Here is a 57671-nt window from a genome sequence, read left to right as displayed (position 1 = left end):
GTGCGGGTGCTCCAGCCCGTAGACCCGGCCGAGACCCCAGACGGCCGCCTGTACCGGCACGGGTCCGCCGTCGGATGTCCCGTTCGGGGAGACCGGTCCAGTCACGGTCACCGCTCCTCGGGTGACGGTCCACAGCGGAAGCTGATCGGAGGTGTCCGTCAGGGCCTGCATGAGCAGCAGGGTCGCGGTGACGGGCCGTGGCACGCCGGGCTCCGACGCCTCGTCGTCCCAGGTGGTGTCCGCCAGGTCGAGGGGCAGCAGGTTGAGTACGGCACCGACGGCCGGTCTGCGCTCCAACGTCGCGCGCAGCCGCGCCGCCAGGGCGGTCCGGTCGTCGCGGTCCACGTCGAAGAGAACGGTCTCGACGGCTTCGACGCCCTCACGGTCACGCAGACGCTCGATCAGCTCGCGCGTCAGGCCACCGTCGTTTCCGCCCTTCGTGCCGGCTTCGGAGCCGCCGCCCGGCAGCACGACCAGCCAGTGCGAGGGCAGCGCACCGGGTTCGGCGGCGCCCGCGTCGGCCGGCTGCCAGGTCACGGTGTAACGCCAGGAGTCCAGCAGCGCGCTCTCCCGCCTGCGCCTGCGCCATTCTGCCAGCACGGGCAGCACCGGCTCGGCCGCCCCCAGCGTCTCGCGCCGCTCGGGAGCGAGGTCGAGGGTGTCCGTCAGAGCCTCCAGGTCCTCGCGCTCGACGGCCTCCCAGAAGCGGGCGTCCACGTCGTCCCCGGCGGCGCCCGTGGCTCCGGACAGCGGTGCGGGCTCGGGCACGTCGAGCCAGTAGCGGCGGTGCTGGAAGGCGTACGTCGGCAGCGCGACCGTACGACCACCCTGACCGGCCAGCACCCGCGTCCAGTCCACCGGCACACCGCGCACCCAGGCCTCAGCGAGGGAGGTGAGGAAGCGGGACAGGCCGCCCTTGTTACGGCGTAGGGTGCCCACGACGACGGCGTCCGGGGCGGCCTCCTGCACCGGCATGCCCAGCACCGGGTGCGAGCTGACCTCGACGAACGCCGAGTAGCCCTGGTCGACAAGCCCCTGGACGGCATCGGCGAACCGGACCCGCTGACGCAGGTTCCGGTACCAGTACCCGCCGTCCAGCCGAGCCGTGTCGATCACCTCGGCATCGACCGTGGAGAAGAACGGCACCTCACTCGACTGCGGGGCCACAGGAGCAAGCGCCCGCGCCAACTCGTCCTCAGTGGCCTCCACATGGCAGGTGTGCGAGGCGTAGTCCACCGGGATACGACGGGCCCGAATGTCGGCATCCTCGAAGTGAGCCATCAGTTCATCCAGCGCGCCGGCGTCACCGGCCACGACCACGGAGGACGGCCCGTTGACGGCCGCGATGTCGATACGGCCCTGCCAGCCGGTGAGCAGTTCCTCGACCTGTTCCAGAGGCAGCGGCACGGACACCATGCCCCCACGGCCGGCGATCGCACGAATCGCCTTCGACCGCAGCGCCACCACCCGCGCCCCATCCTCCAAGGACAGACCATCCGCCACCACTGCAGCGGCGATCTCCCCCTGCGAATGCCCCACGACGACGGATGGCTGAACACCACACGCACGCCACACCGCCGCCAGCGACACCATCACCGCCCACGAGACCGGCTGCACCACATCAACATCAGCCAACTCATCGCCACCACGCACGACCTCGCTCAACGACCAGTCGACATACGGCGCCAGAGCCCGCTCACACGCCTCCATCGAAGAGGCGAACACCGGCGAGGCATCCCACAACTCCCGCCCCATACCAGCCCACTGCGCCCCCTGACCCGGGAACACAAAAGCGACACGATCAGCGCCCGGGGTGACGGTGCCTCGTACGGCGTCGGTCGCGCTCACGGCATCCGAAGCCAACTCGCCGAGCTGCTCGGAGACTTCGCTCATGCCGGAGCCGAGCACCACGGCACGGTTCTCGAACGCGGTCCGGGTGGCGGCCAGCGACCAGGCCACGTCCACCGGCCGCAGGTTCTCGTCCGCCGACTCGGCGAAGGCAGCCAGCCGACCCGCCTGCCCCGCCAGACCCGCCGCACCGCGACCCGACACGACCCACGGCACCACACCGCCGGCCGCGAAAACCGGCTCCGGCTGCGCCGACTCCACCGGCTCCGGTAGACCCGGCGCCTCCTCCAGCACCACATGCGCGTTCGTCCCGCTGATACCGAAGGACGAGACGCCGGCCCGGCGCGGACGGCCGTCCGTGTCCGGCCAGTCGACCGCGTCGGTCACCAGCGACACGGCACCCGCCGACCAGTCCACGTGGGAGGAGGGCGTGTCCACGTGCAGGGTGCCGGGGACGAGTCCGTGGCGCATGGCGAGGACCATCTTCATGACGCCCGCCATGCCGGAGGCGGTCTGCGTGTGCCCGATGTTGGACTTCACGGAGCCGATCAGCAGGGGCCGGTCCTGTGGCCGGTCCTGGCCGTAGGTGGCGAGCAGGGCCTGCGCCTCGATGGGGTCGCCGAGCCGGGTGCCGGTGCCGTGGGCCTCGACGACGTCCACCTCGGCGGTGCTGAGCCGCGCGTCGGCGAGGGCGGCGCGGATGACGCGCTGCTGCGAGGGTCCGTTGGGCGCGGTGAGGCCGTTGCTGGCGCCGTCCTGGTTGATCGCCGTACCGCGTACGACCGCCAGCACGGGGTGGCCGTTGCGGTGGGCGTCGGACAGGCGTTCCAGCAGGACCACGCCGACGCCTTCGGCGAGGGCGAACCCGTCGGCGGCTTCGGCGAAGGGCTTGCAGCGTCCGTCGGGTGCGAGGCCCCGCTGCCGGCTGAACCCGACGAACGGCGCCGCGTCGGCCATGATCATCGCGGCTCCCGCGAGGGCCATCGAGCACTCGCCGGACCGCAGGGAGCCCACCGCCAGGTGCAGCGCGACCAGCGAGGACGAGCAGGCGGTGTCGACGGTCACCGCGGGCCCTTCCAGACCGAGGACGTAGGAGACGCGGCCGGAGGCGACGGCGGTGGAGGCGCCGGTGACGAGGTAGCCCTCGGTGCCGTCGGTGCTGCGGCTGAGGCGTGTTCCGTAGTTCTGGTCGGTGAGGCCGGTGAAGACTCCGGTGCGGCTGCCGCGCAGGCTCCTCGGGTCGATTCCGGCGCGCTCCAGGGCCTCCCAGGACGTCTCCAGGAGCAGGCGCTGCTGGGGGTCCATCGCCTCGGCCTCGCGCGGTGAGATGCCGAAGAAGGCCGCGTCGAAGTGCCCGGCGTCGTGCAGGAATCCGCCGTGCCGGACATAGCTGGTGCCTGGGCGTGCGGGGTCGGGGTCGTAGAGCCGCGTCGTGTCCCAGCCGCGGTCGGCGGGGAAGCCGGTGATGACGTCCTCGCCGGCGGTGACGACACGCCAGAGGTCGTCGGGCGATCCGATGCCGCCCGGGTAGCGACAGGCCATGGCGACGACGGCGATGGGGTCGTCGTCGGTGGCGCCCTCGCGCGGGACGGAGCGGGCCGGTTGGAGGGCGGCGGCGGCTTCGCGCGGGGTCTCGCCCTCGCCCAGGGCCAGGTGGCGCAGGTGTTGGGCGAGCGCGAGCGGCGTGGGGTGGTCGAAGACGACGGTCGTGGCGATCTTCAGGCCGGTGCGGGCGGTGAGGCGGTTGCGCAGTTCGACGGCGCTCACCGAGTCGAAACCGAGTTCCTTGAAGGCGTACGCCGCATCGACGGCGTCCGCCGAGGAGTGGCCGAGCACGGCGGCGGCCTCGGCGCGCACGAGGTCCTGGACGTAGCGGTCGCGGTCGGCGGCGGGCAGGGTGTGCAGCCGCTCGGCGAGCGTCGAGGCGCCCGTGCCGTGACCGTCGCCGTCGCCGGCCGTGCTGTGGGAGCCGTCGCGGGCGGGGCGGGCGGTGTCCGCGGGGGCCTTGGGCTTGAGGTGTGCGATGAGCGGGGCGGAACGGGCGACGGTGAAGACGGAGACGAACCGGTTCCAGTCGACGTCCGCGACGGCCACCACGGTGTCGTCGTGGTCCAGTGCCTGCTGGAGCGCCACCATCGCGGGCTCGGGGGCGATGACGGGGATGCCGCGGCGCCGTAGCGGATCGCGCATCTCCTCGCTGATCATGCCGCCGCCGTCCCAGGGACCCCACGCCACGGACAGAGCGGGCAGCCCGCGGGTCCGGCGCGCGTTCTCGGCGAGCGCGTCCAGGGTGGCGTTGGCGGCGGCGTACGCCGCGTGGTCGGCGACACCCCAGATGCCGGAGATGGAGGAGAAGCAGATCAGTGCGTCGGTCTCGGCGGGGTCCAGGATCTCGGTGAGGTTCCGGGCGCCGGCCACCTTGCCGGCGGTGACCTCGGCGAACTCCGTGAGCCCGAGGTCGTCGAGCGCGCCGAGGACGCCGACACCGGCGGCGTGCACCACCGTGCGGACGGTACGGCCCTGGGCGCGCAGGGAGCTCAGCAGCTCCTCCAGCGCCGCGCGGTCGGCGACGTCGCAGGCGGCAACGGTCAGCCGGGTGCCGTACGGGGCGACTTCGGCCTCCAGCTCCGCCAGGGCCGCGGGGTCGGTGGCGCCACGCCGGCCGACCAGCACCACGTCCTCGGCGCCGCTCCGGGCCAGCCAGCGGGCGACGTGCGCGCCGAGGGCACCGGTGCCGCCGGTCACGAGCGCGGTGCCGGTGGGGGTCCAGCGGCGGGGAGCGGCGTGGGTGCCGGAGCCCGTGGAGTGGGGACGCTGGGACAGGGGGGCCGGCATCAGACGCCGGACGAACGTGGTGCCGCCCCGCAGGGCGACCTGGTCCTCCAGGGCGTCACCGCGCGCCGCCAGTACGGCGCAGAGGGCGGCGGCGTCCCGGCCGTCGAGCCGCTCGGGCAGGTCCACCAGACCGCCCCAGCGCTCGGGGAACTCCAGCGCCGCGACCCGGCCGAGGCCCCAGACGGCCGCCTGCTCCGGGCGGGTGAGCGTCTCCTGGTCCCCGACGGCCACGGCCCCCTGCGTGGCACACCACAGCGGTGCGCTCACACCGGCCCGGCCGAGAGCCTGGAGCAGCGACACGGTGAGCGCGGCCCCGGTGGACAGCACGGGGTGCTCGGGCAGCGGGCTGTCGTCCAGCCCGGTCAGCGCCAGCACCCCGGCCAGCGGCGCGTCCAGGCCGGCCAGCGCCTCGTCGAGCACGGACCCGAGAACGGCGGTTTCGGCGTGGTGTGAAGCGAGGGTCAGCGTGCGTACGCGGGCGCCGTGGCGGGTGAGCGCGTCGGCCACAGTGACGACGAACTCTGCGAGGGCGGCTTCGCCCTCGGGCACCACGAGCAGCCACTCACCGTCCAGCGTGACCGGCCGGGACTCCGGCCCCATCGGCTTCCACACCACCTTGTACCGCCAACCGTCCACCGCCGACCGGGCCACTTCGCCCCGGCGCCAGTTCGACAGGGCGGGCAGCACCTCGGCCAACGGCTCGCTGTCCGGCAAGTGCAGCGCTTCGGCGAGCGATTCGAGGTCCTCGCGCTCGACGGCCTCCCAGAAACGGGCGTCCACGGTGTCCGAGACGGCGACGGCGGTGGCGGGTACGGTCTTCTCCAGCCAGTAACGGCGGTGCTGGAAGGCGTACGTCGGCAAGGCGACGGTACGGCCACCCTGACCAGCGAGGACACGCGTCCAGTCGACCGGGATGCCGCGCACCCAGGCCTCGGCGAGGGACGTGAGGAAGCGGGGGGCGCCGCCCTCGTTGCGGCGCAGGGTCCCCACGACGACAGCGTCCGGGGCGGCCTCCTGCACCGGCATCCCGAGCACCGGGTGCGAGCTGACCTCGACGAACGCCGAGTAGCCCTGGTCGATCAGCCCCTGGACCGCATCGGCGAACCGGACCCTGTGGCGCAGGTTGCGGTACCAGTAACCGCCGTCCAGCCGAGCCGTGTCGATCACCTCGGCCTCGACCGTGGAGAAGAAGGGCACCTCACTCGACTGCGGGGCCACAGGAGCAAGCGCCCGCGCCAACTCGTCCTCAATGGCCTCTACATGCCAGGTGTGCGAGGCGTAGTCCACCGGAATACGACGGGCCCGAATGTCGACGCCCTCACAGTGAGCCACCAGCTCATCCAAAGCGTCGGCATCACCGGCGACGACCACGGAGGACGGCCCATTGACCGCGGCGATGTCGATACGCCCGGCCCACTGCGCAACGAGGTCTTCCACCTGCTCCAGAGACAGCGCGACGGACACCATGCCCCCACGGCCGGCGATCGCACGAATCGCCCTCGACCGCAGCGCCACCACCCGCGCCCCATCATCCAACGACAACCCACCCGCCACCACGGCAGCGGCGATCTCCCCCTGCGAATGCCCCACCACCACCGACGGCTGAACACCACACGCACGCCACACCGCCGCCAGCGACACCATCACCGCCCACGACACCGGCTGCACCACATCAACATCAGCCAACTCGCCGCCGCCACGCACGACCTCGCTCAACGACCAGCCGACATACGGCGCCAGAGCCCGCTCACACGCCTCCATCGAAGAGGCGAACACCGGCGAGGCATCCCACAACTCCCGCCCCATACCCGCCCACTGCGCCCCCTGACCCGGGAACACGAACACCACACCGTCGATGCCCTGGGTCGTCCGGCCCCGTATCACGGAGGAGGGCATCACCTCGGCGCCCACAGACAACTCCCGCACGGCGGGGAGCAGTTCCTCTGCCTCACAGCCCAGGATCACGGCCCGGTTCTCGAACGCAGTCCGCGTCGCGGCCAGCGACCACGCCACATCCACAGGCCGCACGGACTCCGCCGCCGACCCGGCGAACAGGGCCAACCGGCCCGCCTGCCCCGTCAATCCGTCCGCACCGCGGCCCGACACCACCCACGGCAGGACACCACCGGCGGCGAACACCGGCTCCCACTCCGACGGCTCCACGGGATCCGGAGCGCTAGGCGCCTCCTCCAGCAACACATGCGCGTTCGTCCCGCTGATGCCGAACGACGACACACCGGCCCGGCGCGGACGCCCCTCGACGCGCGGCCACGCCACAGGTTCGGTCAGCAGCGACACCGCGCCCGCCGACCAGTCGACGTGCGGAGTCGGCTCGTCCACGTTCAGAGTCCGCGGCAGCACCCCGTGCTGCATCGCGAGGACCATCTTCATCACGCCCGCCACACCCGCGGCGGCCTGGGTGTGGCCGATGTTGGACTTCAACGAACCCAGCCACAGCGGGCGTTCGGGGTCCCGGTTGCGCCCGTAGGTGTCCAGCAGCGCCTGGGCCTCGATCGGGTCGCCGAGGGTGGTACCCGTACCGTGCGCCTCGACCGCGTCCACCAGGTCGGGGGTGAGCCGGGCGTTGGCCAGCGCGGCCCGGATGACACGCTCCTGCGAGGGGCCGTTGGGCGCGGTAAGGCCGTTGCTCGCACCGTCCTGGTTGACCGCCGAACCCCGGATCACCGCCAGCACCGGATGACCGTGGCGACGGGCGTCCGACAGCCGCTCCAGCAGCAGCACACCGACACCCTCACCCCAGCCCGTACCGTCCGCACCCGCCGCGAACGGCTTGCACCGGCCGTCCGCCGCCAGCCCCCGCTGCCGGCTGAACTCCACGAAGATCCCCGGCTCCGCCATGACCGTGGCGCCGCCCGCGAGCGCGAACGAGCACTCGCCGGACCGCAGCGCCTGGACGGCCATGTGCAGGGCGACCAGGGAGGACGAGCATGCGGTGTCCACGGTCACGGCCTGTCCGCGCAGCCCGAGGACGTAGGCGATCCGCCCGCTGGCGACACTGCAGGAGGTCCCCGTCAGCAGGTATCCGTCGACGGACTCGGGGGCGTGCTGGAGCCCGGGACCGTACTCCTGCTGCATGAGTCCGACGAACACGCCGCCGTCGCTCTCGCGCAGGCCGGCGGGGTCGATGCCGGCCCGCTCCAGGGCCTCCCAGGAGACTTCGAGCAGCAGCCGCTGCTGCGGATCCATCGCCTCGGCCTCTCGCGGCGAGATGCCGAAGAAGAACGGGTCGAACTCGGCCGCGTCGTACAGGAACGAACCGGAGCGGGCATAGGTCGTGCCATGATGCTCGGGGTCGGGATGGTACAGATTCTCCAGGTCCCAGCCGCGGTCCGCCGGGAACGCCGAGACGGTGTCACCGCCGGCCGCCAGCAGCTCCCACAGTTCCTCGGGGGTGCGGATGCCGCCGGGCAGTCGGCAGCCCATGGCGACGACGGCAATCGGGTCCTCGTCGCCCGCGGCCCTCGGCTCCACCGCCGCCTCGGCCACCGACTCGGTGCCGCCTTCGAGCAGGTGGCGCACATGGCGGGCGAGCGCCTGCGGGGTCGGGTGGTCGAACAGGACCGAGGCGGGCAAGGAGACTCCCGTGTCGGCGACGACCCGGTTCCGCAGTTCGACCGAGGTGGCGGAGTCGAAGCCCAGCGCCTTGAACGTCAGCGAGGCGTCCACGTCCCCGGCACCGGCGTGTCCCAGCACGGCGGCGGCGTGCGCCCGGATCCGCTGGAGCAGATCACCCTGCCCCGTCACCGCCGCCCCGGACCCGGCCTGCTCCGACTCGGCCGGCTGCGCGAACGACACCGTACGACGGGACGCCTCACCGTCCAGCCAGTACCGGCGGCGCTGGAAGGCATAGGTCGGCAGCGCGATCGTACGGCCGCCCTGACCGGCCAGCACCCGTGTCCAGTCCACCGGCACACCGCGCACCCAGGCCTCGGCGAGGGAGGTCAGGAAGCGGTCGACACCACCCGCGTTACGGCGCAAGGTGCTCACGACCACGGCGTCGGGAGCCGCGTCCTGGACCGGCATCCCGAGCACCGGGTGGGAGCTGACTTCGACGAACGCCGAGTAGCCCTGGTCGATGAGCCCCTGGACCGCGTCGGCGAACCGGACCCTGTGGCGCAGGTTCCGGTACCAGTAACCGCCGTCCAGCCGAGCCGTGTCGATGACGGCGGCCTCGGTGGTCGAGAAGAACGGCACGTCACCGGAGCGCGGGCTCACGGGAGCCAGCGCCCGCGCCAACTCGTCCTGAATGGCCTCCACATGCCAGGTGTGCGAGGCGTAGTCCACCGGGATACGACGGGCCCGAATGTCAGCACCCTCGCAGTGAGCCATCAGCTCATCCAAAGCGTCGGCATCACCGGCGACGACCACGGAGGACGGCCCATTCACCGCGGCGATGTCGATACGCCCGGCCCACTGCGCAACGAGGTCTTGCACCTGCTCCAGAGACAGCGCGACGGACACCATGCCCCCACGGCCGGCGATCGCACGAATCGCCCTCGACCGCAGCGCCACCACCCGCGCCCCATCCTCCAACGACAGACCACCCGCCACCACGGCAGCGGCGATCTCCCCCTGCGAATGCCCCACGACGACGGACGGCTGAACACCACACGCACGCCACACCGCCGCCAGCGACACCATCACCGCCCACGACACCGGCTGCACCACATCAACATCAGCCAACTCATCGCCACCACGCACGACCTCGCTCAACGACCAGTCGACATACGGCGCCAGAGCCCGCTCACACGCCTCCATCGAAGAGGCGAACACCGGCGAGGCATCCCACAACTCCCGCCCCATACCGGCCCACTGCGCCCCCTGACCCGGGAACACAAAAGCGACACGATCAGCACGCGCGGACACGGCACCGCGCACCACACCCGAAGCGGACACTCCACCGGACGCCAACTCACCCAGCAGTGAACCGGCTTCACTCACCCCGGAGCCGAGCACCACGGCACGGTTCTCGAACGCGGTACGCGTCGCCGCCAGCGACCAGGCCACATCCACGGACCGCACGGACTCCCCCGCCGACCCCGCGAAGGCAGCCAGTCGACCCGCCTGCCCGGCCAGACCCTCCCGACCACGACCCGACACCACCCACGGCACCGCACCACCCGCCGCGAACACAGAACCCGGCTGCTCCCCGCGCTCCACCGGCTCCGGAACGCCCGGCGCCTCCTCCAGCACCACATGCGCGTTCGTCCCGCCCATGCCGAAGGAGGAGACGCCGGCCATGAGGGTGGTGTCGGGCCGGGGCCAGGGGCCGAGAGCGGTCCGGACGCGCAGGCGCAGGGTGTCGAGGGGGATGTCGGGGTTGGGGGTCTCGTGGTTGAGGCTGGGCGGGAGTTCTCGGTGCTGGAGTGCGAGGATCGTCTTGAGCAGGCCGGCTATGCCCGCCGCGCCTTCAAGGTGGCCGAGGTTGGTCTTCACGGAGCCGACGTGCAGCGGCGGTGCGTCGGCGGGTCGTCCGGCGCCGAGGACGGCGCCGAGGGCCGCCGCCTCCACGGGGTCGCCGACCGGGGTTCCGGTGCCGTGGAGTTCGACGTACTGGATGTCGTCGGGGGCGGCTCCGGCGTTGCGCAGGGCGCGGCGGACGACGTCTTCCTGGGCGGCGGCGTCGGGGGCGGTGAGGGTGGTGCCGCCGCCGTCGTTGTTGAGGGCGCTGCCGCGGATGACGGCGCGGATCGGGTCGCCGTCGGCGAGGGCGCGGTCGAGCGGCTTCAGGACGACGAGCCCGCCGCCCTCGCCGCGGACGTAGCCGTTGGCGCGGGCGTCGAAGGTGTAGCAGCGACCGTCGGGCGAGAGCGCGCCGAAGCGGTGGGGGAAGAGGCTGCTCTGCGGGGCGAGTTGGAGGTTGACGCCGCCGGCGAGGGCGATCTCGCTGTCGCCGCTGCGCAGGCTCTCGCAGGCGAGGTGGAGAGCGACGAGCGAGGAGGACTGGGCGGAGTCGAGGGTGATGCTGGGGCCGCGCAGGCCGAGCAGGTAGGAGATCCGGTTCGCGATGAGGGCGCGGTGGGTGCCGGTGAACGACTGGTGGGTGACGCTGTCCGGGTCGAGCCCGTGGGCGAGGGTCGCGTAGTCGTCGTGGGCGGCGCCGATGAAGACGCCGGTGCTGGTGGCGCCGAGGCGTGCGGGGACGACGCGGGAGTCCTCCAGGGCCTCCCAGGCGAGTTCGAGCACCAGGCGCTGCTGCGGGTCCATGGCGTCGGCCTCGCGGGGCGAGATGCCGAAGAAGCCGGCGTCGAAGCCGGTGACGTCGTCGAGGTAACCGCCCCAGCGGGGTGCGTCGTCGCCGGGTGTGCCCTCGGCGGGGGCGCCGGCGAGCCGCAGCCGGTCGGCGGGGGTGGGGCGTACGGCGCTGTCGCCGGAGCGCAGCAGACGCCACAGGGCGTCGGCGTCCGGGGCGCCGGGCAGACGGCAGGCCAGGCCGATGACGGCGATGGCACGCCGGGGCGCGGCGTTGAGCCCGTACCGTGTGCGTTCTGACTCGCTCATTCCACTCCACCAGCTTGTCGGCCCAGCCCTGTGGGCCCGCGGACGTCGGGCAGCCCGTGCTGACGGCATGCGTTCGGCGCACGGCGTGGTCGACGGCCCGTTCCGGCCGGTCGGGGCAGGGCTGGGGGTTCCCGGGCCGTCGGGCTCCCCACGCTAGGCGCGCACCCACTAGGGCGGCCCCTAGATTCCCCCGGTGTCGGGCAGGGCAGGAACTCGGCGCTGGGACCGGGGGTTTCGGGAAACGCCCAGACATGATGGGCCGGGCGGTGGCGGGTGTTGCGCTCGCCGGGGCCGGTCCTTCTCAATGAGGCGGTGCCGCCCGGCAGGGGCGGTGCCGGCCCGGCGTGCGTGCGGGCGCCTGTCCGGCCCCGAAGACGGAGGGAATGCAGATGAGCGCGGAGCTGGCGGAGGTGCGCGACGCCCTGGTGAGACTGCGCGGCAGTGTCGAGTCGCTGCGGTCGGCCGGCGGCGATTCCCCTTACATCCGCAGGCTGATGAACGACCTGGACCGCTTCCAGGTGGACATGGAGGACCTGCCGGGTGCGGGGCTGCCGGTGACGGCCGTGCGTGGGGCGAAGGGGGTGGCGCGGGAGATGGTCCCGGTTCCGGTGCACGAGGGGCCGCACCCGCACGCCCCGTGGCCGGACGCCGACGACGAGGGCATCGGCGGGCACCGCCGCTGACGAGACGTACCGCGCCGATGGGACGTGCACAGGGACGGGCCCGTACGACGCTCACGTTCCGTACGCCCCCGGGCCCCGGGCGGTGACGTTCCGCACCCCGCTCCCCGGGCGTGCGGAACGACGAACGACGAACGCCGGCTTCCCCGGTAGGAGCGGGGAAGCCGGCGTCGGAGGGCCGTGGCGGCGGCGTCACTTCACGAAGTCGGGCACGGCGCGGGGCGGCCAGCTGCCGACCGTGAGAACGCCCATGGAGTAGGCGCGGGAGACGAGCGCGGCACGGTTGGGGGCCTTGAACCGGCGCAGCATCAGGCCGACGTGGTACTCGACGCCCTGCCGGCTGAGGTAGAGCCGCGAGGCCAGCTGCACGGTGGAGGCGCCGGTGGCGACGCCCTCCAGGATGCGGGCGTCGAGAGCGGTGAGGATCGGCGTGGGCTTGGCGGGCCGCTCCGCCGCCTCGGTGGGCTCGTCGTCCGGGCTCATCAGGACGACGACGCCGGAGAGGTCGTCCCCCTCGCCCTTGACGGCGATGCCGGTGATCTCCGCGGAGAAGACCCGGTCGTGCCCGCGCATCGCGACCACCCGCTCGACGAATCGGCTGCCGTGGCCGGTCGACAGGTGGGAGAAGTGCTGGGACAGCACGGTGCGGGCGCTGGGGTGCAGGACGTCGTAGATGCTGCGTCCGCAGACCTCCGTGGACGGCCGTGCGACGTGCCGGAAGAAGTCGGCGTTGGCCGCTTCTATCTTGAGCCCGGGATCGAGGCTCGCCATGCAGGTGACATGGTGCGGAGCGGCCGGCCGGCGGTCTCCTCGGCGGGCGCTGCGCGGGAATTCCGGATGACCACTGACCTTTGTCGACCTGTCGGCGTGCGGGAGCATGGGAATATCGCCTCCTGGACGTCACACGTACTCGGAATGCGAAGCAGTGACGAAATGGAAGAGGCCGCCACGGCACGTCCGTTCCATTCGTTTATCTGCGTCGATGCCGGCGACATTAGGTGGGGCGCGTCCGGGGAGTCAACGCAGGTCCGGGCCGGCCGGGAAACACTGCGGTGTCTGCGGCGGGCGGGTTCGGTCATCGCGCGTAGCGGGGGTTCGGAGGCGGGGTTCGGTTCGGTCACGCGCGCACCGGGGGGGACCGCACCGTCCTGTGACGACCCCGCGGCGCGCGCATGACAGTGCTGTGTCCCGGGCGGGCGTTGAGGCCTCAACACGGCCGCGACCTGCGGCGAGCAGCGGGGATCCGTCAACCGGAGCCCGATCGTCCCTCTGGCACGACCGAACCGCACGCATCTCGCGCCCGATTCGCATCACGGCGAGATAACAATGGAGGCAATCTGGTTTGGTCATGCAGGCCCCGGGGTAACCCGCCCGGCCGCACCTCCCGGCCCCGCAGCCCCGATGGCCCCCTCCGGGGCGCGCCCACGGGATTTGCTACCGAAATCCCTCCCCCACCCATTACCCGCTCGAACGCCACCGAGAAACGCCGACGCATTCGTCGACGACGCCCGCCGCCGCGAGTGTCGACTTCCGGAGAACTCGGTGCCGACCTTTATAAACTCAACCCGGACCGGACCTCAACACGGCATTTTCCTGACACAGGTCCCGGACGCCAGAGATACTGCCGTCAGATCTCCCCTTCCCGGCCGGCCGTGTCGTGCCGGGCGCGCTGTGCTTCGCGCAGCAGCGCCCAGGCGTCCGCGACGGGACCCATGTGGCCGAGCTTGTCGGGGTTGCTGACCGTGCGAATCGCCTGGATCCGCCCGCCGAGGATGTCGAGGGTCCAGATGTTGACGACCTTGCCGTCACGGTCGCGGAGGACCGCGCCGGGCCGGCCGTTGACCTCGCGTGGCTCCACCACGCCCCCGATGGCGAGGAACGGCACGAGGAGGGTGTCGAGCATCCGGCACATCTGGTCGACGCCGTGGATGCCGCCGGCCCACCGGGGAGCCTTGCCGCCGCTGTCGGCGACCATCTGGACGTCGGCGGCGAGGAGTTGACGCAGCCCGTCGACGTCACCCTCCTTCAGGGCGGCGAAGAACCGTACGGCGAGTTCCTCGCGTTCCCTGCGGTCGGCCTCGAAGCGGGGCCTGCCCGCGTCCATGTGGCGGCGCGCGCGTACGGCGAGCTGGCGGCAGGCCGCCTCGGAGCGGCCCACGGCCGAGGCGATCTCGGGGAACCCGAAGGCGAACACCTCGCGCAGGACGAACACCGCCCGCTCGAGGGGGCTGAGCCGCTCCAGCAGGAGCAGGGACGCCATGGACAGGGAGTCGGCCAGTTCCGCCGAGTGCTCGGGGTCCTGGTAGGGGTCGGTGAGCAGCGGTTCCGGGAACCACGGTCCGACGTACTCCTCGCGCCGGACCCGGGCCGAGCGCAGCACGTCGATGGAGATCCGGGTGACCGTGGCCGAGAGGAACGCCCTGACCGAGGCCGGCCGGCTGGGCGAGAGGTCGTAGCGCAGCCAGGTCTCCTGGACCGCGTCCTCGGCCTCGGTCACGCTGCCGAGGACGCGGTAGGCGATGGAGAACAGCAGCGGCCGCAGCTCCTCGAACTCCTCGACCCGGCTCACGCGGGCCTCTCCTGCCCTGGATCGGGCCTACCCGGCACGAACACGCGCATGACCATCACCTCTCGGATCCCAAGTCGCTCTCCGAGATCTCAGACGAAACAGCCCGCTGATCTGTGACATGGGGGTTGGGGTCTCATACGGCCCACCTGCGGATGCGTCCCGTGGGAGGGGTACGGCGGGCTCACCGCGACGTGCGGGTTTCGCTCGTCACGGGCGAGATCCTCAGGCCATCCGGAACGTGGCAACGTACTCGTCGAAAGGCTCGATGCCGGCTTCCGCGCGGAGTTCGTCCATGCGCTCGGGCTCTTCGCAGGGCCACGGAACCGGGACCCCGTCCTTCACGCCGGCGATCTGAGTGCCGTAGATCTGCATGCGGCCCTCGTTGACCCGCGTGCGGTCGCGCAGAAAGGCCAGCTCGCGCGGGCCGACCGAGCCTGCCGACACCGCCTGCTCCATCAGCTGCAGGGCGCGACGCTGGATGTCGAGCTGCCGGTCGGCGTGCTGCGCGATCAGCCATGCCGCGCGTGCGGCGTCCTCGCCGACCATGTCCGCGGTCGGCCAGCCGTACTCCTCCATGATCTCGCCGAGTCGGTCACCGTGCCGTGCGGTCAGCCGGCGCCACGCCAGCTGCTCGGCGGGGTCGTCGCTGTTCGCGTGGACCGAGGACTGGTGATCGGCCGCTGCCATGGCCTTGATCCTTCCGGTCACTTCAGGATGTTGACCGCACGGGCCACCACGAGGACCACGGTCACGAGGGACACCGACGACTGCAGCATCATCAGCATCTTCGACCAGCGGGAGAGCGGCATGACGTCGGTCGGGCTGAAGGCGGTGGCGTTGGTGAAGGAGAGGTAGAGGTAGTCCAGGAAGGCCGGTTCCCAGTCCGGCGGTGCCAGTTCCGGGCTCTGCATCTGCACGAAGAGGAAGTCGGGGAACTGGTGCTGCCCCTCGACACGGGCCATGGGCCCGCCCCGGTCCCACTCCCAGTACCACAGGGCGAACACGATGACGTTCGTCACCCAGATGATGCCGCCGGTGAGCAGGAGCGGAACCGCGCCGCCTGCCCCTTCACCGCTGACCAGCTCCCCCACGAGCCGGACCGCCGACCAGCCGTTGGCCAGAGTGATGACACCGGTCAGGGTCAGGCCCAGGTACCGCAGCAGCCGGGTGCGGGGCTCCACTCGCCGTGGATTGGCCGCGACGAGCCCGGCCAGCAGCACCAATTCCAGCGCGGGCAGCACCCAGACCGTGCGCAGGAGAATGAGCCGGTGCGGCAGCATCCACTGCAGGGCGACGGCCGCGAGGATCACCGCCGTCACCGTCCAGCGTGGCTCGCCGCGGGTCACCCGGCGCCAGGCCGGCACCAGTTCCCGCTCGCCGCTCTCCAGCAGCCGCTGGATCCTGTTCAGCCGGCTCCGGGCGTCGTCCGTGTCGTCGTTCATGACCATGATTGTCCAGGCCGGGCGCCGGCCGGTTCACGACCGGCGTCCCTCCGCCCGGCAGAGGCCGCGCGTCCGGTTCAGGGCTCGCGGTGTTCGTGTGCCGCCTGCTCCAGCGCCTGTGCCTCTGCCTGGGCGATGCGTGTCTCGGCCGCGACGTCGATCGAGCGGGTCAGCCACCAGTACAGCAGCGCGGCGACCGGGAGGCCGATGAACAGGGAGATGTCGGCTCCGCCCAGCGCCTTGGCGGCGGGGCCGACGTACAGGGTGCCGACGGAGAAGAAGGGGATCATGGCGGCGAAGCCGACCAGGTACGCGATGATGCCGTGCCAGCCCCAGCGGCCGTAGATGCCGCGCGGGTTGAAGATCTCCGCGATGGCGTAGTGCCCGCGGCGCACCACGTAGTAGTCCATGAGGTTCACCGAGGTCCACGGAATGAACAGGTAGAGCACCAGCAGCAGGAAGTTGTTGAAGTTCGTCAGGAAGTTGGCGGTCGCGGCCAGCGCGCCGATCAGTGAGAGCGCCGCCGTCAGGCCGATGGTCAGCAGTCGCACGCCCAGGGTCGGGCGCACCCGTTTGAACGAGTCGATGGCGCTGATGAGGGTCAGCGAACCGCCGTACATGTTCAGCGCGGTGACGGACACCAGGCCCAGGGCGGCGAAGAGCAGCACGATCGCGCCGAAGCCGTCGAACACCTTGTCTCCGGCGGCGTTGATCGACTTGATGGTGTCGAAGTCCTTGCCGGCCCAGGCGGCCAGCAGCGAGCCGAGGACCATCAGCCAGATGCCGCCGAGGGCGGAGCCGAAGTACGTCCAGTAGAAGGTCTTGCGGACCGTCACGTCCGGCGGCAGATAGCGGGAGTAGTCCGAGACGTAGATGGCCCAGCTGATCTGATAGCCGGCGACGACGCCGAACTGTGCGAGGAACGGCGTCCACTTGAAGGCGCCGAGGTCGAAGGCGCCCGCCGGGTAGTGCAGGGTGACGAGGACGCCGACGGTGAAGATGCCGAAGATGACCAGGAAGGTGTAGGTCAGCACCCGCTCGGCCTTGTGGATGATGTCGTAGCCCACCAGCGCGATGACGAGCGCGACCACGGTGACGATCACCACCCACAGGTGGACGCCGCCGTGCACGGTGGTGTGCAGGGAGTCGGCGGCGAGGATGCTGTTGAAGACGTTGAACCCCGCGTACTGCACATACGCGAAGAGCCACACCAGCAGCGCGCCGACATAACCGAACTGGGGCCGCGACTGGATCATCTGCGGCAGGCCCAGCTGGGGTCCCTGCGCCGAGTGGAAGGCCATGAAGAAGGTGCCGAGGACGGTACCGGCGACGATGGCCAGCAGCGACCAGATGAGGTTGCCGCCCTCGGTGATGCTGATCAGCCCCACGGCCAGGGTGGCGATCTGCGCGTTCGACATGAACCACAGCGGGCCCAGATGCCACAGCTTGCCGTGCCGCTCGTCGAGGGGGACGTAGTCGATGGACCGGACCTCGAGCCCGGACACCCGTGACTCGACTGATGTGCTCATGACGCCTCCCGGCGGCCAGTGTGTCTCTGGGACACATTGTGATCCGTGGGGGCCGTGGTGACGAGGGGAGTGACATGAGCAGCGATGCTCGGCAGGCGAAGCACAGAAGGCGATGTGTTTGGATGGTCACCTTCCGCAGCCGGGCCGATGCCGCCCCGGAAACGCGGTGGACCCGGCCCGCCCCCGTGCGGGGCAGGACCGGGTCCATGTCGTCTCTGCAGCGGTCGCCGTCAGCCCTCACGGGCCTCGGTCAGCCCTGGCGCGCCTTGAAGCGCGGGTTCTTCTTGTTCACCACGAAGACCACACCGCGGCGGCGCACCACCTGGGCGCCGGGCTTGGACTTCAGCGAGCGCAGGGACGCGCGTACTTTCATGGCGGGGTTCTCCTCGTACTCGGAGGCACACGGCGGTCGGCCGCGGACCGGGGTGGTGGGAAGGGGCGCCGGCGGCGTGGGTCAGCGTTCCTCGCGGAACGCGACGTGCCGGCCGGCGACCGGGTCGTACTTGCGCAGGACGAGCCGGTCGGGGTCGTTCTGACGGTTCTTGCGCGTCACGTAGGTGACGCCGGTCCCGGCGGTCGACTTCAGCCTGACGACGGGACGCACGGTGCTGCGTGCCATGAGGATCTCCCTTCACCGACACCCCGGAATTGGCCCGAGCATGTCAGCGATGGTCATAACGCCGCCGGCCGCTTCGGCATTCCCGGGGGTGCCGGCGCCGATGACCGCGCCTCCGGCCCGCGTCGGGCGGAGGATCTCCGGAGGCCGTCGTCAGGCGGCCCGGCGCTGCCGCCTGATCGGCTCTCCGACCCGGTGCAGGTGGGTGAGGGCCTCCCGGTAGGACTGGATCAGCCCGGTCTCGTGGTACGGCACGCCGATCTCCGCGCAGTACGCGCGGACGATCACCCGGGCCCGGCGGAGGTGGGGTGCGGGCATGCTCGGGAAGAGGTGGTGCTCGATCTGGTGGTTGAGTCCGCCGAGCAGGACGTCGGTGAGCCGTCCGCCGCGTACGTTGCGGGAGGTCAGGACCTGGCGGCGCAGGAAGTCGGGCCGCTCGTCACCGGTGAGGGTGGGCATGCCCTTGTGGTTCGGGGCGAACGTGCAGCCGAGGTAGACGCCGAAGAGGCACTGGTGCACGGCGAGGAACGCGACCGCCCTGCCGGGCGAGAGCACCAGGAACAGCGCGGACACATAGGCCGCAAGGTGCAGGAGGAGCAGGCCGGCCTCCAGGGCCCGGTGCTTCATGGCCGGCGAGCGCAGCGCCCGCAGGCTCGCCACGTGCAGGTTGAAGCCCTCCAGGGTGAGCAGCGGGAAGAACAGCCACGCCTGGTGGCCCCCGATGAGCCGGGCGAGGCCACTGCTTTCGCGGGCCTGGCCGCTGGACCACACCAGGATGTCCGGGGCGACGTCCGGGTCGAGGTCCTCGTGGTTGGGGTTGGCGTGGTGGCGGGTGTGCTTGTTCATCCACCAGCCGTAGCTCATGCCGATCCCGAGGTTGCCGAAGAGCCGGCCCCATGTCTCGCTCGGCCGGCCGCGCCGGAACACCTGACGGTGCGCCAGGTCATGGGCCACGAGGGCGACTTGGCCGAACACGAAGGCCAGGAAGGCGGCCACCGTCAGCTGCCACCAGGTGTCGCCGAGGGCGAGGAAGGCGCCCCAGCCGGCCGCCAGCAGCGCGCTCACCAGGGTGAGCCGTGCGGTGTAGTAGCCGGGGCGCCGCTTCATCAGTCCCGCCTCGGCGACACGCCGGGACAGCCGGGCGAAGTCGCTGCCGGCTCCGGAGCCGGAGGTGCGGGAACGGGCGGCCCGCGCCTCGGCGGTGACCGAGGCATGCGTGGAAAGGGTCATGCCGTCGAGTCTCGGCGCGCCCGTCCGGCCGGAACAGCCGGTCAGTCACCCGACGGGACAGGGGGCTTCCCCTACGGCGGCGCAGGGTGCTGCCACCACTGCCGGCCGCTGACCTGGCCTTCCGGTCAGTTCCGGGCGAGGAGTTCGAGGGTGTCGATCACGCGGTGGGAGAAGCCCCACTCGTTGTCGTACCAGGCGACCACCTTGATGTGCCGGCCGTCGACGCGGGTGAGGGCCGAGTCGAAGACCGAGGAGGCCGGGTTGCCGGTGATGTCGGACGACACGAGCGGGTCTTCCGAGTACTCCAGGATGCCGGCGAGCGGGCCCTGTGCCGCGGCGCGGTAGGCGGCCAGGACGTCGTCGCGGGTGACGTCGCGCGCGACGGTCGTGTTGAGTTCCACGATCGAGCCGACCGGCACCGGTACGCGGATCGAGTCGCCGGACAGCTTGCCGTCGAGGTTCGGCAGCACGAGACCGATGGCCTTCGCCGCGCCGGTGGTGGTCGGCACGATGTTGACGGCGGCGGCGCGGGCGCGGCGGGCGTCGCGGTGCGGGCCGTCCTGGAGATTCTGCTCCTGCGTGTAGGCGTGCACCGTCGTCATGAACCCGTGCTCGATACCGGCGAGTTCGTCCAGCACGGCGGCCAGCGGCGCGAGCGCGTTGGTCGTGCAGGAGGCATTGGAGACGATGGTGTGCAGGTCGGGGTCGTACGCGTCGGTGTTGACGCCGTACGCGAGGGTGACGTCGGCTCCGTCGGAGGGCGCGCTCACGAGCACCTTCCGCGCGCCTGCGTCGAGGTGTGCGCGGGCGGCCTTGGCCGAGGTGAAGCGGCCGGTGGCCTCGAGGACGATGTCCACGCCGAGGTCGGCCCAGGGCAGCCGGCCCGGCTCGCGCTCGGCGAGGACGGTGATGCGGCGGCCGTCGACGACGAGGGCGTCCCCGTCGGCGGTCACGGGGCGGCCGAGCCGGCCGGCCGTGGTGTCGAAGGCGAGCAGCCGTGCGAGGGTGGCGGGTTCGGTGAGGTCGTTCACGGCGACGACTTCGAGGTCGCTGCCGCGTTCGAGCAGTGCGCGCAGGACGTTGCGTCCGATGCGGCCGAATCCATTGATGGCGATGCGAGTCATGAGCGGTGATCGTCCCTTCGGATCCCACGGTTCCTTCGGCTCCCCATCAGCGTCGCGTGACGGGTCCGTTCGTGACCGTGTCGAGAGCGCCATGGTTCGCAAGGATCGCGCCAGGGCTACTTACGGCTGGGTGAAGGTGCGCCGGTACTCGCTCGGGGTGGTGCCGAGGATCTGCTGGAAGTGGGCCCGCAGGTTGGTGCCGGTGCCGAGTCCGACGTCGGCGGCGATCTGCTCGATGCTGCGCTCGGAGCGTTCGAGCAGTTCCCTGGCCAGGTCGATGCGGGCGCGCATCACCCACTGCATCGGGGTGTACCCGGTGTCCTCGACGAAGCGCCGGGAGAGCGTGCGCGGCGAGACCGCGGCATGCCTCGCGAGGACCGCGAGGGTGAGCGGCTCGCCGAGGTGGTGCAGGGCCCACTCGCGGGTGGCGGCGAACCGTTCGCCGATCGGCTCGGGCACGCTGCGCGGCACGTACTGGGCCTGGCCTCCGCTGCGATAGGGCGCGGCCACCAGGCGGCGCGCCGCGTGGTTGGACACGGCGACCCCGAGGTCCGTGCGCAGGATGTGCAGGCAGAGATCGATGCCGGAGGCGGCGCCGGCCGACGTCAGCACGCTGCCCTCGTCGACGAAGAGGACGTCCTCGTCCACTTGGATCAGCGGATGCTTCGCGGCGAGGGCCCGGGAGTAGTGCCAGTGGGTCGTGGCGCGTCTGCCGTCGAGCAGGCCCGTGGCCGCGAGGGCGAACGCCCCGGTCGAGATGGCGGCGAGCCGGGTGCCCCGGGCGTGGGCGGCGAGCAGCGCCTCGACGACGGGCGCCGGCGGGTCCTCGCGGTCCGGGAACCGGTAGCCGGGGATGAAGGCGATGTCCGCCCAGGCGAGCGCGTCGAGGCCGTGGGCGACGTGGTACGACAGCCCGTCGCCGCCCGTCACGAGTCCCGGCGCCGCCCCGCACACGCGCACCTCGTACGGCATGCTCGCGCGTGTCGTGAACACCTGCGCGGGGATGCCGACGTCGAGCGGCTTGGCGCCTTCGAGCACCAGGACGGCGACGCGTCGCAGACGGGGGGACGGCATGGGCCCCAGCGTACGAGAGGGGTGTACGACGACGGGCCCCGCCGGCGGTGTACCGGCGGGGCCCGCTGTCCAAGGGTCTTCGGCCGCTGAGCGGGATCAGTCGGTGCCGGACTCCATCGCGGCGCGGTCCAGCGCGGCGTCCTCCTCGGAGACCGCACCGCGGGAGGCGATGGCCTCGGCGCCGCCCTCGGGCAGTTCCGGCATGGTGCCGATCAGCCCGGTCGCGGCCGCCTGCGAGGCGCCGATGGTGGGGCTGCCGGTGCCGATCAGGCCGAGGCCGACGTACTGCTCGAGCTTCGCGCGGGAGTCGGCGATGTCGAGGTTGCGCATGGTGAGCTGGCCGATCCGGTCCACCGGACCGAAGGCCGAGTCCTCGGTGCGCTCCATGGACAGCTTGTCCGGGTGGTAGCTGAACGCCGGGCCCGTGGTGTCCAGGATCGAGTAGTCCTCACCCCGCCGCAGCCGCAGGGTCACCTCGCCGGTGATCGCGGCGCCGACCCAGCGCTGGAGCGACTCGCGGATCATCAGCGCCTGCGGGTCCAGCCACCGGCCCTCGTACATGAGGCGGCCCAGGCGGCGGCCCTCGTTGTGGTACTGGGCGAGGGTGTCCTCATTGTGGATCGCGTTGACCAGGCGCTCGTAGGCGGCGTGCAGCAGCGCCATGCCGGGCGCCTCGTAGATGCCGCGGCTCTTGGCCTCGATGATCCGGTTCTCGATCTGGTCCGACATGCCCAGGCCGTGGCGGCCGCCGATGGCGTTGGCCTCCATCACCAGGTCGACGGCGGTGGCGAACTCCTTGCCATTGACCGTCACCGGCCGGCCCTGCTCGAAGCCGATCGTCACGTCCTCGGTGGCGATCTCTACCTCGGGGTCCCAGAACCGCACGCCCATGATGGGCTCGACGGTCTCGATGCCGGTGTCCAGGTGCTCCAGCGTCTTGGCCTCGTGGGTGGCGCCCCAGATGTTGGCGTCGGTGGAGTAGGCCTTCTCCGTGCTGTCGCGGTAGGGCAGGCCGTGGGCGACCAGCCACTCCGACATCTCCTTGCGGCCGCCCAGCTCGGTCACGAAGTGCGCGTCCAGCCAGGGCTTGTAGATCCGCAGGTTCGGGTTGGCGAGCAGGCCGTAGCGGTAGAACCGCTCGATGTCGTTGCCCTTGAAGGTGGAGCCGTCGCCCCAGATCTGGACGTCGTCCTCGAGCATCGCCCGCACCAGCAGGGTGCCGGTGACGGCGCGGCCCAGCGGCGTGGTGTTGAAGTACGCCCGCCCGCCGGAGCGGATGTGGAACGCGCCGCAGGTCAGCGCGGCCAGGCCCTCCTCGACGAGGGCGGCGCGGCAGTCGACCAGGCGCGCGACCTCGGCGCCGTAGGTCTTCGCACGGCCGGGGACCGAGGCGATGTCGGGCTCGTCGTACTGACCGATGTCGGCGGTGTAGGTGCACGGGACGGCGCCCTTGTCGCGCATCCACGCGACGGCGACCGAGGTGTCGAGGCCGCCGGAGAAGGCGATGCCGACGCGCTCGCCGACCGGAAGGGAAGTGAGGACCTTGGACATAGGAAGAGTATGCATCATTACGCATGCCCATGCATAGCCCGGGTTCACAACCGGGTGAGTCGCTCCCGGTCCACCCTGGTAGGAGGCGCCGGACCTGGAGCACCCGAAGAGCCCGTCCGGAGAGCCCGAAGAACCGAAGAGAAGGAGATCCGGCCATGGCCACGCTCAGCACCGCCCAGTCGTTGCGCACCACCCCGGAAGGGCTGCTCTGGGAGCCCAGTGAGCGCTGGGTGCGGGGCCGGAAGGGTGAGGTCACCGTCGTCGACAGCCGGCACCCCGTCCTCGTGTGGGAGCCCGGCGTCCCCGTACCGCTGTACGCCTTCCCACGCGCGGAGGTCCGCGAGGACCTGCTGCGTCCGGCGCGGAACCCGCCCCTCGGAGCGCACACCGGCTCGACGGTCTTCTACGACCTCGCGGTGGCCGGCGAACTGCTGGAGAACGCGGCCTGGACGTTCCCCGCGAAGGACCTGGCCGGCCACATCGCCTTCGAGTGGTCCGAGCGCACCGGCCGGGGCCTGGACCACTGGTACGAGGAGGAAGAGGAGATCTTCGTCCACCCTCGTGACCCGCACAAGCGGGTCGACGCCCTGCCCGGCAGCCGGCACGTGGTCGTCGAGATCGGCGGGCGGGTCGTGGCCGACAGCCGCCGTCCGGTGCTCCTGTTCGAGACCGGCCTGCCCACCCGCTACTACCTCCCCCGCGAGGACGTCCGCCTCGACCTGTTCGGCCCCAGTGACCACCGCACCGGCTGCCCCTACAAGGGCACGGCCGTGTACTGGTCCTGGCGCGGCGGCGAGGCGGACGTGCCGCCCGATGTCCTGTGGAGCTACCCGGAGCCGCTGCCCGCGGTGGGCGCGATCAAGGGGCTGCTCGCCTTCTACAACGAGGCCGTCGACCTCACCGTGGACGGCGAACGCCTCCGGCGCCCGGTCACGCACTTCAGCAGGACGCCGTCCTGAGGGCGGACGGCTCAGCCGGCCGCCAGCTCGCCGAGCAGTTTCCAGGTACGGCGCCGGTCCGCGTCGCCACCCAGGTCGGTCGCCGTGAACACCACCTCCGTCGCCCCGGCCTCGCGATAGCGGCGTACCTCGGCGGCGACGGTGTCCTCGTCGCCGATGACGGCGATGTCGGCGGCCCGGGTGCCGCCGGACAGCTCGATCACGCGCTGGTAGGACGGGAACCTCTCGTAGAAGGAGAGCGTCTCGGTCGCGGCCTGCCGTACCGCCTCGACGTCGGCGGTGACGACGCCCGGCACGAAGGCGACGATCCGCGGCGCCGGCCGGCCCGCCGCCTCGGCCGCCGCGGTGACGGCGGGCACGATGTGGTCGGCCAGGGCACGCGGTCCCGCCAGCAGGGGAAGGATGCCGTCGGCCAGTTGCCCGGACACGCGCAGGGCCTGCGGTCCCATGGCGGCGACGAGGACCGGCACCGGCGGCTGGTCGCCCGGTACGGACGCGGGCAGCGGGGTGGTGGCCGTCAGCAGCTCGCCGTGGAAGTCCGCGCTGCCGGTCTCCAACAGGGGGCGCAGGGCGGTGAGGAACTCGCGGAGCCGGGCGACGGGGCGTTCGTACGGGATCCCGAAGCCGGTCTCGGTGAGGTGCTTGGTGCCGAGCGCGAGCCCGAGGTGGTACCGGCCGGCCGTGGCGGCCTGGGCCGTCTGGGCCTGGCCGGCGACGATCAGGGGGTGCCGGCCGAAGACGGGGATCGCGGCGGTGCCGACCTGGAGGCCGGGCACGTCGCGGCCGACGATCGCGGCCAGCGTCGGGGAGTCGTAGGAGAAGGTCTGCCCGAACCACGCCGAGCGCAGTCCGGCCTCGTGGGCCTCGCGGGCGAGGCCCACGACGGTGTCGATCGGGTCCTGGTGATGGAGCGCTACACCGATGGTCATGCAGGGGCCAACCGGCAGGCCCGACACCGGCATTCCGCCTTCCGTACGACAAGTTCATGTCGGCCGTGTGAACCGTGCGCGCGCTCCCTCACGCCGGCAGGCCGAAGCTGCCGACCCGTTCGACCTGGTCTTCACCGACGCCGACAAGCCCGCCAAGGCGGGGTCAGCTGCCGGTCAGCAGCCGTCGTACGACATAGCCCGCGGAGTCCACGCCCGAGCTGCCGCCCTCGACGAGTGCCGCGACCGAGATGCGCGCGTTGTAGGCGGTCAGCCAGCCGTTGGTGTGGTCGCCCTCCTCCGCGGTGCCGGTCTTGGCGCCCACGCCGACCAGTCCGCCCAGTCGCGGAGCTGCTGTTCCGCTGGTGGCCACGTTGCGCATCATCGACTGCAGGTACCCGGCCGTGCGGGGCGAGATGGGCCGGGACGCCGTCTGCTGGTGCTGCCCCGGCAGGATGATCGGCTGCTTGAACCCGGCGCCCCGGACGGTGGCCGCCACGGACGCCATGAACAGGGGCGTGGCCGTGACCTTGCCCTGGCCGATGAACTGGGCCGCCTGGTCGCCGCCCTGGACGTCCGGCGGGATGCTCGGGTCGGTGGTGGCGACCCCGCCGCCGATGGACCAGCTGCCCATGCCGAAGACGCTCGCCGCCTCCTCGTGCAGGGCGGAGGCGTCGCCGTTATTCACCAGGTAGTGGAAGCCGTCCTTGATGAAGGAGGTGTTGCACGACACCGTGAACGCCTGGGCCAGGGAGGAACCGGGGTTGGCCCGCACACCGGAGTCGTTGTGGAACAACTGGCTGTTGGCCGTCAGCGAGTCGGTGCAGGGCGCCGGGCTGCTCGGCGTGAGGCCCGCCTTGTCGAAGAGGGCCGCCGAGGTGATGATCTTCATCGTGGAGCCGGGCGACTTGATGCCGTTGATGGCGATGTCCCCGTCGTCGCCGGAGTGCGCGAGGGCGAGGATGTGACCGCTGCGCCAGTCGAGCGCGACGGTCCCGGCGGGCTTCTGCTGCAGATGGGCGTCGTTCACCGCGTGTTCGGCCACCGTCTGCAGGCCGGCGTCGATGGTCGTCCTCACCACCGCCGGGCGGCCCTTGACGAAGACCTTCAGCGTCTTCACACCGGCGCCGCTGCCGTCGACCACGGCCACACCCGTGCCGGGCTTGCCGCCCGTGGGCTTGGCGTTCTCGCCGATCGTGGCCGCGATGTCCTTGAGTGAGGCGAAGCCGGACAGATCGGTCTTGCCGTCGCTCGCGACGACCTTCGCGGGGGTGGCGTCGGACGGCAGCGTGCCCGCGGTCAGCGACTGGTCGTCGCCCAGGCCCGGGTAGAGCACCGAGTTGTTCCAGTGGACCGCCGAGCGGCCGTTGGTGCTCTTCAGCACGGCCACCGCGCTCGGGTAGCTCCAGGTGCCGCCCGCGACCTCAGCGGTGACGTCGAAGGTGACCTTGGTGGCGCCCGGCGTCACCGACGAGGGCCCCACGGACACGACGTGAGCGAACGACAGCTTCTTCAGGTGCAGTCCGTCGGCGTACGCCCGCAGCGCCTGGGATGCGGTGGCGGGTACGTCGGTGTCGCCCGCCGCACCGTCCAGGTGCTTCTGGGACCAGCCGTCCAGGAAGGCGCGGGCTCGCTTCACCGCCTCGGCGTCCGAGGGCGGCGTGCTCGACACGGCCGACGAGTCGAAAACGCGCGCGTCCTGGGAGTCTCCGCCATCCGCAGAGCCCGAGGTCAGGCCGTGCACGATGTGGTAGGTACCGATCCCCCCGAGGGCGAGCAGCGCGGTGCAGGTACCGGCAAGGCCGATCTTCACAGCTCTGTTCATGCGAAGGATCGTATGTACGTTCCATGTAAGCGCGTGCTGATCTCCGGTGGATCGTTATCGGAACGTCAAGTACGGCCCCGCCAGGCGCCGATACCGCTGACGACGGCATGGATCGGGGGTGCCGGGACCCAACCGCCGTTCGGCTCATCGGAAGGAGCACGGGGTGTCCCTACGACCCCGAGGCCACCGCCTTCAGTTCGGTCAGCGACTCCCGGATCAGCTGCCGCATCGGGCGTTCCTCACCCGGCGCGATCCACCGTTCGAAGGCGACCTTGAACACGGCGACCCCCGCCTCGGCGGCCAGACTCGCGGTCGGCTCGGCGACGCCGCGACCGCGCAGGGTGCCGGCGAGCGCGGACGCCATCGACGCGAGTTTGATCAGCTCCCGCTCCTGGAGTTCCGCGTGCGCCGTGATCACGGCATGCCGCCGGCGCGCGTGCTCACGCCGGTCGGTGAACACCTCGGCGACCGAGTCCAGTCCGGCCGCCAGCGCGTCGAGCGGCGCCGCGGACCGCGGAGCGTCGGCGACCGTCCGCACGATGAGCGCCTCCAGATCGGCGGCGCCGGAGAAGAGCACCTCCCGCTTGTCGGCGTAGTGCCGGAAGAACGTGCGCTCCGTGAGCCCGGCCCGCTTGGCGATCTCGGCCACGGTCGTCTGCTCGTACCCGTGTTCCGCGTACAGCTCCAGTGCGGCCTTCGCCAAGCGTCCGCGCGCGTCCGGCTGCCATCTACCCATGCGGCGATCCTACCGGGATGACAGCGACTGACATCAGGTGTAGCGTCGATGTCAGTCACTGACATCGATTGTCTGGGGTCTTCCATGCGCATCTTCGTCACCGGCGCCTCCGGCTGGATCGGATCCGCCCTCGTACCCGAGCTCATCGACGCCGGCCACCAGGTCGTCGGGCTCGCCCGCTCCGAGGCCTCCGCCGCCGCGCTCGTCGCGGCCGGCGCGGAGCCCGTCCGCGGTACCGTCGACGATCTCGACCTGCTGCGGGACACGGCCGCCGCGTCGGACGGGGTGATTCACCTCGCCTTCAAGCACGACATCGCCTTCAGCGGCGACTTCAAGGGCGCCGCCGAGGCCGACCGGCGCGCCGTCGACGCCTTCGGCGCCGCGCTCGCCGGCAGCGACCGTCCCTTCGTCCTGGCGTCCGGCCTGGTCGGCCTCGCGTCCGGGCGGACGGCGACCGAGCAGGACAAGCCCACAGTGGACGGCTCACCTCTGTCGATCCGCGCCACGACGGCACAGGAGGTGCTGTCCTTCGCCGGACGCGGTGTCCGTTCCTCCGTGGTCCGGCTCTCGCCGACCTGCCACGGCGACGGAGACAACGGATTCATGGCGGCGCTGGTCGCCACCGCCCGCGCCAAGAGCGCCTCCGGCTACGTCGGCGACGGCGCCAACCGCTGGCCTGCCGTCCACCGCCTCGACGCCGCGCACCTGTTCCGCCTCGCCGTCGAGCGGGCTCCGGCCGGTTCCGTGCTCCACGGGGTCGCCGAGGAGGGCGTCGCGATCCGCGATGTCGCCGAGGTGATCGGCCGGCACCTCGATGTGCCGGCGGTCTCCGTGGCGCCGGAGGACGCGGCCGAGCACTTCGGCTGGCTGGCCGCCTTCGTCGGCCACGACTTCCCGGCGTCGAGCACCCTGACCCGCGAACTGCTGGACTGGAAGCCGACCCACCCGGGTCTCCTGGAGGACCTCGAGAAGGGGCACTACTTCCAGACCCCGGCCGACGTCGAGTGACGGGTTCAGGGACCGTGGTCGTGGCTCTTGGTGTCGAGGTGAGCCAAGTACTCCTGTAGGTGGGTGGCCGCGCGCAGCATGGCCAGGCCTTGTGCCGTGAGCCTGCGCTGCCAGGTCTCCAGGGACGCGGCGAGTGCGTCCGCGCCGCCGGCCGTACGGATCTGGTGGATCACGGTGGCGATGTGTTCCAGCGGATGCCCTCCGCGCCGCAGGAGGTGCGCGAGTTCGGCGTCGCGGACGTCGTCGGCGCGGAAGACCCGGTATCCGGTCGCCGGGTCCCGGGCCGGGGTGAGGATGCCGGCGTCCTCCCAGTTGCGCAACGTGGCCGCTGTGACGCCGAGTTGGTGGGCGAGTTCGCCGACCGTGCGGGTGCCGGGGTCCCGGGCGGGAGCGGGCGCTGATCCCGCCGTCAGATGCGTCACCGCTGTGCGTACCGCGGCGAGGGTGTCCCGGTCGCGGAGCAGCTGACCGTGGCCGCGGTCGATGAGCGTCAGCGCCTCGTCGAGTGCGTCGCGGTGCAGGGCGTTCATGATCTGGCCGGCCGTCGCGTATCCGTACGCCGGTACGAGCGAGAGGTAGGCGCGGAGCGCGGCGGCGTGCACCTCGGTGTAGATCCGGTAGCCGCTGCGGGTGCGCTCGGCGGGCGGGATGAATCCGTGCTGCTCGTAGTTGCGCACGGCCTGGGTCGAGATGCCGTGCTCGCGCGCGAGGTCGGTCGGTCGCAAGCAGATCACCGGTTGAGACTTTGGGACGCAGCTGATGGCCGCATGCACGGCATACCCGGCCACTGTAGCTTCCCAAGTCTCAACCGCCCTTTCAAGGATACGCTTGAGGCCCATGAGTCAGGACATCCGAGACTTCGTGACCCCCTCGTGCGGCCTTTTGGCGCTGGGTGAGCCGACCCACCGGGAACCGGCCTTCGGGCGGATCAGGAACGAACTGTTCGCCCAGCTGACCGCGTGCGGATTCCGGTCGATCGCCCTGGAGACCGACCGCGTGGCGGCGCTCGCCGTCGACGACTACGTCCAGGGCGGAGCCGGGAGCCTCGACGCGGTCATGCGCGAGGGCTTCTCCCACGGCTTCGGGGACCAGGAGGCCAACCGGCGGCTGGTCGGCTGGATGCGCGAGTACAACCGGCACCGGCCGCCGGAAGAGCGGCTTGCCTTCCACGGCTTCGACGCGCCGATGGAGACCATGAGCGCACCGAGCCCCCGGACCTATCTGGAACACGCCCGCGACTATCTGGGGCTCGACCTCGACATCGCAGGCCTCACCGGCGACGACGCCCGGTGGAGCCGAACGGAGGCCGTCCTGGACGCCGCCATGTCACCCGGCGCCACGCCCGAGGCCGAGCGGCTGCGGTCGATCGCCGACGACATGCTCACCACCCTCTACGCGCACGCCCCGCAACGGATCGCGGCGACCTCGCGCGACGAGTGGTTCAATGCCAGGATCCATCTCAGCGCCGGCTTGGGCCTGTTGCGCTACCACAGGCAGTCGGCCCGGCCCCTGGAGCGGAGCGCCCGGATAGCCGGTCTGGCAGCCGCCCGGGACGCGCTCATGGCCCAGAACCTCCTGGAGATCCGCGGCATCGAGGAAAAGCGTGGGGCGACCCTGGTGTTCGCGCACAACCACCACCTGAAGCGCAGCCCGAGCATCTGGGGTGAGGGAGACCTGGCCATCGAGTGGTCCGGCGCCGGGGCCATCGTGGGCGCGCTCCTGGGGTCGCGGTACGTCTGCGTCGCCGGCAGCCTGGGCCGCAGCGAGGTCCTCGGGCTGGAGGATCCCGCCCCGGACACGTACGAGGGCCTGCTGCAGGGCCGTATCCCCACCTGGGGTCTGGCAACGGCCACCGCTCCCCCGGACGCCCGCACCCGGACCGACACACGTCCCGAGCAGGCCTGCTTTCCGCTCGACCGGGCGACGCTCGATGCGGTGGACGCGGTCCTGCATGTCGGCGAACCCTCCCTCGCGAGCAGCCGTGCGGACCATAGTGTGGGTCCGTGACCGGCGAGACCGATCTGCAGACACTGCTGCGCGACCTGCGCCCGGAGCTGAATCCGGGCCGCTATGTCTTCACCATGGCGGAGGGCGGCGTGCCCTCCGGTGTCACCCCGGTGGTGACGGTGGCCGAACAGGAAGGGCTGACCCTCGTCGTGCCGCAAGCGGAGGCGGACGCGGCGGGCATGGCGTACGACTATGTGGCCGGGTGGATCACGTTGCGGGTCCACTCCGCGCCGGCCGCCGTGGGACTGACCGCCGTGGTCTCCCGCGCCCTCGCCGACGCCCACCTGAGCTGCAACGTCGTCGCCGGCTTCCACCACGACCACCTCTTCGTGCCTTACGAGGACGCCGAGCACGCAGTGGAGGTCCTGCGGCGACTGGCCCAGGGCTCTTCCTGAACCTGCCGTGCGGCGCGCCGGCGGTGCTGCCCGCCCTGTACTCGGCGCCCGGCGCCGCGTCGCACCCCTACCCCAACGGGCGGTCCGGGGCCATCGTGGAGCGATGACCCGCATCAGCCACTCGGTGATCGTCGCCTCCGTACCCCGTCCCTGGTTCGAGCAGGCTCTCTCCGTGGTCCTCGACGTGGTGAGCGGGACGCGCTCCGAGGACGGCCGGGTGCTGCTTCCCGACGGGCGGCCCGTGCCCGGCATGCGGCTGGTGAAGGGCGAACATCTCGCGCCGGGCGCGGTCTACGAGGCCGACTCCGAAGAGGGAGGGCACGGGACGCAGGAGCAGCTGCGGATCGTCGTACGGCGCTCGGGGAGCGAGCCGGCGGCGCGGCTGGAACACGTCCTGGGAGACGAGGACACGGTCACGGTCGTGGAGGGCGCGCTCCACGGCGTAGGGCACCCTGCCGCCGCCGAACTGCGCGGAACGCTGCGGAGCGCCGGCTGTTGGCCAACCCTCCGGCAGGCACACGGCGAGGCGCGTGTCGACTTTCGGGCGTGGTGGAAGGCGGCCGCGGGCCGGCGATTCTCCGGCGCGCCGTTCGAGGCGCGCCTGGAGCACCGCTTCGGCACGGCGCGGCTGCGGGCGGTGCCCCGGCCGCATGACGAAGGCCACTGGGAGATACGCCTCGTCGTGTCGCTCCGGGGCCGCTCGGTCATGCGCCCCGTGGCAGCGCTCGGTCTCCAGATGTTCCGCCGCCGACTGCGCGAGGCTTTCGCCGACGCGGTGGACAGGACAGCGCAGGTGTGGAACGAGACCGTCCCGAACACTCTTGCCCTGGACATGGGCGAACTCCGCACAGACATCCTGGACTCGGCCGCCTCACCACCGGAGGAGGCTCACCTGTGACGGCACACCCGGCCGACGAACAGGCCTGGATCACCTACGGCCGACGCCAACTGGCCGCCGGCTACTCTCCCCCGGTTCCGGACCGCCTCGACCGGGGCCTGATCCGATGTCGAGCACCCGCTTGCCGCGGACGTGCCACGCGGTCCACCTCGCCCGCGCGTACGGCGCCCTCGTCGACGGCGTCGACCTCTCTCCCACCCAGCACCGCCGCGCGCTCAAGGACCACGGATCGGAACCCGGTGTGCGCTTCGTGTGCGAGGACATCGCCGACCATCTGCGGCACGCGGAGCCGTACGACGTCGCGTACGCCCTGCGCACCTTCGCCTGAATCGATCCCGCGCATCTGCTGCCCGCTCTGCGGGACGGACTTCTCCCTGGCGCTCCGGTTGTCTTCTCGGCCCTGCACACCGACGCCGCCGGACAGGGGCCCTCCACCGTGGTCGCGCCCCGCCGGGAGGACATCCGGTTGCGCGACGAGGAGCCCATCCCGACGCTCCCTTGAGTCCAGTGGACCGGCGTACTCGCCCCTTGGAACGCCTTGACCTTGCCCCCGTGGGCAGGGTTTAGCGTGGTGGCCGAGGTGATCGCGATGAAGATCGGTGAGCTGGCGCATCTGGCCGGAGTGACGACGAAAGCCGTGCGGTACTACGAGTCGCTGGGGCTGATCACGCCCGCGCGTCTCGCCAACGGCTACCGGGACTACGGCGAGGACGACGTACGCCTCGTGCGGGAGATCAGGACGCTCCACCGGCTCGGTATCCCCGTCGAACGCACTCGCCCCTTCCTCGAGTGCCTGGCGGCCGGACGCGCACACGCGGACGACTGTCCCGCCTCCCTCGCGGGTTACCGCGAGGCCATCGACGAGCTGACCGAGCGCATCGAGGCGCTGACGGCCCGCCGCGCGACGCTGATCGCCAATCTGAACGCCGCCGCCCACCGGGGGAGCCGGATCGTAGCGCCCGCCAAGAGCGGCACCGGAGGCATGGATTATCTGACGCTGCCCGCGGACCTGCCCGCGCCCGAGGACGACGGCGCGGCGGACCACCTTCCCGGCACGAAGACGCCGAGCCTCACCCTGCTCGACACGGCGGGCCGCAGGGTCCGCCTGGACACGCTCGGTCCCCGCCGCACGGTCGTCTACGTCTACCCGCTCACCGGCCGCCCCGGCACCGACCTGCCCGAAGGCTGGAACTCCATCCCCGGCGCCCGCGGTTGCACCCCCGAGTCATGCGGCTTCCGCGACCACTTCCACGACCTCCTCGAAGCCGGCGCCGGCCGCGTCTACGGGCTGTCCAGCCAGGACACCGACTACCAGAGCGAGGTCGTGGAGCGTCTCGGCCTGCCCTTCGACATGCTCTCCGACCCCGCACTCGAACTGGCCGGCACACTCGGTCTGCCCACGTTCGAGGTCGACGGGATGCGGCTGTTCAAGCGCCTCACCCTGGTCCTCCACGCCGGTGTGGTCGAGCATGTCTTCTACCCGGTCTTCCCACCGAACGAGCACGCCCAGCAGGTTCTGAACTGGCTTCGGGAGAACCCGATTTCGCCCCTGTAGTGGTTCTCGCGCGTGACACGCGGGACGGGTGACACATGGAGCGGCCGCACAGGAGGAACGGCACACCTGCACGCCACGCACGGGATTCACTCGGTGAAAACCGCCGGACCATCCGTATCATCCATGTGTCGGGGGACCCGCAGGACAACTGCCGCTCCACGCTCGCCACAACAGCAGGCAGCGGAGCGCACCCGAGTCACGATTGGAGCCACAGATGCCTGAGCCCACCGCACCCGTCACCGAGTTGGCCTCGCAGTACGTCAGCCAGGTGACCAACGACCTCGAGCACAACGTCAAGGAACAGGAACGCATCACCGCCGAAATCCAGGCGCTGCAGGAGCAGTTGGCCGCGCTGCAGCACGACCAGACCATCCTGGTGAACATGCGGCAGGCCCTCGGTGTCGCGGCCTCGGTGGGCGCAACGGCCCCGGCCGAGGGAGCCGTCGTACCGGCCCCGCGCAAGAAGTCCACCACCGCTACCGGTCCGCGCCGCGCGCCGAAGAAGTCGGCCCCGGAGCCGGCCGAGCGCAAGAAGCAGCCCGCCAAGAAGCCCGCGGCGGCGAAGACCTCGCCGAAGAAGGCGTCCGCGAAGAAGGAGTCCGGTCAGGCGGCTCAGCCCACCCTCATCGAGCTCGTCCGCCGCCATCTCGCCGACCAGCAGGAGCCCCGGTCCGCGGCGGAGGTCGCCGAGGCGCTGGGCAAGGCGCATCCCGACCGGGAGATCCAGACCAAGGTCATCCGCACGACGCTGGAGAACCTGGTGGCCCGCAACAACGCCCAGCGCAGCAAGCAGGGCTCGTCCGTCTTCTACACCGTCACCAACACCTCCCAGCCGACATCGGAGAACACGGAGAAGTCCCCGTCCGACGCCGCCGGATGAGCCGTTGCCGCATCGCCCCGTCCCGCAGCACCGAGTGCCAGGGGTTTCGGAACGGGGCGATCCAGTAGCCTCCGAGTGACAACGGGAATTGACGGAACGTCAGGAGGATGTTCCGCTCACATCCCGGCGGTGGCCTTCTGGCGCGTCGTCTCGAACTCGGTCACCGGATCGCCGCCGGCCTGCCACGGCCATGCCGTGACCACGCCGCCGATCGCCTCGAACACGGAACCCGCCTCGGCGCGCCGGTCCGCGGCCACCAACGCGTAGGCGAGGAGATTGAGATCGGCAAGCGCCTTGGCGTGGCGGAGGAACCCCGGCTGGATCCAGGAGTGCGCGGCGCGGTCGAGGGCCTGCGCGGCGGTGACGTGGGACCAGTGGTTCCGCGCGACCAGTGCCTCGACTCCGCCGCGGTCGAGGATGGCGTGGTACTGGTCGACCTGCGCGGTGAGTTCGGTGGCCACGCAGGGCGCGTTGGCGGGCACACGGGCGCGCAGGGTGTCCACGAACTCCAGCACCTGGATGCGCGAGCCCCCCTCGTCCGGGCTGAGGTAGGACAGCATGTTCAGATAGGCCTCGCGGTTCCAGCGGTCACGCGCGAGCACCTCGTTCCACACCGCGAAGACCTCGGCCTGACGGCGGCGTTCCAGACGCGCCAGGGCGAGGAGAGCCACCCAGGGAGTGGGGTCTTCGGGGGCGAGTTCGGCGGCGCGCAGACACATCTCGACGGTGCCGGCGGGGTCCTCCGGACTCCCCTGGGCGCGGGCCTGCGCGACCCGGGTCCAGGCCTGCAGTACGAGCGCGTTCACGTTGCCGGGCTCACGGGTGGCCCAGGAGCGCGGCAGATGCGATCCGACGAGGTATCCGGCCAGGACGTCCAGGCGGTGCGTGCGGCGGTCCCAGTCGCCCGGATCCTGTTCCAGGAGGCGGGACATCTGCGCCACGCACAACTCGGTGGTCGCGATGGTGCCGGTCCTGGTGGTCGCCACAAGGGACTTCAGCAGCTTGCCCAGATCCTGGTCGTCCAGCTCAGGAGCGAGGCGGGCCCTTCTGCGGCGGCTGGAGAGAAATGCCATGCCCGGAGGCTAAAGCGAATCGGCGGGCACACAAGGGCTGGGCCGATATCGTTATGGTTTACACGTACAACTTGCCTATATTCCCTGTCATGCCCGAGATACAGCTGCTCCGCCCGGCTCATGCTCCCGCGCTGCTCGCCTTCGAGAGGGAGAACAGGGCCTATTTCGCGGCGTCCATCCCCGACCGGGGCGATGACTACTTCGCCCGTTTCGACGAGCGGCACCGCGCCCTGCTCGCCGAGCAGGAGACCGGGGCCTGTTACTTCCATGTGGTGGTCGGCGCCGAGGGCGAGGTGCTGGGACGGATCAATCTCGTGGACGTCGCGGACGGCGGCGCGGATCTCGGGTACCGGATCGCACAGCGCGCCGCGGGCCGGGGACTTGCCACGTGGGCCGTGCGGGAGATCTGCGTCCGTGCCGCCCGCGGTTACGGGCTGAGGGTGCTGCATGCCGCGGCCAGGGTCGACAACGCGGCCTCGCGGGCCGTACTGGCGCGCTCGGGGTTCACGGTCGTCGGCGAGACGACGCTGTCCGGCCGCCCCGGCCTGACCTACGCCCGCTCTCTCGCTGATCTCACCGCCGCTGCCGGTGCGCCGGTTGCCGGTCAGGGGTGATGGGGGGTTCGGGTACGGCAAGGAGGGCGAGCGTCGGGTACGGCGAGGGAGGCGAGCGGCGCACAGGCGGCCACCCCCGCCGCGGTGACCAGGGCGCCGGGGAGTGACCAGCCGGCGAGCGGGCCCGCGAGCGCCGCGCCCGAGGCGAACGCGGTGATCTTCAAGCTGGCGCCGGTGGTGAAGATCTGGCCGCGCAGGGCGTCCGGAGCCTCACGGTGGCGTACCGCGAACAGGGCGGTGAGTTGCGGCCCTTCGCCGATCCCGGCCAGCAGCAGGGACAGGACGAGTGCGGCCGGACGGGCCGTCGCCGCCAGCGCGAAGGCGCCGGCCTGGACGAGCGCTCCGGCCGGGATGATCGCGTCGGGGGCGACGGACCGCGGGAAACGTGCCAGTACGGCGTTGGCCGCCAGCGCGGAGACAGCGGCGCAGGACAGCAGCAGCGCGCCGCGTCCCGCTGCGCCGAGGGCGCGTTCGCCCAGGAGCGGGAGGCAGGCCGTCAGCATGCCCTGCGCGGCGCAGCACACGACCGAAGTCAGGGTCGCCCGCGCCAGGCGGGGATTGCGCACGATGACCCGCACCCCGGCGGCCAGGTCGCCGATCAGCGGACCCCGCTGCGCTTGCCGCCCCGGCGGACGGCGTGCCGGCAGGCTCCAGGCGGCGGGCGCCGCCGAGCCGATCAGCGCCGCCGACGCCACGACGGCCATCGAGGCCCCGAGCGCCTCGGCCAGGCCGCCGGCGAGGACCGGACCGGTCAGGCTCGCCAGGCCGAAGGTCATGGCATCGAAGGCGTTGGCCCGGGGCAGCCGGTCCGTGGTCACCACCCGTGGCAACTGCCCCGTCCAGCCGCCGGACAGTGCCGGGCCCAGCAGTCCGGTCAGCACGGCGATCGCCACGGTCACGGTGAACGGCAGCCGGCTCAGCCCGGCCAGGATCGACACCAGCCCGGCGGCATAGAGGGTGAGCGCCGCGGCCAGCAGCCGCCCCGGCCGCCGTTGCCGGTCGAGGACCGCGCCGAGCACCGGACCGCCCGCCGCCGCGGCGGCCGTGATGCCCGCCAGCAGCGCCGACGCCTGCGCCGCCGAACCGGCCACGGCGTAACCCGCCAGCATCAGCGCCGGCCCCGACATCTCGTCGCCGACGCGGGCGACCACGGCCCCCGCGGAATAGCACGCCATCGCGTAACGCCTTGTCACGGGCGAGACGTTACGCAGGTAACTGAAAACTCCACAATATGCGTTACAGTGCGCGGGTGTCCCCCAGCAACGACGCCGACTGGTCCACCCGGCACTCCGTGCTGACCATGGCCCGCCGCACCGCCGCCCTGGTCAACGCCCTCGCCGAAGAGCGCCCGGATCCGGGCCGGGTGGCGGAAGTGCTCCGCGCGTACGGCGAGACGGGCGCCGTGGACCTGACCCCTGGGGAGGTCACGGAGATGCGCGAGGCAGCAACGCGGCTGCGGGAAGTCTTCGCCGCGGAGGACACCGACGAGGCCGCCGTCGCCCTCAACCGCCTGCTGGGCGCGCACACCGGGCCGCTCCGCCTCACCTCGCACGGCGGCGGAACGCCCTGGCATCCCCATCTCGACCGCGATGACGACGCCCCTTGGGGCGAGTGGTTCCTCGCCTCGTCCTGCCTGGCCCTGACCGTCCTCGTCTGGGACCGCCAGCTGCCACCGGGCAGGACCTGTGCGTCCGCCGCCTGCCGGAACGTCTTCATCACCCAGGGCCCCGGCCCGGAACGCCGGTACTGCTCACGGCGCTGCGCGACCCGGGAACGCGTCGCGGCCCACCGGCGGGCCCGCGCCGGCTCGGACGGGGTGTCCTCGCACCAGCTCTCGAAGCCCTGATCGGGTGACGGCCCTTCAGCTCCGAAGCCGTCGCCTGACCATGGCATCGGAAACGGGAGGCTGATCCCCGCTCGTGGGCGATGGGCGCCGCCGCGGGAGCATCAGGGCCGTGGTCACTGCGGTGGCCAGGATGAGCGCGGCGGCGAGGCAGAAGGCGTTGCGGGCGCCGGTGAGCGCGGCGGCGGCCGGGGTGGGCTCGCCGGGCGTGGCGGCATGGAAGAAGACGCTGCCGAGCAGGGCGACGCCGAGCGTGCCGCCGAGTTGCTGCACCGCGTTGAGCAGGCCGGCGGCGGAGCCCGTCTCGTGCGGGCGGACGCGGTGCAGAGCGGTGGTGAAGAACGGCACGGCGTACAGGCCCTGACCGATCCCGGCCACGGCCAGCGCGGGCAGCACCAGCCAGGGGTAGGAGGCGGGCGGGCTCGTGGCGTACACGGCGGCGGCCGATACGACTCCGGCGAGCAGGGCCAGCAGGCCGACGCTCATGAGTCGGGCTCCGTAGCGGGGTACGAGCCAGGCGCCGGCGCCCCAGGACGACAGCGCCATCGCGGCGGACCAGGGCAGCAGCGTGAAGCCGGCCGAGAGCACGTCGCGGTGCAGGCCCAGCTGCATCTGCAGCACGGCCACCAGCATCAGACCGCCCACCACCGCGAAGAACAGCACACTGGACACCAGCGCGGCAGTGAAGCCGCGGTCGGCGAACAGGCCGGGCTCGATGAGCGGGCTACGGCCGCCGCGGGCCCGGGACCGTTGATGTGCGGCGAAGCCCGCCAGCACCGCGCCGCCGGCGGCGAGCATGGCCCAGCACCAGCCCGGCCGGCCATGGGCGCCGCCCTGGATGAGCGGATAGACCAGCAGGCTGCTGCCCAGGACCGCCACCACCGTGCCGACGTGGTCCAGCCGCGGCAGGCGCGCGGCACGGTCCTCGCGCAGCAGCGGTGTGGCCGCCAGCACGGCGGCGCCGAGGGGAACGTTGACGAGGAAGACCGCGCGCCAGGAGGAACCCAGCACATCCGCCTGGGTCAGCGCGCCGCCGACCACCGGGCCGGTTACCGCGGCAAGCCCCATGACCGGGCCGATGGTGCCCATGGCCCGCGCCAGTTCGGGGCCGGCGAACATGGCACGGATCATGCCGATGGTCTGCGGGATGATCAGCGCTGCCGCCGAGCCCTGCACCGCCCGGAGCGCGATCAGCGCCGCCGTGGTCGGTGCGAGCGCGCACCCCAGTGAGGCGAGGACGAATCCGGCCATGCCGAGGCGGAACACCCGCCGTCGGCCGACGATGTCACCCAGTCGCCCGCCGGTGATCAGGAAGACGGCGAACGGCAAGGTATAGGCGGCACTGAACCACTGGATGCTGGAGGAAGGGCCGCCCAGACCGGCACGGATCACGGGGGCGGCGACGGTCATGATGGTGGCGTCGAGAAGGTTCATGGCCTCGGCGACCAGCAGCACGGCGAGCGCGGCCCAGCGCCGCCGCGGAGGCGGGGTGGTGGAGTACGACATGCGCCCGACAGTGCGCGCCGGCACCGGGCCGCCTCCACTGTGGACGCCTGAATCGCTGAATCATTCCATGGGAATGTCTCTGGTGCATGATTTCCACATGCTGGACGACATCGACCGTGGTCTCCTCCACGCCCTGCGCATCGACGGGCGGGCCCCGTTCAGCGCGATCGCCGACGTCCTCGGCGTCTCGGCGCAGACGATCTCCCGCCGCTACCGGCGGCTGTGCGCAGACGCCGCGCTGCGGGTGGTCGGCCTGACCGAGCCCCAGCGCAGCGACCGCACCCAGTGGCTGCTACGGCTGACCGCGGGCCCGCGCGCCGCCCAGGACCTTGCCGACGCGCTGGCCCGCCGCGCCGACACCTCCTGGGTCAAACTCGCCTCGGGCGGCACCGAGATCGTCGCGATCGTGCACACCTCCACCAGCGACGGGCCCGCCGGGCACGCGCTGCTGTTGCACGACATCCCGCGCACGGCCGGCATCACCGCCGTCTCCGCGCATTGCGTCCTGCACACCTACCTCGGTGGCCCCACCGCCTGGTCCGGCCATCAACAGGCCCTCGACGCCGCGCAGCAACGCCGCCTGCGCACCGCCGTAGCCGAGGCATCCTCTGTCACCGACGCCCCTGGGATACGGAAAGCCCCCACCGATGCCGATTCCGACCTGCTCGCCGCCCTCCAGCGCGACGGCCGGGCGAGCCTGAGCGGCCTTGCCGCAGCCACCGGCTGGTCACCCGCCACCGTCGCACGCCGACTGGAGCAACTGCGGGCCGACGGACGGCTCTTCTTCGACGTCGAACTCGACTCCACCCTGCTGGGCGTCACCACGCAGGCGCTCCTGTGGATGTCCGTCGCCCCCGCCCACCTCGACCAGGTCGCCCGCACCCTGGCCCGGCACCCCGAGCTGGCCTACGTGGCCGCCGTCACCGGCCCCCACAATCTCACCGCCCACGCCCTGTGCTCCGACCCGGCGGCGCTGCACCGCTACCTCACCGAACGCCTGGGCACCCTGAAGGCCATCCACACGCTGGAAACCGCACCCGTGCTTCGCACACTCAAGATGGCCGGCCCCCTCCCGCCGGCCGGCAAACCGCCCACGCGCCGCCGCTAGTTCCTAAAAGATGCCGCGCGGCCGCGGCGTGGAGGTCATGGGCAGCTCGCCCGCGACTCTGATCGTCGCCGCGCTGCAGACGGCCGCCCACGGCCGACCCACCCCCGGCCGCTCCCGCCCCGCAGGTCGACGTCCGTTCGCCGCCAGTGTTCCGTGCGCCTGGCCGCTGAGATGGAGGCATGACTTCACACACGACGCTTGACGGTAAGAAGGTCCTGGTCACCGGTGGCAGCCGGGGCATCGGGGCGGCGGCGGCACTGCGTCTGGCGCGGGAAGGCGCGGATGTCGCGGTGACGTATGTGCAGGGGAAGGAGGCGGCGGAGGACGTGGTGCGGGCCGTCGAGGCCCTGGGGCGGCGGGCGGTGGCCCTGCGCGCCGACGCCGGGGACGCGGAGGAGGCGGCGGGCGCGGTGGGCCGTGCGGCCGAGGCGCTCGGGGGCCTGGACGTCCTGGTGAACAACGCGGCCGTGGGGCTGATGCGCCCGCTGGAGAGCCTGTCGCTCGCCGACGTGGACCGGCTGATCGCGGTGAACATCCGCGGCATGTTCCTGGCCGCCCAGGCCGCTGCCGCACTCATGGCATCAGGCGGGCGGATCATCACCGTCGGGAGCTGTACGACCCATCACACGCCGGGTCCCGGCAGCACCCTGTACGCGATGAGCAAGTCGGCCGTCGTCGGACTGACGAAGGCGCTGGCACGCGAGTTGGGCGGGCGAGGGATCACGGCGAACGTCGTGCATCCGGGGCCGACCGACACGGACATGAACCCGGTGGACGGTCCCTTCGCCGACGCCCAGGCGGCCATGACCGCCCTCGGCCGCTTCGGCACGGCCGAGGAGGTGGCGTCCGCCGTGGCCTATCTGGCGGGACCCGACGCCGTGTATGTGACGGGCGCCGAACTCGCGGTGGACGGCGGGTACGCGGCATGAGGGAGCGGGGCGCGCCGTGCACTCGGACGGTGCGCCCCCTGGCCGAGTGAAGATCCGCTGGTTCGGTCGGCGTATGTCGAGACGGCGTGCGCTCAGTGACCAGATGCCGGGGCGCATGCAGGGATCCGCCCGGGTGGATGACGGCCGGCGATGCCCGGGCACGCGCGGGCCCGCGTGCCCGGGCAAGACCCGCTAGCGGAACGCCGGAAGGTTGCGGGCGACCCAGTCGGCGAAGGGGCCGGCCGGGCGGCCGAGGACGGTGTCCACGGCGGGGCTGACCCGCTGTTCGGCCGGGAGCGGGGCGCCGAGGACGTCGAGCGTGCCGGCGGCGACCTGCTCCGGCATGAACCGTGCCATGCGGGCCTGGGCGTCGGCGCGGGACAGTTCCACGAAGGTCACGTCCTCGCCCAGGGCCTCGGAGATGGCCGCGGCCTGCCGGCGTGGGCTGATCGGTTCCGGGCCGGTCAGCTCGTACACACGGCCGGCGTGGCCGTCCTCGCGCAGGGCGGCCGCGGCGACCGCGGCGATGTCCGCCGGGTCGATGACGGGCAGCGCCACGTCGCCGAACGGCGCGAAGACCGTGCGCTCGGCGCGGACCGTCTCCGCCCATGCGAAGGCGTTGGAGGCGAACCCGGAGGGCCGCAGGACGGTGAAGTCCCGTCCCCAGGCGCGCACGGCGGCCTCGAACTCCCGCAGACGGGCGTGCGAGGGCGCATCGGGGCGGGTGGCGCTGATCTGTGAGGACACGAGGACGATCCGCTCGACCCCGGCCTGTGCCGCCGCGTCCAGCAGGGTGGTCGGGCTCTCGCCCCGGTGGTTGAGTTCTCCGCCGAGCATGAGGAACAACGCTCGGGCGCCTTCGAGGGCGGGGCGCAGGCTCGCGGCCTCCCCGACGTCGGCCCGGGACCATCGGACACCGGCCGGAGTGCCGGCGGTCCGCGGCTGCCGGGACACTGCCACGACCTCCTCGCCCGCCGCGGCCAGCAGGTCGACCAGCGTCCGGCCGATGTTGCCCGTGGCGCCCGTCACCGTGATCATCGCTTCCCCCTTGTTAGTTAGTCAACTTACTAACAAGACCGTAGCACGTCGCCACCGGCGGCTGTCTATAGTCAGTTGGGTGACCAACTCAGTGAATCGGCGCGCCCAGGCGTCACAGAAGCGCCGGCGGCTCACGGCCGCTGCGGCGCGGGTTCTGCACGAGCAGGGAGTCGAACGCACCACCCTCGCCGACATCGCCCGCGACGCCGACGTCCCCGTCGGGAACGTCTACTACTACTTCAAGACCAAGGACGAACTGGTCCGGGCCGCGCTGTCCGAGCACAGCGCGCACCTGGACGAACTCACCGGTCACCTCGAGCAGTTGGACGATCCGCGGGACCGGCTGAAGGCACTGGTCGAAGCCTGGGTCGACCAGCGCGACGTCGCCGCACGCCACGGCTGCCCCACCGGCACCCTGGCCGTCGAACTCGACAAGCGCGCCGACGGTGTCCTCGACGCCGAGGCGGGCGCGGTGATCCGGCAGCTGCTGGACTGGGCCGGACGCCAGTTCCGCGAGCTGGGCGCCCCGGACCCGGACGGTCTGGCCCTCACCCTCGTCTGCGCCTACCAGGGCATGTCACTCCTGGCCAACGCGCTGCGCGACCCGGACGTCATGACCCGCGAAGGAGCCCGCCTCCTGCGCTGGCTCGACTCCCTCGGGACCGTCGACGCACACCGCTGACCCGCCCGCCTGAGGACGACATGAGCCGTGCATCGCCCGGCGGGCTGGGTACTGGGAGCGGGAGGCCCGACACGGAGGTGGCGGTCATGAGGTACGACGAGTTCCTCGCCCGTGTGCGCGAGCGCGGTGAGTACCACAGCCAGGCGGAGGCGGCCGAGGTCACGGAGGCCGTCCTGAGCGTGCTGGCGGAGCGGATCAGTCCCGGGGAGATCGACGACCTCGCCTCCCAGCTGCCCGGACCGCTGGGTCCCGGCCTGGCCGAGGCGAAGCATGAGCGGGCGGAGAGCTTCGGCATCGAGGAGTTCCACCGGCGGATCGCCGAGCGGACCGGAGGCAGGCCGCGTACGGCCCAGTGGGACTCGGGCGCGGTCCTGAGCACGGTCGCCGACAGCATCAGCGGAGGCGAACTGAACCAGGTCATCAGCCAGCTCCCGTCCAGCTACGCAGCCCTGTTCGGCAAGCCGGAGCTGGCCGACTGAAACGCCGCCTCGCTCAGCGTTCGGCCCCCTGATTGACCGCGCCACGGGGGTGGGTTTTGATGTGGCGCATGCCGAGTGACGCGCGGACGGGTGGAGCAGCGAGCGGGGCCGATCCGATCCTTGCCTTCCCCACGCGGGAGGCGTGGGAGAAGTGGCTGGAGGAGCACCACGCCGACGTACGGGGTGTGTGGCTGAAGATCCCGAAGAAGGACTCCGGGATCGACGGTGTCGACTACCCCGGAGCGCTGGAGTCGGCGCTGTGTTTCGGCTGGATCGACGGGCAGAAGAAGAAGCTGGACGAGCGGCACTGGCTGCAGCGCTTCACCCCGCGCCGGCCGGGCAGCAAATGGTCGCGGGTGAACCGGCAGAAGGCCACCGAGCTCATGGAACAGGGCCGGATGCGGCCCGCCGGCCTGCGGGAAGTGGAGAAGGCCAAGGCGGACGGCCGCTGGGAGGCGGCGTACGAGTCGCAGAGCACGGCGACGGTTCCCGAGGACCTGCGCGCCGCCCTGGACGCCGTGCCGCAGGCGCGGGACTTCTTCGCCACCCTGGACAGCCGCAACCGGTACGCGATCCTCTACCGGATCCAGGACGCCAAGAGGCCGCAGACCCGGACGGCTCGCATCGAGAAGTTCGTCGCGATGCTCGCCGCGCGGCAGAAGCTGTATCCCTGACTGGGCCACGGCGCCGGGACTCGCCGGACGACGGCCTCGCTGACATGGCGCCATCGTGCTGGTGCGTCAGGCGGTGTCAGTGTCGTGTCGGCCCGTTCCGGCAGCGGGTCCGGCTCCCGCCTCGGTAACAGGCACACTCAGCACTGAGGGCGTTTGCCGTGATTGGCGGCGTGGTTGCGGCGGGACTTCTTCTTCCGGCGTCGCTTCGAGGACATGGAAACCTCCTGGACGGAGAGGCAGAGGAGTACGGGGAACAACTGGAAACACCGTATATCCGGATGTGGCGAGCCTCCACCGCAGCGTCCACCCGCCCGCAGGCGTCAGGGAGCACGACCGCGGACCCCCGTTGGTACGATGCGAAAAATGCCCGTCTCATCAAGATTCCTCCCCTGAATCAGAGGAGCCGGAATGACCGGTGACCCGCAGCCGATCAGCGCCGCTGCCCGCAGCGCGCTGGAGCAAGAGCTGGCCGACCTGCACGACGAACGCCGGCTCGTCGCAGGAACCCTGCGGGACCGGACGGACGTGGGCGACCAGGCGGACCAGGCCGAGCAGTTGCAGCGCGCCACTCAGCTGGAGCGGCTGGACCGCCGTATCGAGGCCATCACCGATCGGCTGCGCCAGGCGGACGTCGCCGGGCCCGCCCCCACGGACGTGGTCGGCGTGGGCAGCACGGTCACCGTCCGTTTCCCGGACGGCTCGGTGGAGACGGTCCAGATCGGCGAGATCGCCGAGGCCATGGACCAGACCCTGGTCACCTCCGGCAGCCCGCTGGGCCGCGCCCTGCTCGGACACCGCCCCGGTGACTCGGTCAGCTTCGACACACCGGACGGCCCGTCGAGCGCGGTCGTGGTGGCGATCGGGGAGCAGGGCCAGGACGGATGAACGGCGAGGGATCAGCCCTCCTCGGGGGAGCCGTCGTTCCGGTGGACCCTGCAGTGCAGTGTGTCGTGTTCGACGTCGGCGACGATGGTGTCGCCGGGCTCCGCCTCGCCGCTGAGCAGCAGCGTGGCGATCCGGTTGTCGAGTTCCGCCTGGATCGTGCGGCGCAGCGGACGGGCGCCGAACTCCGGCTGGTGGCCGTGGGCGATGAGCAGCTTCTTGGCCGCCTCGGTCACCTCCAGTCGCATCCCCTGGGCGTGGACGCGGCGTTTGCTCTGGTCGAGCAGATGGTCCACGATCTTCCCGAGGTCCTCCTCGGTCAGGCCATGGAAGATGATGATGTCGTCGATCCGGTTGAGGAACTCCGGCAGGAACCTGGTGCGCAGGTCCTCCATCAGCACGTCCTTCAGCTCCGACACATCACCCTTGTGGTCCAGGATCCGGTGCGCGCCGATGTTGGACGTCATGATGATCACGCAGTGCCGGAAGTCGACGGTGCGGCCCTGCGCGTCGGTCAGCCGGCCGTCGTCCAGGATCTGCAGCAGGGTGTTGAACACATCCGGATGCGCCTTCTCCACCTCGTCGAACAGCACGACGCTGTACGGCTGGCGGCGCACCTTCTCCGTCAGCTGGCCGGCCTCCTCGTATCCCACGTAACCGGGAGGGGCGCCGACGAGCCGGGCGACGGTGTGCTTCTCCTGGAACTCGCTCATGTCGAAGCGGACCATGCGGTCCTCCTCGCCGAACAGCAGCTCGGCGAGGGTCTTGGCGAGTTCGGTCTTGCCGACGCCGGTCGGGCCGAGGAAGAGGAAGGAGCCCACCGGCCGGTTCGGGTCGCCCATGCCGGCCCGGTTGCGCCGTACCGCCTGCGACACCGCGGTGACGGCCTCGTCCTGGCCGACGATCCGGGCGTGCATCTCCTCCTCTAGCCTGAGCAGCTTCTCCTTCTCGCTAGCCGTGAGCTGGGAGACCGGGATCTTGGTGCGGCGGGAGACGACGTCGGCGATGTCCGCCGCCGTCACCGACACCACTCCCTCCCGGCGTTCCTCGATGCCCGCGAGTTCGCCCTCCACCTCGGCGATCTGCCGCTTCAGCTCCGACGCCTTCTCGAAGTCCTCGACGGAGACGGCCTGTTCGAGTTCGCGGCGGAGTTGCGCGATCCGGTCCTCGCGGCTGACCACCTCCGTGGACCGGCCCGCGCTGCGCAGCCGTACCCGCGCACCGGCCTGGTCCAGCACGTCGATCGCCTTGTCGGGCAGGAACCGGTCGGTGATGTAGCGGTCGGAGAGCTCCGCCGCCGCCACCAACGCGGCGTCGTCGAAGCGGACTTGATGGTGCGCCTCGTAGGAGTCGCGCAGGCCCTCCAGGATCTGCACCGTCTCCTCCACCGTCGGCTCCGGCACCATCACCGGCTGGAACCTGCGCTCCAGCGCCGCGTCCTTCTCCACGTACTTGCGGTACTCGTCGATCGTGGTGGCGCCCACGACGTGCAGTTCACCGCGGGCGAGGGCGGGCTTGAGCATGTTGCCCGCGTCCATCGACCCCTCCCCCGTCGCGCCGGCGCCGACCACGGTGTGCAACTCGTCGATGAACAGGATGATCCGGCCCTGGGCCGCCTGGACGTCCTCGATGACCTTCTTCAGCCGCTCCTCGAACTGCCCCCGGTACTGCGCTCCCGCGACCATCCCGGACAGGTCCAGAGCCACGACCCTCTTGTCCTTGAGGGTGTCGGGGACCTCCCCGGCCACGATCCGCTGCGCCAGGCCCTCCACGATCGCCGTCTTGCCGACGCCCGGCTCGCCGATCAGCACCGGGTTGTTCTTCGAGCGCCGGGAGAGGATCTCGACGGTCTGCTCGATCTCCTCGCTCCGTCCCACCACCGGGTCCAGCTTCCCCGCCCTGGCCTCCTCCGTCAGGTCCCGGCCGTACTCGTCCAGCGTCGTCGCCGGCGTCTTCTTCCGTTCGGCGGGAGTGCCGTTGCCGCGGGCGGCCTGGTCGGTCAGGTCCGACAGTTTCCGTGTGTCGCTGCCCTCGGCGCGCAGCAGCTTGGCGGCGCCCGTGTCACTGTCACCGAGCAGGGCGCCGAGGATGTGCTCGGGGCCGATGTACGACACACCGGCCGCCTGCGACCGGGCGAACGCGGCCTGGAGGGTGCGCTTGGCCGCGGGGGTGAGGCCCGGTTGCGAGGAGGGCTCGCCGGACTCCCGGGGGAGGATCTCGGCGATCTCGTCCGCGAGCCGGTCGGGGTCGACGCCCACCTGCGCAAGCAGCCGCCGGGAGGGTTCGACCTTGGCGGACGCCCACAGCAGGTGTTCGGTGTCCAGGTCGGAGGTGCCGTCCTCGACGGCCCGCCGCGCGGCCAGACTGAGCAGTTCCTGCGCGGACTCCGTCAGCAGCCTGCCGATGGGCACCCGCTGCACCGCCGGAGGAGACGACGCCGGTGACATCCCGAAGAACCGGTTGAACAATTCGCTGAAGGGATCCGACGAACCGAACGGTGCACCGAACGACATCGACATGACAGCTCCTGGGCGCGAGGGGAGGCCGGTGATCCGCGGGGATCGTTGTTCCGGGGTCCGTAATCACTGAACCCCGGCGGCCACGGCACCGCAAACGCAGGACACGAGTCGCCGTCACGGTGCCGCCGTGTTACGGCGGGACGCGGACGGGCGGATGGGCGGTCGGGCGGACCGACAGTCGGGCTCACGGCCCGGAATTGGCGTTGCGGGAGGCCGTCGGGTAGACCCGTGCCGTGCTCTTTCGCCAGCTGGAATACCTCGTCGCCCTCTCCCGCGAGCGGCACTTCGCCCGTGCCGCCCAGGCCTGCTACGTCTCGCAGCCCGCCCTGTCGGAGGCGCTGCGCAAACTGGAGGAGGAACTCGACGTACCGCTGGTACGGCGCGGCCGCAAGTTCGAGGGCCTCACCCCCGAGGGGGAGCGCATCGTCGTGTGGGCGCAGCGGATCCTCGCCGACCGCGACGCCCTCAAGGACGAGGTGGACGTCCTGCGCAGCGGCCTGAGCGGCCGGATGCGGATCGGTACGGTGCCGACCGCGTCCGGTGCCGTGGCCCAGCTGACCGGCCCGTTCTGCGCGGCGCATCCGCTGGTCACGGTGGAGGTCACGGCGGACATGCAGTCCGTGGACATCCTGCGGCAGCTGCAGAACTTCGAGCTGGATGCCGGGGTCACCTATCTGCGTGAGGACGTGGCGGAGGGCTTCCACACGGTGCCGCTGTACCAGGAGCGGTACGTCCTGCTGCTGACGGCCGCCGACGGGCTGGCCCGGCGTACGACCGCGACCTGGGCGGAGGCGTCGCGGCTGCCGCTGTGCATGCTGACCCCGGCGATGCAGGGCCGCCGCGTCCTGGACGAGTTCTTCGCGCAGGCCGGGACGCAGCCCTCGCCGCGGCTGGAGACGGACTCCGTGGCCGCGCTGTTCGCCCATGTGCGCACGGGGCGGTGGGCGGCCGTCGTACCGCATGCCTGGCTGCATGTCTTCGGTGTCCCGCACGGCATGCGGACCGTGCCGCTGGTCGAGCCCGAGGCGTCGGTCCCCGTGGGTCTGGTGATCGCCGCCCGGGAGCCGGGGTCGGTGATGGCGAGGGCGCTGACGGACATCGCCCGCACCACGGACGTGGCCTCCGCCCTGGAGCGCGTGCCCGGCGATCCGGGGCGCTAGCGGGCGAGGGGCACGCCGTCAGCCCACCGGCTGCGGCTGCAGCCGCTCCTCGCCGGCGTACACGTTCATCGACGTGCCCCGCAGGAAGCCGACCAGGGTCAGCCCGCTCTCGGCGGCCAGGTCCACGGCCAGCGAGGAGGGGGCCGAGACGGCGGCCAGCAGCGGGATCCCGGCGAGCACGGCCTTCTGCACCAGCTCGAAGGAGGCACGACCGCTGACCATCAGCACCGTGCCGCGCAGCGGCAGCAGACCCGACCGCAGGGCGTGACCGACGACCTTGTCGACGGCGTTGTGCCGGCCCACGTCCTCCCGCAGGCACAGCAGCTCGCCGTCGGCCGTGAACAGGCCGGCCGCGTGCAGGCCTCCGGTGCTGTCGAAGACCTTCTGTGCCGCGCGGAGCCGCTCGGGCAGACGGGCCAGCAGCTCCGGGCCCACCCTCAGCGGGTCCTCGGCCACGGACCATGTGGACGCCATGCGCACCGCGTCCAGGCTCGCCTTGCCGCACAGGCCGCAGGAGGAGGTGGTGTAGAAGTTGCGCTCCAGTGACGCGGTGGGCAGGGCCACGCCGGGGGCCAGGGCGACGTCCACCACGTTGTAGGTGTTGCCGCCGTCCGCCGTGGCGCCGGCGCAGTAGCGGATCGCGGTGATGTCGTCGGCGGTGTGGACGACGCCCTCGCCGGCGAGGAACCCGGCCGCGAGGTCGAAGTCGTCGCCGGGGGTGCGCATGGTCACGGTGAGGGGATGCCCGCCGACCCGTATCTCCATCGGTTCCTCGGCGGCCAGGGTGTCCGGCCGGCCCGCGGGCACTCCGTCGCGGATCCGCAGCACCCTCCGGCGCACCGTCACTCGTCCCATGGTCCTGCTCCTGTCCGCCCTGTGCTGGTGTCTCAGCCGGCCCGGCCGGCGGCCCGCGCGGGCTCCAGACGGATCAACACGCCCTTGGAGGTGGGGGTGTTGCTGATGTCCGCGACGCTGTCCAGCGGTACCAGGACGTTGGTCTCGGGGTAGTAGGCGGCCGCCGAGCCGCGGCTCGCGGGGTAGGCGACGACCCGGAAGTCCTCCGCCCGGCGTTCCAGCCCGTCGTGCCAGACGGCGACCAGGTCCACCCGGTCGCGGTCGGCGAACCCGAGGGCGGCCAGGTCGTCGGGGTTGACGAGCACGACCCGGCGGGCGTTGTGGATGCCGCGGTAGCGGTCGTCCATCGCGTACGGGACGGTGTTCCACTGGTCGTGGGAGCGCAGGGTCTGCAGCAGCAGATGGCCCTCGGGGATGTGCGGCATCGTGAACTCGTTGACGGTGAAGACGGCCTTGCCGCTCGGGGTGCGGAAGACACGCCGGTTGACCGGGTTGGGCAGCCGGAAGCCGCCGGGCCTGGACACCCGGGCGTTGAAGTCCTCGAAGCCCGGTACGACGCGGGAGATGCGGTCGCGGACGGCGCCGTAGTCCGCCTCGAACTCCTCCCAGGGGATGTCCGGTGTCTCCCCGAGGGTCCGGCGGGCCAGCCGGCCGATGATGGCGACCTCGCTGAGCAGGTGCGGGGAGGCCGGCTCCAGGCGTCCGCGGGAGGCGTGCACCTCGCTCATGGAGTCCTCGACGGTGACGAACTGCTCGCCGGACGCCTGGATGTCGCGGTCGCTGCGGCCGAGGGTGGGCAGGATGAGGGCGATGTCACCGCAGACCGTGTGGGAGCGGTTGAGCTTGGTGGAGATGTGCGCGGTGAGCCGGCACCGCCGCATCGCCTCCTCGGTGACATGGCTGTCGGGGGTGGCCCGGACGAAGTTGCCGGCGACGCCGAGGAACACCTTCGCCGTGCCGTCGCGCATGGCCCGGATGCCGTCGACCGAGTCCAGTCCATGCCGCGCGGGCGGGGTGAAGCCGAACTCGCGGCCCAGGGCGTCGAGGAAGCTCTGGGGCATGCGCTCCCAGATGCCCATGGTGCGGTCGCCCTGGACGTTGCTGTGGCCGCGCACCGGGCACACGCCTGCGCCCGGCCTGCCGATGTTGCCGCGCAGCAGCAGGAAGTTGACGACTTCGCGGATGGTGGGGACTCCGTGCTTGTGCTGGGTGAGGCCCATGGCCCAGCACACGATGACCTTCCTGCTCTCCAGCACCCGGTCGTGGACGCGTTCGATCTCCTCGCGGGTCAGCCCGGTCGCGGCGAGGATGTCTTCCCAGGGGACCTTCCGGGCGTGGTCGGCGAACTCGGTGAAGCCGGTGGTGTGGGCGGCGACGAAGGCGTGGTCGAGCACGGTGCCCGGGCGCTCGTCCTCCGCCTCCAGCAGCAGCCGGTTGAGGGCCTGGAAGAGGGCGAGGTCGCCGCCGGGGCGGATCTGCAGGAACTGGTCGGCTATCGCGGTGCCCCGGCCGAGCACTCCGCGTGCCTTCTGCGGGTGCTTGAAGCGGATGAGCCCGGCCTCCGGCAGCGGGTTCACGGCGACGACCTTGCCGCCGTTGCGCTTGGTCTCCTCCAGCGCGGTGAGCATGCGCGGATGGTTGGTGCCCGGGTTCTGTCCGACGACGAAGACGAGGTCGGCGGTGTGGATGTCGTCGAGCGAGACGCTGCCCTTGCCGATGCCGAGCGTCTCCATCAGCGCGGAACCGCTGGACTCGTGGCACATGTTGGAGCAGTCCGGCAGGTTGTTGGTGCCGTAGGCGCGGGCGAAGAGCTGCAGCAGGAAGGCGGCCTCGTTGTTCAGCCGGCCGGAGGTGTAGAAGAGGGCCTCGTCCGGGGAGTCGAGGCGGCGGAGCTCTCCGGCGAGCACGTCGAACGCCTCGTCCCAGCCGATGGGTTCGTAGTGGTCGGCGCCGGACCGCTTGATCATGGGCTCGGTCAGCCGGCCCTGCTGGTTGAGCCAGTAGTCCGACTTCGCGCCGAGTTCGGCGATCGAGTACCGGCGGAAGAACTCGGCCGTCACCCGTCGCGAGGTGGCCTCGTCGCTGATGTGCTTGGCGCCGTTCTCGCAGTATTCGTTGCGGTGCCGCTTGTCCGGTGCCGGCTCGGGCCAGGCGCATCCCGGGCAGTCGAATCCCTTGGTCTGGTTGATGTTCAGCAGGGTCAGTGCGGTCCGTCGTACGGTCGTCTGCCCCAGCGAGTACTCCAGCGCGTGCGTCACCGCCGGGACACCGGTCGCCCAGCGCTTGGGCGGGGTGACGGTCAGATCGTCGTCAGGGTCCTCGATACCGCTCATGTTCCGGTGCGCCTCTTTCTCCGGTGGCCACTGCGGGGCAGCATCCGTCCCATTCCCAGGGCACGTCAAAGCGGCTTTTTCGATGAGGCGATAGGCGTCGGTTATCAGGTGGGCGCGGCCTGCTCACACGGGCGTGTGTCCCTGCAGGTACTCGTGTACGACCGCCGGGAGTGTCACGCCGGCGGTCTCGGGTATCGGCGCCCAGCGCACCCGGTCCGGCGCGAGGCTCGCTCCGTCCGACGGGGTCTCGCTCAGCAACTGGCACACCACCGCCGACACACCGTCTTCCGGGGTCAGCGGCTCGGTGCCGTCGACGAGGTACCCGGTGAGTTCGTAGACGACGCGTGCCGCGGTGGCCGCGGGCGACTCGGCGGGCTGGGGCGTACCGGACGGCAGTGCCCAGCCGCCGTCCTCCACGAGCAGCAGCCGTCCGTCGTACAGCACGACCGCCTGCACCGCGCCCGCGGCGGGTTCCAGCGTCATGACCGACCAACCCCTCCCCCGGCGCACTCGGCCGGGTGCCCCTCCCCTACCCACGGCCGGCCGGTCCTGCACCGACGCGGTGTCACTTCCCGGGACCGGGTGCCTCGTCGGTCCGTTGGCTCATGGGGCTGGTCGGTACAGCATCGGCAGGTCCGCGGGCCGTACCCGGACCGTGACCGGCAGGGTGGCGTCGACCTCGCCGTCGGCGCCGTAGGGCACGGGTCTGTTCGCCTCGATGCGCAGTTCCCTGCCGCGCAGCACGCGCACCTCGGGGCGGTGCACATGGCCGCCGGTCTTCAGCTCGTTCATGAGGGCGAAGAACAGCCTGCGCGGTGCCTCGCGGATCATCACCACGTCCAGCAGGCCGTCGTCGACCCGCGCGTCGGGGGCGATGAGCCGGCCGGAGCCGTAGTAGGGGGAGTTGGCGGCGACCACGGTGTAGCCGCGGTGGGTGTGTTCCTCGCCGTCGACGGTGACGCGGTAGTCGGCCGGCCGCCAGGTGGTGACGGCCCGCAGGCCGCCCGCGTAGTAGGAGGCGGAGCCGCGCAGCAGCCGGGCGTGGTTGGCGTACCGGTTGGCCACGGCGTCCACGCCGGCGTAGACGCTGCCCAGGACCACGGTGCGCGGGCGCCCGGCCGACTCCACCTCTATGGTGTCGACCGGCCGGGGCTCGGCGTGCAGCAGGATGCCGGCGAGCGCGGCGGGGTCGGCGGGCAGGTTCAGGGCGCGGGCGAAGTCGTTGCCGCGTCCGGCGGGCACCAGGCCGAGGACGGTTCCGGTGCCGCTGAGCGCGCCGCCGATGCCGCCGGCCATGCCGTCGCCGCCGACGGCCAACACGGTCCGGCCGCGCTCACCGGCGCGGCGGGCGATGTCCTGGGCGTGCGCGAGGCTGTGGCTGTACTCCGTCTCCAGCCCGGCTCCGGCCTCGCGCAGCAGCCGGGCCAGGTGCAGCAGGGTCGCCGCCCCGGTGGAGCCGCCCGCGGTGGGGTTGACGACGGCGGTGAACTGGCGCATCGGGGTGCCTCCGAAGCAGGCGGATCGGATGGGTCGGCCGGGGCCCGGTGGGTCGGCGTACGGGGGTGGTGTCGGTCGTACGGCGCGGGGTCAGTCGGTGGGGAGCAGGACGCCGGGGTTGAGCAGGCCCTCGGGGTCCAGGCGGCGCTTGACGGCGCGCAGCGCCGAGATGCCGAGCGGTCCGGCCTCGCGAACGTACCAGTCGCGGTGGTCGGTGCCGACTCCGTGGTGGTGGGAGATGGTGCCGCCGGCCGCGAGCACGGCCTCGTTGGCCGCGTGCTTGGCGGGCGTCCAGTGGGCCACCGGGTCCTCGCCCTGGGCGCTGACGACCGTGAAGTACAGCGAGGCGCCGTTCTCGTACACGTGGGAGATGTGGCACATCACCAGGGGCGGCGTGCCGGCCTTGGTGAGGGTGTCGGTGAGGGCCGTGCGCACGGCCCTGTACAGCTCGGGGATGCGGGACCAGAAGGCGGCGGTCTCCAGGGTTTCCGCGAAGGCGCCGACGTCGAGCAGGGCGTCGCGCAGGTACGGCGCCGAGTAGCGGCCGTGGGCCCAGCGTTCGCCCGGCTCGGCGCCGAGGAGGGTGCCGCCGCAGGCGGTGAGGACGGCGGCCGCCTGTGCCCGGCGCTGCGCGGTGTCCTCGGGTGTGCCCTCGTAGCCGGTGATGGCCAGGCAGCCGGAGCCGCGCTGGGACAGGTCGCCGCCGATGGCGTCGGGTTGGGTGAGGCCGATGAGGGTCTCCGTCTCGTCCGACAGGCGTAGCACGGTCGGCCGGGGGCCGTCCTGGGCGAGCTTGCGCAGCGCGGCGGCGCCCTCGTCGAAGGAGGCGAAACGCCAGCCCTCGTAGATCCGTGTCCGCGGCAGCGGGCGGATCCGTACGGTGACGGAGGTGATCACGCCGAAGGCGCCCTCTGAACCGAGGATGAGCTGGCGCAGGTCGGGGCCGGCGGCGGAACGCGGGGCGCGGCCGGTCTCGAGGGTGCCCTCGGGGGTGGCGAGGGTCAGGCCGAGGACCATCTCGTCGAAGCGGCCGTATCCGGCGGACGCCTGGCCGCTGGAACGGGCGGCGGCGAAGCCGCCGATGGTGGCCCACTCGAAGGACTGCGGGAAGTGGCCGAGGGTGAAGCCGTGTCCGGCGAGGAGCGCCTCGGCCTCGGGGGCGCGCAGGCCGGGCTGGAGTACGGCGGTGCGCGAGACGGGGTCCAGGTCGAGCAGGCCGTTCATGCGGCCCAGGTCCAGGGCGACGAACGCGCTGCGCTGGGGGGCGAGTCCGCCGACGACCGAGGTGCCGCCGCCGAAGGGGACGACGGCGAGGCCGTGCGCGGCGCAGGCGCGCAGGACGGCGAGGACCTCGTCGTGGGAGCCCGGCAGGACCACGGCCTGCGGCACGTCGGAGAAGTCCCCGGTGCGGATGCGCAGCAGGTCGGGGGTGGACTTGCCGCGGGTGTGGCGGACGCGGCTCTCGGTGTCGGTGCGGACGTGGTCCTCGCCGCCCACGGCTTCGGCGAGCGCCGCGAGAGCGGCGGGGCCGGCCGCGGGGGCGGGCAGGCCGATGTCCTCGAGGGAGAGGTCGGGGGTGCTGCGGGGCTTGACGCCGAGCAGGTCGCGCAGCAGTCCGGTCACCGCCTCGGGCAGGGGCGCCGCCTTGGCCGGGTCGCCCCAGCCGTTCCACAGCATGTCCATTGAAGGGTCGTCCTCACAGGTCGGTGTGCTCGGTGGTGCTCGGTTCGCGCGACGGCCGGCGGCCGGGTCCGGGCCGACGGTGTCAGCTCCGCCCCGCCCCGGGGCGTTACACTGTGACACATGACGCCTATTCGTCACAACGGTTCGGACAACGATCACGTGCTCGACGCGGTGCGCGACTGTGTGCTGGCCGTCGGGGTCCGCCGCACCACCCTCGCCGACGTGGCCCGCCGCGCCGGCGTCTCACGGATGACCCTGTACCGGCGCTGGCCGGATCTGCGAACCCTGGTCGGCGATCTGATGACCCGTGAGTGGATCGAGGTGGCCACCCGGGCGATCCCCGAGCCCACGGCCGGCACGGACACCCGGACCCGGATCGTGGACGGACTGGTGGCGGGCGTCGAGGCCTTCCGGGCGCACCCGCTGTTCCGCAAGATCGTCGACGTCGATCCCGAGCTGTTGCTGCCCTACGTGCTCGACCGGCGCGGAGCCAGCCAGGAGGCGCTGCTGGCACTGCTGGCCGACGGGCTGCGCGACGGCCACGCCGACGGCTCCGTGCGCCCCGGGCATGTCGAACGGCAGGCCCGCGCGCTGCTGTTGACCGTGCAGTCCTTCACCCTGTCCCTGCGCACGATGACCGACGAGGACGATCCGGAGCTGGACTCCGCCGCCTTCCTCGGCGAGTTGCGGACCCTTCTGGAGAGGACCCTCACGCCATGAGCCATACCAGGGCCGACGCCGGCTCGTCCCTCAGCGCGCACCGCCGCCGCCGGGAACTCGCCGAGGCCGCCGACGGCAGGGTGGCCGACGTCCTGGTCGTCGGGCTCGGCGCCACCGGGGCCGGGGTCGCGCTGGACGCGGCGGCCCGCGGTCTCGACGTCGTCGCGGTGGACGCCCACGACCTCGCCTTCGGCACCTCCCGCTGGAGCTCGAAGCTCATCCACGGCGGGCTGCGCTATCTGGCCTCCGCGCAGTTCGACGTCGCGCACGAGAGCGCCGTCGAGCGCGGCGTGCTGATGACCCGGACCGCGCCGCACCTGGTCGCCGCCCAGCCCTTCGTCCTGCCGCTCACCCCGCTCGTGTCCAGGGCCCAGGCCTCGCTGGCGTGGGCCGGTTTCCGGGCCGGTGACATGCTGCGGCTGGCCGCCCGGACCCCGCGCCAGGTCCTGCCCGCCCCGCGCCGGCTGTCCGCGACGGAGGCCCGGCACCTGGCGCCCTCGGTACGCACGGCCGGGCTGCGCGGCGGACTGCTGTCCTGGGACGGCAAGGTGACCGACGACGCCCGGCTGGTCACCGCTCTGGCCCGCACGGCCGCCGCGCGCGGGGCGCGGGTGCTCACCCGGGTCAGGGTGCTGGAGCTGACCGGCACCGGCGCCCGGATCCGGGAGGAACTCACCGGCGAGGAGGGCGAGATCAGGGCCCGCGCGGTCATCAACGCGACCGGGGTGTGGGCCGGCGACCTCGTCGAGGGCATCCGGATCCGGCCCTCCCGCGGCACCCACCTGGTCCTGCGCTCGGAACGGCTCGGCACCCTGCCGGCCGGCCTGCACATCCCCGTCCCCGGCGAGACCAACCGCTTCGTCCTGGTCCTGCCCCAGGGCGACGGCCGGGTGTACGTCGGCCTCACCGACGAGCCCGTCGAGGGCGGCATCCCGGACGTGCCGGACGTCCCCGAGAGCGACATCGGCTTCCTGCTCGACGTGCTCGGCTCGGTCCTGGACACACCGGTGGCCCGCGACGAGGTCGTCGGCGCCTTCGCCGGACTGCGCCCCCTGCTGGACGCCTCCGGCCACGACGGCTCCGGCGGGGCGATCGCCCGCACCTCCGACATCTCCCGCCGGCACGCGGTGCTGACGTCCCCCGACGGCATCACGACGATCGTCGGCGGCAAGCTCACCACCTACCGGCGGATGGCCCAGGACGCCGTGGACGCCGCGACCGCCGCCCGCGGCCTGCCGGCCGCGCCCTCCCCCACCGCCGCGCTGCCGCTGGTCGGCGCCGCGGCCCCCGCCCGGCTGCGCACCCTGTCCGCGCCCCGGCGCCTGGTGCGCCGCTACGGCACCGAGGCCGAGGCCGTCCACGCGCTCGCCACCGAGGACTCCGCCCTGGCCCGGCCCGTGCTGCCCGGCCACCCGGTGACCCGCGCCGAACTGCTGTGGGCCGTCCGGCACGAGGGCGCCCTGGACGAGTCGGACCTCCTGGACCGCCGTACCCGCATCGGCTTGGTCCCCGAGGACCGCGCCGAGGCGCTCCCCACGGCGCGGGAGCTGCTGTCGGAGGCGACGGCCGTGCGGCCCTGAGGCGGGGGCGGGCGGGGCGGCGAGGGCGTCACGGCAGGCGGCGGATGTCGCCGCGGGGGTGTCACAGTAGGCGGCGGAGGCGACGGCCGTGCGGCCCTGAGCTCGGGACGGGTGGGGCGACCCCCGGTGTCATAGCCAGGCGGCGGATGTCGCCGCGGGGGTGTCACAGCAGGCGGCGGAGGGAAGGTGGTCCGACCCTGAGCCCAGGGGGGATGGGGCGACTCGAGGCGTCACAGCAGGCGGCCGAGGCGACGGCCGTCCGACCCTGAGCCAGGGCCGATAGGGCG

At 72.0% G+C, this 57671-nt stretch carries 46 protein-coding genes (1 of these 46 running past the window's edge); 20 read left to right on the top strand and 26 right to left on the bottom strand.

Annotation, left to right across the window (positions count from 1 at the left end):
• Positions 1–11205, bottom strand: partial view of a type I polyketide synthase gene (locus tag AB0950_RS22145; RefSeq protein WP_366779265.1) — the 5' portion only. Its footprint begins 1647 nt before the window's first position; 11205 of the gene's 12852 nt are visible here — the first part of the coding sequence; it begins with the start codon at positions 11203–11205; its stop codon lies off the left edge, out of view.
• Between the two features lie 389 nt (positions 11206–11594).
• Here AB0950_RS22145 and AB0950_RS22140 point away from each other — a divergent pair, with 389 nt between their 5' ends.
• Entirely contained in the window at positions 11595–11888 is a 294-nt protein-coding gene (locus AB0950_RS22140; protein ID WP_360155978.1) for a hypothetical protein, read from the top strand.
• A 189-nt stretch (positions 11889–12077) separates the two neighbouring features.
• Here the strand turns inward: AB0950_RS22140 and AB0950_RS22135 are convergent, their stop codons facing one another.
• From AB0950_RS22135 to argG, 11 genes are all read right to left on the bottom strand, one after another.
• On the bottom strand, positions 12078–12656 hold the full coding sequence (locus AB0950_RS22135) for a LuxR C-terminal-related transcriptional regulator (RefSeq protein WP_360155981.1): 579 nt from the start codon (positions 12654–12656) through the stop codon (positions 12078–12080).
• An 856-nt stretch (positions 12657–13512) separates the two neighbouring features.
• Positions 13513–14454: an RNA polymerase sigma-70 factor gene (locus AB0950_RS22130; protein WP_360155984.1), complete on the bottom strand. Its 942-nt coding sequence runs from the start codon at positions 14452–14454 to the stop codon at positions 13513–13515.
• A gap of 222 nt (positions 14455–14676) precedes the next feature.
• Positions 14677–15141: a DUF6624 domain-containing protein gene (locus AB0950_RS22125; RefSeq protein ID WP_360572882.1), complete on the bottom strand. Its 465-nt coding sequence runs from the start codon at positions 15139–15141 to the stop codon at positions 14677–14679.
• Positions 15142–15158: 17 nt separating this feature from the next.
• The gene (locus AB0950_RS22120; RefSeq protein ID WP_360155990.1) at positions 15159–15896 is read right to left on the bottom strand and encodes a hypothetical protein; all 738 of its coding nucleotides are present in this window, start codon (positions 15894–15896) and stop codon (positions 15159–15161) included.
• Between the two features lie 77 nt (positions 15897–15973).
• Positions 15974–17425, bottom strand: coding sequence for a cytosine permease (locus AB0950_RS22115; RefSeq protein WP_360155993.1), 1452 nt, complete (start codon positions 17423–17425; stop codon positions 15974–15976).
• 250 nt (positions 17426–17675) lie between these two features.
• Positions 17676–17798, bottom strand: a complete 123-nt coding sequence (gene ykgO, locus AB0950_RS22110) for a type B 50S ribosomal protein L36 (RefSeq protein ID WP_360155996.1) — start codon at positions 17796–17798, stop codon at positions 17676–17678.
• Positions 17799–17879: 81 nt separating this feature from the next.
• A complete protein-coding gene (rpmG, locus tag AB0950_RS22105; RefSeq protein WP_330336149.1) occupies positions 17880–18044 on the bottom strand; it encodes a 50S ribosomal protein L33 in 165 nt (54 codons plus the stop codon).
• Between the two features lie 150 nt (positions 18045–18194).
• Positions 18195–19271: an acyl-CoA desaturase gene (locus tag AB0950_RS22100; protein WP_366779264.1), complete on the bottom strand. Its 1077-nt coding sequence runs from the start codon at positions 19269–19271 to the stop codon at positions 18195–18197.
• Between the two features lie 125 nt (positions 19272–19396).
• The gene (gene gap, locus AB0950_RS22095) at positions 19397–20395 is read right to left on the bottom strand and encodes a type I glyceraldehyde-3-phosphate dehydrogenase (protein ID WP_360156003.1); all 999 of its coding nucleotides are present in this window, start codon (positions 20393–20395) and stop codon (positions 19397–19399) included.
• A 120-nt stretch (positions 20396–20515) separates the two neighbouring features.
• Positions 20516–21469: a helix-turn-helix domain-containing protein gene (locus tag AB0950_RS22090; RefSeq protein ID WP_366779263.1), complete on the bottom strand. Its 954-nt coding sequence runs from the start codon at positions 21467–21469 to the stop codon at positions 20516–20518.
• Positions 21470–21565: 96 nt separating this feature from the next.
• On the bottom strand, positions 21566–23020 hold the full coding sequence (gene argG / locus AB0950_RS22085) for an argininosuccinate synthase (RefSeq protein ID WP_366779262.1): 1455 nt from the start codon (positions 23018–23020) through the stop codon (positions 21566–21568).
• A gap of 155 nt (positions 23021–23175) precedes the next feature.
• On the opposite strand from argG, the gene AB0950_RS22080 reads away from it, so the two are divergent.
• Positions 23176–23979, top strand: a complete 804-nt coding sequence (locus AB0950_RS22080; protein ID WP_360156012.1) for a DUF427 domain-containing protein — start codon at positions 23176–23178, stop codon at positions 23977–23979.
• Between the two features lie 11 nt (positions 23980–23990).
• Here the strand turns inward: AB0950_RS22080 and AB0950_RS22075 are convergent, their stop codons facing one another.
• The 3 genes from AB0950_RS22075 to AB0950_RS22065 form a co-directional block, all read right to left on the bottom strand.
• Positions 23991–24908 (bottom strand): TIGR03564 family F420-dependent LLM class oxidoreductase, encoded by a 918-nt coding sequence (locus AB0950_RS22075; RefSeq protein ID WP_360156015.1) that lies wholly within the window; start codon positions 24906–24908, stop codon positions 23991–23993.
• Positions 24909–25071: 163 nt separating this feature from the next.
• Positions 25072–26730, bottom strand: coding sequence for a penicillin-binding transpeptidase domain-containing protein (locus AB0950_RS22070; RefSeq protein ID WP_360156018.1), 1659 nt, complete (start codon positions 26728–26730; stop codon positions 25072–25074).
• A 169-nt stretch (positions 26731–26899) separates the two neighbouring features.
• The gene (locus AB0950_RS22065) at positions 26900–27466 is read right to left on the bottom strand and encodes a helix-turn-helix domain-containing protein (RefSeq protein WP_366779261.1); all 567 of its coding nucleotides are present in this window, start codon (positions 27464–27466) and stop codon (positions 26900–26902) included.
• An 84-nt stretch (positions 27467–27550) separates the two neighbouring features.
• On the opposite strand from AB0950_RS22065, the gene AB0950_RS22060 reads away from it, so the two are divergent.
• Positions 27551–28474 carry an SDR family oxidoreductase gene (locus tag AB0950_RS22060; protein WP_366779260.1) on the top strand — a complete coding sequence of 308 codons (924 nt, stop codon included), beginning with the start codon at positions 27551–27553 and terminating at the stop codon, positions 28472–28474.
• A gap of 5 nt (positions 28475–28479) precedes the next feature.
• Here the strand turns inward: AB0950_RS22060 and AB0950_RS22055 are convergent, their stop codons facing one another.
• On the bottom strand, positions 28480–29208 hold the full coding sequence (locus AB0950_RS22055; RefSeq protein WP_366779259.1) for a TioE family transcriptional regulator: 729 nt from the start codon (positions 29206–29208) through the stop codon (positions 28480–28482).
• 103 nt (positions 29209–29311) lie between these two features.
• Between AB0950_RS22055 and AB0950_RS22050 the strand changes: the two genes are divergently transcribed.
• The 6 genes from AB0950_RS22050 (at position 29312) to AB0950_RS22025 (ending at position 34209) form a co-directional block, all read left to right on the top strand.
• Complete coding sequence (locus tag AB0950_RS22050; protein ID WP_366779258.1) at positions 29312–30481, top strand: erythromycin esterase family protein; 1170 nt, start codon at positions 29312–29314, stop codon at positions 30479–30481.
• Positions 30478–30876, top strand: coding sequence for an ACT domain-containing protein (locus tag AB0950_RS22045; RefSeq protein ID WP_366779257.1), 399 nt, complete (start codon positions 30478–30480; stop codon positions 30874–30876). Before AB0950_RS22050 ends, AB0950_RS22045 begins: the two co-directional genes overlap by 4 nt.
• Before the next feature lie 103 nt (positions 30877–30979).
• Positions 30980–31774 carry a hypothetical protein gene (locus tag AB0950_RS22040; protein WP_360156036.1) on the top strand — a complete coding sequence of 265 codons (795 nt, stop codon included), beginning with the start codon at positions 30980–30982 and terminating at the stop codon, positions 31772–31774.
• A gap of 106 nt (positions 31775–31880) precedes the next feature.
• Complete coding sequence (locus tag AB0950_RS22035; RefSeq protein ID WP_360156039.1) at positions 31881–32102, top strand: class I SAM-dependent methyltransferase; 222 nt, start codon at positions 31881–31883, stop codon at positions 32100–32102.
• A 243-nt stretch (positions 32103–32345) separates the two neighbouring features.
• Positions 32346–33329, top strand: coding sequence for a MerR family transcriptional regulator (locus AB0950_RS22030; protein WP_360156042.1), 984 nt, complete (start codon positions 32346–32348; stop codon positions 33327–33329).
• A gap of 214 nt (positions 33330–33543) precedes the next feature.
• Positions 33544–34209 (top strand): hypothetical protein, encoded by a 666-nt coding sequence (locus tag AB0950_RS22025; protein WP_360156045.1) that lies wholly within the window; start codon positions 33544–33546, stop codon positions 34207–34209.
• A 116-nt stretch (positions 34210–34325) separates the two neighbouring features.
• Here AB0950_RS22025 and AB0950_RS22020 read toward each other — a convergent pair whose 3' ends face one another.
• Complete coding sequence (locus AB0950_RS22020) at positions 34326–35282, bottom strand: hypothetical protein (RefSeq protein WP_360156048.1); 957 nt, start codon at positions 35280–35282, stop codon at positions 34326–34328.
• An 89-nt stretch (positions 35283–35371) separates the two neighbouring features.
• On the opposite strand from AB0950_RS22020, the gene AB0950_RS22015 reads away from it, so the two are divergent.
• The gene (locus AB0950_RS22015; protein WP_360156051.1) at positions 35372–35896 is read left to right on the top strand and encodes a GNAT family N-acetyltransferase; all 525 of its coding nucleotides are present in this window, start codon (positions 35372–35374) and stop codon (positions 35894–35896) included.
• Here AB0950_RS22015 and AB0950_RS22010 read toward each other — a convergent pair.
• Complete coding sequence (locus AB0950_RS22010; RefSeq protein WP_366779256.1) at positions 35887–37071, bottom strand: MFS transporter; 1185 nt, start codon at positions 37069–37071, stop codon at positions 35887–35889. The two genes, AB0950_RS22015 and AB0950_RS22010, sit on opposite strands and share 10 nt — an antisense overlap.
• Before the next feature lie 56 nt (positions 37072–37127).
• Between AB0950_RS22010 and AB0950_RS22005 the strand changes: the two genes are divergently transcribed.
• Entirely contained in the window at positions 37128–37742 is a 615-nt protein-coding gene (locus AB0950_RS22005; RefSeq protein WP_360156057.1) for a CGNR zinc finger domain-containing protein, read from the top strand.
• Between the two features lie 15 nt (positions 37743–37757).
• Here AB0950_RS22005 and AB0950_RS22000 read toward each other — a convergent pair whose 3' ends face one another.
• A complete protein-coding gene (locus AB0950_RS22000) occupies positions 37758–39245 on the bottom strand; it encodes an MFS transporter (protein WP_366779255.1) in 1488 nt (495 codons plus the stop codon).
• A 97-nt stretch (positions 39246–39342) separates the two neighbouring features.
• Between AB0950_RS22000 and AB0950_RS21995 the strand changes: the two genes are divergently transcribed.
• Both AB0950_RS21995 and AB0950_RS21990 read left to right on the top strand, forming a co-directional pair.
• Positions 39343–40353, top strand: a complete 1011-nt coding sequence (locus AB0950_RS21995) for an AsnC family transcriptional regulator (RefSeq protein WP_366779254.1) — start codon at positions 39343–39345, stop codon at positions 40351–40353.
• A 179-nt stretch (positions 40354–40532) separates the two neighbouring features.
• A complete protein-coding gene (locus tag AB0950_RS21990; protein WP_360156066.1) occupies positions 40533–41282 on the top strand; it encodes an SDR family oxidoreductase in 750 nt (249 codons plus the stop codon).
• Between the two features lie 192 nt (positions 41283–41474).
• Here the strand turns inward: AB0950_RS21990 and AB0950_RS21985 are convergent, their stop codons facing one another.
• Positions 41475–42320: an NAD(P)H-binding protein gene (locus AB0950_RS21985; protein WP_366779253.1), complete on the bottom strand. Its 846-nt coding sequence runs from the start codon at positions 42318–42320 to the stop codon at positions 41475–41477.
• Between the two features lie 79 nt (positions 42321–42399).
• Here AB0950_RS21985 and AB0950_RS21980 point away from each other — a divergent pair, with 79 nt between their 5' ends.
• From AB0950_RS21980 to AB0950_RS21965, 4 genes are all read left to right on the top strand, one after another.
• Positions 42400–43002, top strand: a complete 603-nt coding sequence (locus AB0950_RS21980) for a TetR/AcrR family transcriptional regulator (protein WP_366779252.1) — start codon at positions 42400–42402, stop codon at positions 43000–43002.
• Between the two features lie 86 nt (positions 43003–43088).
• Positions 43089–43481, top strand: a complete 393-nt coding sequence (locus tag AB0950_RS21975; protein WP_360156075.1) for a DUF2267 domain-containing protein — start codon at positions 43089–43091, stop codon at positions 43479–43481.
• A 68-nt stretch (positions 43482–43549) separates the two neighbouring features.
• Positions 43550–44155 carry a YdeI/OmpD-associated family protein gene (locus tag AB0950_RS21970; protein ID WP_360156078.1) on the top strand — a complete coding sequence of 202 codons (606 nt, stop codon included), beginning with the start codon at positions 43550–43552 and terminating at the stop codon, positions 44153–44155.
• A 408-nt stretch (positions 44156–44563) separates the two neighbouring features.
• Positions 44564–45040 carry a GreA/GreB family elongation factor gene (locus AB0950_RS21965; RefSeq protein ID WP_360156081.1) on the top strand — a complete coding sequence of 159 codons (477 nt, stop codon included), beginning with the start codon at positions 44564–44566 and terminating at the stop codon, positions 45038–45040.
• A gap of 11 nt (positions 45041–45051) precedes the next feature.
• On the opposite strand, the gene AB0950_RS21960 is transcribed toward AB0950_RS21965, so the two are convergent.
• Positions 45052–47556 carry an ATP-dependent Clp protease ATP-binding subunit gene (locus AB0950_RS21960; RefSeq protein ID WP_360156084.1) on the bottom strand — a complete coding sequence of 835 codons (2505 nt, stop codon included), beginning with the start codon at positions 47554–47556 and terminating at the stop codon, positions 45052–45054.
• A gap of 233 nt (positions 47557–47789) precedes the next feature.
• Between AB0950_RS21960 and AB0950_RS21955 the strand changes: the two genes are divergently transcribed.
• Positions 47790–48716, top strand: coding sequence for a LysR family transcriptional regulator (locus tag AB0950_RS21955; protein WP_360156087.1), 927 nt, complete (start codon positions 47790–47792; stop codon positions 48714–48716).
• Positions 48717–48734: 18 nt separating this feature from the next.
• On the opposite strand, the gene fdhD is transcribed toward AB0950_RS21955, so the two are convergent.
• The 5 genes from fdhD to AB0950_RS21930 all read right to left on the bottom strand — a co-directional run bounded on the left by fdhD (position 48735) and on the right by AB0950_RS21930 (position 55084).
• The gene (gene fdhD / locus AB0950_RS21950; RefSeq protein WP_360156090.1) at positions 48735–49571 is read right to left on the bottom strand and encodes a formate dehydrogenase accessory sulfurtransferase FdhD; all 837 of its coding nucleotides are present in this window, start codon (positions 49569–49571) and stop codon (positions 48735–48737) included.
• 32 nt (positions 49572–49603) lie between these two features.
• Positions 49604–51904 (bottom strand): FdhF/YdeP family oxidoreductase, encoded by a 2301-nt coding sequence (locus AB0950_RS21945; protein WP_366779251.1) that lies wholly within the window; start codon positions 51902–51904, stop codon positions 49604–49606.
• A 123-nt stretch (positions 51905–52027) separates the two neighbouring features.
• Complete coding sequence (locus AB0950_RS21940) at positions 52028–52387, bottom strand: NUDIX domain-containing protein (RefSeq protein ID WP_360572920.1); 360 nt, start codon at positions 52385–52387, stop codon at positions 52028–52030.
• Between the two features lie 120 nt (positions 52388–52507).
• Positions 52508–53401, bottom strand: a complete 894-nt coding sequence (locus AB0950_RS21935; RefSeq protein ID WP_360572922.1) for a diacylglycerol kinase family protein — start codon at positions 53399–53401, stop codon at positions 52508–52510.
• A 90-nt stretch (positions 53402–53491) separates the two neighbouring features.
• Entirely contained in the window at positions 53492–55084 is a 1593-nt protein-coding gene (locus tag AB0950_RS21930) for an FAD-binding oxidoreductase (protein WP_366779250.1), read from the bottom strand.
• Between the two features lie 120 nt (positions 55085–55204).
• On the opposite strand from AB0950_RS21930, the gene AB0950_RS21925 reads away from it, so the two are divergent.
• Together AB0950_RS21925 and AB0950_RS21920 are read left to right on the top strand one after the other, a co-directional pair.
• Positions 55205–55804, top strand: coding sequence for a TetR/AcrR family transcriptional regulator (locus AB0950_RS21925; RefSeq protein WP_360156105.1), 600 nt, complete (start codon positions 55205–55207; stop codon positions 55802–55804).
• On the top strand, positions 55801–57384 hold the full coding sequence (locus AB0950_RS21920) for a glycerol-3-phosphate dehydrogenase/oxidase (RefSeq protein WP_366779249.1): 1584 nt from the start codon (positions 55801–55803) through the stop codon (positions 57382–57384). The genes AB0950_RS21925 and AB0950_RS21920 overlap by 4 nt, the downstream gene beginning before the upstream one ends.
• Positions 57385–57671: the final 287 nt, after the last annotated feature.

This window comes from Streptomyces sp. NPDC007189, from assembly GCF_040703635.1.
GTDB lineage: Bacteria > Actinomycetota > Actinomycetes > Streptomycetales > Streptomycetaceae > Streptomyces.
This window is presented reverse-complemented; position numbering and strand designations above follow the sequence as displayed.

Coding starts and splice junctions, on each gene's coding strand:
- AB0950_RS21985 (WP_366779253.1), bottom strand. CDS start 42,320: ATGATCACGGTGACGGGCGCCACGGGCAACATCGGCCGGACGCTGGTC.
- AB0950_RS22140 (WP_360155978.1), top strand. CDS start 11,595: ATGAGCGCGGAGCTGGCGGAGGTGCGCGACGCCCTGGTGAGACTGCGC.
- AB0950_RS22060 (WP_366779260.1), top strand. CDS start 27,551: ATGCGCATCTTCGTCACCGGCGCCTCCGGCTGGATCGGATCCGCCCTC.
- AB0950_RS22020 (WP_360156048.1), bottom strand. CDS start 35,282: ATGGCATTTCTCTCCAGCCGCCGCAGAAGGGCCCGCCTCGCTCCTGAG.
- AB0950_RS21920 (WP_366779249.1), top strand. CDS start 55,801: ATGAGCCATACCAGGGCCGACGCCGGCTCGTCCCTCAGCGCGCACCGC.
- AB0950_RS21965 (WP_360156081.1), top strand. CDS start 44,564: ATGACCGGTGACCCGCAGCCGATCAGCGCCGCTGCCCGCAGCGCGCTG.
- AB0950_RS22040 (WP_360156036.1), top strand. CDS start 30,980: ATGACCCGCATCAGCCACTCGGTGATCGTCGCCTCCGTACCCCGTCCC.
- AB0950_RS21975 (WP_360156075.1), top strand. CDS start 43,089: ATGAGGTACGACGAGTTCCTCGCCCGTGTGCGCGAGCGCGGTGAGTAC.
- AB0950_RS22000 (WP_366779255.1), bottom strand. CDS start 39,245: ATGTCGTACTCCACCACCCCGCCTCCGCGGCGGCGCTGGGCCGCGCTC.
- AB0950_RS22015 (WP_360156051.1), top strand. CDS start 35,372: ATGCCCGAGATACAGCTGCTCCGCCCGGCTCATGCTCCCGCGCTGCTC.
- AB0950_RS22080 (WP_360156012.1), top strand. CDS start 23,176: ATGGCCACGCTCAGCACCGCCCAGTCGTTGCGCACCACCCCGGAAGGG.
- AB0950_RS22005 (WP_360156057.1), top strand. CDS start 37,128: ATGCGTTACAGTGCGCGGGTGTCCCCCAGCAACGACGCCGACTGGTCC.
- AB0950_RS21945 (WP_366779251.1), bottom strand. CDS start 51,904: ATGAGCGGTATCGAGGACCCTGACGACGATCTGACCGTCACCCCGCCC.
- AB0950_RS21930 (WP_366779250.1), bottom strand. CDS start 55,084: ATGGACATGCTGTGGAACGGCTGGGGCGACCCGGCCAAGGCGGCGCCC.
- AB0950_RS22035 (WP_360156039.1), top strand. CDS start 31,881: ATGTCGAGCACCCGCTTGCCGCGGACGTGCCACGCGGTCCACCTCGCC.
- fdhD (WP_360156090.1), bottom strand. CDS start 49,571: ATGGGACGAGTGACGGTGCGCCGGAGGGTGCTGCGGATCCGCGACGGA.
- AB0950_RS22010 (WP_366779256.1), bottom strand. CDS start 37,071: ATGGCGTGCTATTCCGCGGGGGCCGTGGTCGCCCGCGTCGGCGACGAG.
- AB0950_RS22070 (WP_360156018.1), bottom strand. CDS start 26,730: ATGAACAGAGCTGTGAAGATCGGCCTTGCCGGTACCTGCACCGCGCTG.
- AB0950_RS22135 (WP_360155981.1), bottom strand. CDS start 12,656: ATGGCGAGCCTCGATCCCGGGCTCAAGATAGAAGCGGCCAACGCCGAC.
- AB0950_RS21970 (WP_360156078.1), top strand. CDS start 43,550: ATGCCGAGTGACGCGCGGACGGGTGGAGCAGCGAGCGGGGCCGATCCG.
- AB0950_RS22120 (WP_360155990.1), bottom strand. CDS start 15,896: ATGAACGACGACACGGACGACGCCCGGAGCCGGCTGAACAGGATCCAG.
- AB0950_RS21990 (WP_360156066.1), top strand. CDS start 40,533: ATGACTTCACACACGACGCTTGACGGTAAGAAGGTCCTGGTCACCGGT.
- AB0950_RS22075 (WP_360156015.1), bottom strand. CDS start 24,908: ATGACCATCGGTGTAGCGCTCCATCACCAGGACCCGATCGACACCGTC.
- AB0950_RS22100 (WP_366779264.1), bottom strand. CDS start 19,271: ATGACCCTTTCCACGCATGCCTCGGTCACCGCCGAGGCGCGGGCCGCC.
- rpmG (WP_330336149.1), bottom strand. CDS start 18,044: ATGGCACGCAGCACCGTGCGTCCCGTCGTCAGGCTGAAGTCGACCGCC.
- argG (WP_366779262.1), bottom strand. CDS start 23,020: ATGTCCAAGGTCCTCACTTCCCTTCCGGTCGGCGAGCGCGTCGGCATC.
- AB0950_RS22125 (WP_360572882.1), bottom strand. CDS start 15,141: ATGGCAGCGGCCGATCACCAGTCCTCGGTCCACGCGAACAGCGACGAC.
- AB0950_RS22115 (WP_360155993.1), bottom strand. CDS start 17,425: ATGAGCACATCAGTCGAGTCACGGGTGTCCGGGCTCGAGGTCCGGTCC.
- gap (WP_360156003.1), bottom strand. CDS start 20,395: ATGACTCGCATCGCCATCAATGGATTCGGCCGCATCGGACGCAACGTC.
- AB0950_RS21935 (WP_360572922.1), bottom strand. CDS start 53,401: ATGCGCCAGTTCACCGCCGTCGTCAACCCCACCGCGGGCGGCTCCACC.
- AB0950_RS22025 (WP_360156045.1), top strand. CDS start 33,544: ATGCCTGAGCCCACCGCACCCGTCACCGAGTTGGCCTCGCAGTACGTC.
- ykgO (WP_360155996.1), bottom strand. CDS start 17,798: ATGAAAGTACGCGCGTCCCTGCGCTCGCTGAAGTCCAAGCCCGGCGCC.
- AB0950_RS22065 (WP_366779261.1), bottom strand. CDS start 27,466: ATGGGTAGATGGCAGCCGGACGCGCGCGGACGCTTGGCGAAGGCCGCA.
- AB0950_RS22090 (WP_366779263.1), bottom strand. CDS start 21,469: ATGCCGTCCCCCCGTCTGCGACGCGTCGCCGTCCTGGTGCTCGAAGGC.
- AB0950_RS21995 (WP_366779254.1), top strand. CDS start 39,343: ATGCTGGACGACATCGACCGTGGTCTCCTCCACGCCCTGCGCATCGAC.
- AB0950_RS21940 (WP_360572920.1), bottom strand. CDS start 52,387: ATGACGCTGGAACCCGCCGCGGGCGCGGTGCAGGCGGTCGTGCTGTAC.
- AB0950_RS21960 (WP_360156084.1), bottom strand. CDS start 47,556: ATGTCGATGTCGTTCGGTGCACCGTTCGGTTCGTCGGATCCCTTCAGC.
- AB0950_RS21925 (WP_360156105.1), top strand. CDS start 55,205: ATGACGCCTATTCGTCACAACGGTTCGGACAACGATCACGTGCTCGAC.
- AB0950_RS22050 (WP_366779258.1), top strand. CDS start 29,312: ATGAGTCAGGACATCCGAGACTTCGTGACCCCCTCGTGCGGCCTTTTG.